The 57671-nt window shown below is 42.3% G+C and carries 45 protein-coding genes, 1 tRNA gene and 1 pseudogene (1 of these 47 running past the window's edge); 27 read left to right on the top strand and 20 right to left on the bottom strand.

The window, feature by feature from the left end; translation table 11 throughout:
* Window positions 1–173: 173 nt before the first annotated feature.
* The gene (gene nadC, locus V7K73_RS12400; RefSeq protein WP_334880306.1) at window positions 174–1040 is read left to right on the top strand and encodes a carboxylating nicotinate-nucleotide diphosphorylase; all 867 of its coding nucleotides are present in this window, start codon (window positions 174–176) and stop codon (window positions 1038–1040) included.
* Window positions 1041–1336: 296 nt separating this feature from the next.
* Here nadC and V7K73_RS12405 read toward each other — a convergent pair whose 3' ends face one another.
* Both V7K73_RS12405 and V7K73_RS12410 read right to left on the bottom strand, forming a co-directional pair.
* Entirely contained in the window at window positions 1337–2134 is a 798-nt protein-coding gene (locus V7K73_RS12405) for a peptidylprolyl isomerase (protein WP_334880308.1), read from the bottom strand.
* A 478-nt stretch (window positions 2135–2612) separates the two neighbouring features.
* On the bottom strand, window positions 2613–2987 hold the full coding sequence (locus tag V7K73_RS12410; RefSeq protein ID WP_334880310.1) for a cytochrome c: 375 nt from the start codon (window positions 2985–2987) through the stop codon (window positions 2613–2615).
* Between the two features lie 210 nt (window positions 2988–3197).
* Between V7K73_RS12410 and petG the strand changes: the two genes are divergently transcribed.
* Entirely contained in the window at window positions 3198–3311 is a 114-nt protein-coding gene (petG, locus tag V7K73_RS12415; RefSeq protein WP_063721252.1) for a cytochrome b6-f complex subunit V, read from the top strand.
* 129 nt (window positions 3312–3440) lie between these two features.
* Here the strand turns inward: petG and rsmD are convergent, their stop codons facing one another.
* Window positions 3441–3986, bottom strand: a complete 546-nt coding sequence (gene rsmD, locus V7K73_RS12420; RefSeq protein ID WP_334880312.1) for a 16S rRNA (guanine(966)-N(2))-methyltransferase RsmD — start codon at window positions 3984–3986, stop codon at window positions 3441–3443.
* Window positions 3987–4056: 70 nt separating this feature from the next.
* The gene (gene hisH / locus V7K73_RS12425) at window positions 4057–4692 is read right to left on the bottom strand and encodes an imidazole glycerol phosphate synthase subunit HisH (protein ID WP_334880314.1); all 636 of its coding nucleotides are present in this window, start codon (window positions 4690–4692) and stop codon (window positions 4057–4059) included.
* Window positions 4693–4750: 58 nt separating this feature from the next.
* On the opposite strand from hisH, the gene V7K73_RS12430 reads away from it, so the two are divergent.
* The 3 genes from V7K73_RS12430 (at window position 4751) to V7K73_RS12440 (ending at window position 7646) form a co-directional block, all read left to right on the top strand.
* Complete coding sequence (locus tag V7K73_RS12430; RefSeq protein WP_334880315.1) at window positions 4751–4951, top strand: hypothetical protein; 201 nt, start codon at window positions 4751–4753, stop codon at window positions 4949–4951.
* Window positions 4952–5440: 489 nt separating this feature from the next.
* A complete protein-coding gene (locus V7K73_RS12435) occupies window positions 5441–6823 on the top strand; it encodes a DUF3370 domain-containing protein (RefSeq protein ID WP_334880317.1) in 1383 nt (460 codons plus the stop codon).
* A gap of 385 nt (window positions 6824–7208) precedes the next feature.
* On the top strand, window positions 7209–7646 hold the full coding sequence (locus tag V7K73_RS12440) for a response regulator (RefSeq protein WP_334880319.1): 438 nt from the start codon (window positions 7209–7211) through the stop codon (window positions 7644–7646).
* Between the two features lie 310 nt (window positions 7647–7956).
* Here V7K73_RS12440 and V7K73_RS12445 read toward each other — a convergent pair whose 3' ends face one another.
* Window positions 7957–9288 (bottom strand): hypothetical protein, encoded by a 1332-nt coding sequence (locus V7K73_RS12445; RefSeq protein ID WP_334880320.1) that lies wholly within the window; start codon window positions 9286–9288, stop codon window positions 7957–7959.
* A gap of 154 nt (window positions 9289–9442) precedes the next feature.
* On the opposite strand from V7K73_RS12445, the gene V7K73_RS12450 reads away from it, so the two are divergent.
* Both V7K73_RS12450 and V7K73_RS12455 read left to right on the top strand, forming a co-directional pair.
* Window positions 9443–10015, top strand: a complete 573-nt coding sequence (locus V7K73_RS12450) for a Uma2 family endonuclease (protein WP_334880322.1) — start codon at window positions 9443–9445, stop codon at window positions 10013–10015.
* A gap of 405 nt (window positions 10016–10420) precedes the next feature.
* Window positions 10421–10786, top strand: coding sequence for a hypothetical protein (locus V7K73_RS12455; RefSeq protein WP_334880324.1), 366 nt, complete (start codon window positions 10421–10423; stop codon window positions 10784–10786).
* A gap of 234 nt (window positions 10787–11020) precedes the next feature.
* On the opposite strand, the gene V7K73_RS12460 is transcribed toward V7K73_RS12455, so the two are convergent.
* The 5 genes from V7K73_RS12460 to rpsT form a co-directional block, all read right to left on the bottom strand.
* A complete protein-coding gene (locus V7K73_RS12460) occupies window positions 11021–15094 on the bottom strand; it encodes a DNA-directed RNA polymerase subunit beta'' (protein ID WP_334880326.1) in 4074 nt (1357 codons plus the stop codon).
* A gap of 124 nt (window positions 15095–15218) precedes the next feature.
* Entirely contained in the window at window positions 15219–17096 is a 1878-nt protein-coding gene (locus V7K73_RS12465; protein ID WP_334779560.1) for a DNA-directed RNA polymerase subunit gamma, read from the bottom strand.
* 118 nt (window positions 17097–17214) lie between these two features.
* On the bottom strand, window positions 17215–20514 hold the full coding sequence (rpoB, locus tag V7K73_RS12470) for a DNA-directed RNA polymerase subunit beta (protein ID WP_334880328.1): 3300 nt from the start codon (window positions 20512–20514) through the stop codon (window positions 17215–17217).
* A 750-nt stretch (window positions 20515–21264) separates the two neighbouring features.
* On the bottom strand, window positions 21265–22050 hold the full coding sequence (locus V7K73_RS12475; protein WP_334880422.1) for a TatD family hydrolase: 786 nt from the start codon (window positions 22048–22050) through the stop codon (window positions 21265–21267).
* A 315-nt stretch (window positions 22051–22365) separates the two neighbouring features.
* Window positions 22366–22665: a 30S ribosomal protein S20 gene (gene rpsT, locus V7K73_RS12480; protein WP_334880330.1), complete on the bottom strand. Its 300-nt coding sequence runs from the start codon at window positions 22663–22665 to the stop codon at window positions 22366–22368.
* Window positions 22666–23387: 722 nt separating this feature from the next.
* On the opposite strand from rpsT, the gene hisD reads away from it, so the two are divergent.
* Window positions 23388–24689 carry a histidinol dehydrogenase gene (hisD, locus tag V7K73_RS12485; RefSeq protein WP_334880332.1) on the top strand — a complete coding sequence of 434 codons (1302 nt, stop codon included), beginning with the start codon at window positions 23388–23390 and terminating at the stop codon, window positions 24687–24689.
* A 320-nt stretch (window positions 24690–25009) separates the two neighbouring features.
* On the opposite strand, the gene V7K73_RS12490 is transcribed toward hisD, so the two are convergent.
* Entirely contained in the window at window positions 25010–25150 is a 141-nt protein-coding gene (locus V7K73_RS12490) for a hypothetical protein (RefSeq protein WP_334880334.1), read from the bottom strand.
* 98 nt (window positions 25151–25248) lie between these two features.
* On the opposite strand from V7K73_RS12490, the gene V7K73_RS12495 reads away from it, so the two are divergent.
* A complete protein-coding gene (locus V7K73_RS12495) occupies window positions 25249–25674 on the top strand; it encodes a universal stress protein (protein ID WP_334880336.1) in 426 nt (141 codons plus the stop codon).
* Window positions 25675–27178: 1504 nt separating this feature from the next.
* Here V7K73_RS12495 and V7K73_RS12500 read toward each other — a convergent pair.
* Window positions 27179–27328, bottom strand: coding sequence for a hypothetical protein (locus V7K73_RS12500; protein ID WP_334880338.1), 150 nt, complete (start codon window positions 27326–27328; stop codon window positions 27179–27181).
* 970 nt (window positions 27329–28298) lie between these two features.
* Between V7K73_RS12500 and V7K73_RS12505 the strand changes: the two genes are divergently transcribed.
* The 3 genes from V7K73_RS12505 to V7K73_RS12515 all read left to right on the top strand — a co-directional run bounded on the left by V7K73_RS12505 (window position 28299) and on the right by V7K73_RS12515 (window position 31773).
* Entirely contained in the window at window positions 28299–29591 is a 1293-nt protein-coding gene (locus tag V7K73_RS12505) for an ATP-binding protein (RefSeq protein ID WP_334880340.1), read from the top strand.
* Window positions 29581–31365 carry a tetratricopeptide repeat protein gene (locus V7K73_RS12510; protein ID WP_334880342.1) on the top strand — a complete coding sequence of 595 codons (1785 nt, stop codon included), beginning with the start codon at window positions 29581–29583 and terminating at the stop codon, window positions 31363–31365. Before V7K73_RS12505 ends, V7K73_RS12510 begins: the two co-directional genes overlap by 11 nt.
* Before the next feature lie 330 nt (window positions 31366–31695).
* On the top strand, window positions 31696–31773 hold the full coding sequence (locus V7K73_RS12515; RefSeq protein ID WP_334880424.1) for an element excision factor XisI family protein: 78 nt from the start codon (window positions 31696–31698) through the stop codon (window positions 31771–31773).
* Between the two features lie 84 nt (window positions 31774–31857).
* Here V7K73_RS12515 and V7K73_RS12520 read toward each other — a convergent pair whose 3' ends face one another.
* Both V7K73_RS12520 and V7K73_RS12525 read right to left on the bottom strand, forming a co-directional pair.
* The gene (locus tag V7K73_RS12520) at window positions 31858–32931 is read right to left on the bottom strand and encodes a PstS family phosphate ABC transporter substrate-binding protein (protein WP_334880344.1); all 1074 of its coding nucleotides are present in this window, start codon (window positions 32929–32931) and stop codon (window positions 31858–31860) included.
* A gap of 230 nt (window positions 32932–33161) precedes the next feature.
* Complete coding sequence (locus V7K73_RS12525) at window positions 33162–34328, bottom strand: serine/threonine-protein kinase (protein WP_334880346.1); 1167 nt, start codon at window positions 34326–34328, stop codon at window positions 33162–33164.
* 1224 nt (window positions 34329–35552) lie between these two features.
* Between V7K73_RS12525 and V7K73_RS12530 the strand changes: the two genes are divergently transcribed.
* Both V7K73_RS12530 and V7K73_RS12535 read left to right on the top strand, forming a co-directional pair.
* Complete coding sequence (locus V7K73_RS12530) at window positions 35553–36482, top strand: LysR family transcriptional regulator (RefSeq protein ID WP_334880348.1); 930 nt, start codon at window positions 35553–35555, stop codon at window positions 36480–36482.
* Between the two features lie 77 nt (window positions 36483–36559).
* A complete protein-coding gene (locus V7K73_RS12535) occupies window positions 36560–36787 on the top strand; it encodes an iron chelate uptake ABC transporter family permease subunit (protein WP_334880426.1) in 228 nt (75 codons plus the stop codon).
* An 81-nt stretch (window positions 36788–36868) separates the two neighbouring features.
* Here the strand turns inward: V7K73_RS12535 and V7K73_RS12540 are convergent, their stop codons facing one another.
* The 3 genes from V7K73_RS12540 to V7K73_RS12550 all read right to left on the bottom strand — a co-directional run bounded on the left by V7K73_RS12540 (window position 36869) and on the right by V7K73_RS12550 (window position 40547).
* Window positions 36869–37495, bottom strand: coding sequence for a cytochrome c oxidase subunit 3 (locus tag V7K73_RS12540; protein WP_334880350.1), 627 nt, complete (start codon window positions 37493–37495; stop codon window positions 36869–36871).
* A gap of 144 nt (window positions 37496–37639) precedes the next feature.
* Window positions 37640–39376, bottom strand: a complete 1737-nt coding sequence (gene ctaD / locus V7K73_RS12545; RefSeq protein WP_334880352.1) for a cytochrome c oxidase subunit I — start codon at window positions 39374–39376, stop codon at window positions 37640–37642.
* Window positions 39377–39464: 88 nt separating this feature from the next.
* Window positions 39465–40547, bottom strand: a complete 1083-nt coding sequence (locus V7K73_RS12550; RefSeq protein WP_334880354.1) for a cytochrome c oxidase subunit II — start codon at window positions 40545–40547, stop codon at window positions 39465–39467.
* Window positions 40548–41068: 521 nt separating this feature from the next.
* Between V7K73_RS12550 and V7K73_RS12555 the strand changes: the two genes are divergently transcribed.
* On the top strand, window positions 41069–42004 hold the full coding sequence (locus V7K73_RS12555) for a COX15/CtaA family protein (RefSeq protein ID WP_334880356.1): 936 nt from the start codon (window positions 41069–41071) through the stop codon (window positions 42002–42004).
* A gap of 256 nt (window positions 42005–42260) precedes the next feature.
* Window positions 42261–43214: a heme o synthase gene (locus V7K73_RS12560; RefSeq protein ID WP_334880358.1), complete on the top strand. Its 954-nt coding sequence runs from the start codon at window positions 42261–42263 to the stop codon at window positions 43212–43214.
* A 551-nt stretch (window positions 43215–43765) separates the two neighbouring features.
* On the opposite strand, the pseudogene V7K73_RS29865 reads toward V7K73_RS12560, so the two are convergent.
* Window positions 43766–43831: pseudogene (locus V7K73_RS29865) on the bottom strand (GUN4 domain-containing protein); the annotation flags it as partial.
* Window positions 43832–43870: 39 nt separating this feature from the next.
* On the opposite strand from V7K73_RS29865, the gene V7K73_RS12565 reads away from it, so the two are divergent.
* From V7K73_RS12565 to dhaL, 6 genes are all read left to right on the top strand, one after another.
* The gene (locus V7K73_RS12565) at window positions 43871–44113 is read left to right on the top strand and encodes a type II toxin-antitoxin system HicB family antitoxin (RefSeq protein WP_334880359.1); all 243 of its coding nucleotides are present in this window, start codon (window positions 43871–43873) and stop codon (window positions 44111–44113) included.
* Entirely contained in the window at window positions 44113–44331 is a 219-nt protein-coding gene (locus V7K73_RS12570; protein WP_193946409.1) for a type II toxin-antitoxin system HicA family toxin, read from the top strand. The genes V7K73_RS12565 and V7K73_RS12570 overlap by 1 nt, the downstream gene beginning before the upstream one ends.
* Window positions 44332–44664: 333 nt before the next feature.
* On the top strand, window positions 44665–45480 hold the full coding sequence (locus tag V7K73_RS12575; protein WP_334880362.1) for a hypothetical protein: 816 nt from the start codon (window positions 44665–44667) through the stop codon (window positions 45478–45480).
* A gap of 268 nt (window positions 45481–45748) precedes the next feature.
* Complete coding sequence (locus tag V7K73_RS12580) at window positions 45749–46624, top strand: MBL fold metallo-hydrolase (protein WP_334880364.1); 876 nt, start codon at window positions 45749–45751, stop codon at window positions 46622–46624.
* Between the two features lie 435 nt (window positions 46625–47059).
* Entirely contained in the window at window positions 47060–48130 is a 1071-nt protein-coding gene (gene dhaK / locus V7K73_RS12585; protein ID WP_334880366.1) for a dihydroxyacetone kinase subunit DhaK, read from the top strand.
* A gap of 405 nt (window positions 48131–48535) precedes the next feature.
* Window positions 48536–49171: a dihydroxyacetone kinase subunit DhaL gene (dhaL, locus tag V7K73_RS12590; RefSeq protein WP_334880368.1), complete on the top strand. Its 636-nt coding sequence runs from the start codon at window positions 48536–48538 to the stop codon at window positions 49169–49171.
* 141 nt (window positions 49172–49312) lie between these two features.
* Here dhaL and V7K73_RS12595 read toward each other — a convergent pair whose 3' ends face one another.
* Complete coding sequence (locus tag V7K73_RS12595) at window positions 49313–49918, bottom strand: hypothetical protein (RefSeq protein ID WP_334880370.1); 606 nt, start codon at window positions 49916–49918, stop codon at window positions 49313–49315.
* Between the two features lie 225 nt (window positions 49919–50143).
* The gene (locus tag V7K73_RS12600) at window positions 50144–52441 is read right to left on the bottom strand and encodes an IMS domain-containing protein (RefSeq protein WP_334880372.1); all 2298 of its coding nucleotides are present in this window, start codon (window positions 52439–52441) and stop codon (window positions 50144–50146) included.
* Window positions 52442–53198: 757 nt separating this feature from the next.
* Between V7K73_RS12600 and pdhA the strand changes: the two genes are divergently transcribed.
* From pdhA to V7K73_RS12625, 5 genes are all read left to right on the top strand, one after another.
* Window positions 53199–54233: a pyruvate dehydrogenase (acetyl-transferring) E1 component subunit alpha gene (pdhA, locus tag V7K73_RS12605; RefSeq protein WP_334880374.1), complete on the top strand. Its 1035-nt coding sequence runs from the start codon at window positions 53199–53201 to the stop codon at window positions 54231–54233.
* A gap of 215 nt (window positions 54234–54448) precedes the next feature.
* Window positions 54449–55318, top strand: a complete 870-nt coding sequence (locus tag V7K73_RS12610; protein WP_334880376.1) for an aldose epimerase family protein — start codon at window positions 54449–54451, stop codon at window positions 55316–55318.
* Between the two features lie 61 nt (window positions 55319–55379).
* Window positions 55380–55451 (top strand) — tRNA-Lys (locus V7K73_RS12615).
* A 259-nt stretch (window positions 55452–55710) separates the two neighbouring features.
* Window positions 55711–56553: an RNA polymerase sigma factor gene (locus V7K73_RS12620; RefSeq protein ID WP_334880378.1), complete on the top strand. Its 843-nt coding sequence runs from the start codon at window positions 55711–55713 to the stop codon at window positions 56551–56553.
* A protein-coding gene (locus V7K73_RS12625) for a tetratricopeptide repeat protein (protein WP_334880380.1) crosses the window boundary here: on the top strand, window positions 56493–57671 show its 5' portion. 417 nt of this gene lie beyond the right edge of the window; only the first 1179 of its 1596 coding nucleotides appear in the window; its start codon is at window positions 56493–56495; its stop codon lies beyond the right edge, outside the window. The genes V7K73_RS12620 and V7K73_RS12625 overlap by 61 nt, the downstream gene beginning before the upstream one ends.

The raw sequence follows: 57671 nt of genomic DNA on the forward strand, positions 1-57671 counted from the left end.
AAGCTATAAAGCTCTTTGCTTCAGGCACTTATTCAATATAACCAACCTACCTTAATCTGTCAACTATTTTTCCCAAATATTTTGGGACTGTTTCTTAGTCCTTATGAAACCCTTACAGAATAAGGGTTATAGGCTATAGTATTCCTGGAAGTCACTAAGGAAGCAATAAAGTTGTGAGGAATTCTGGTGTTTTGCCGCCCTGGCTGGTTTTAGATCCACTGTTGCGTGGCTGGTTGTTGGAGGATATTGGCAGGGGCGATCGCACAACAAATACGCTACTGGTAGAAGATGTGACGCTAGGCTCTGCTAAATGGATAGCTAAGGCTTCAGGGATAATTACTGGTTTACCAGTTGCAGCTAGGGTATTTAAAATTTTGAATGAGAAAGTCAGCTTTGTGGCGGTGGCGGCTGAAGGTGCATGGTGTGAACCGGGACAGGTAGTAGCTGAAATTGATGGTTCGCTGGATGCGCTGTTGATGGGGGAACGGGTGGCGCTCAATTTGGCTATGCGGTTGAGTGGAATTGCTACGCTGACTAATATATATGTAAAGAAAATTGCTGATTTACCTGCTCAGTTGGTTGATACGCGTAAAACTACACCGGGGCTGAGATTATTGGAAAAGTATGCGACTGCTTTGGGTGGGGCCATTAATCACCGCATGGGGTTGGATGATGCGGTGATGATTAAGGATAATCACATTGCGGCGGCTGGGGGTATTGGAGAAGCTGTTACCCGTATTCGTTCTCAGATTCCTTATCCCTTGACTATAGAGGTAGAGACTGAAAGTTTAGAGCAGGTGAAAGAAGCTTTGGAGTACAAGGCTGACATTATTATGTTAGATAATATGCCTGTGGATGTGATGGCTCAGGCGGTGCAGTTGATTCGCCAGCAGGATAACCGGGTGAAAATTGAAGCTTCGGGGAATGTGACTTTGGAAACGATTCGTGCTGTGGCAGAAACTAATGTTGATTATATTTCTAGCAGTGCGCCGATTACTCAATCCAAGTGGTTGGATTTGAGTATGAGGATTGTACTTTAATATAATGAGGGGAATAATCCTACTACAAAGCTGGCATCATGTAGCATTTTTGGAGGAGCAAAGCTTCTCCCAATAAATTTTCGATTCCTTTATGGGTATTTTTCTGATATTTATGGCTATTGACGAACATCTAATTTTTAGGTTCTTCAGTACCCGTTATGTCAAATTATTAGTTGTATTGGGATTCCAACTACTATATGAACAACATCAAAAACGATCGCTCCTCTAGCGTGGAAAACTAACAGAGCGATCGCTATCTTCAGTTTTGAACCCAAGCATAGGAGTTACCCCCATAGTTAGGTTAAAGGTTGATCACCCTCTCCGTGTGGTAGCGTCCCTGCCTCTGTCCGTGGTGCAGACATGATTTGCTTTTGCTGTTCTTGTAGCCAGGTTTCAAAGAGTTCATTCAGCATTCGTACTTTCATAAATTCATCCAGTTGTGCGGGGATAAATTTTTCCAGCCGCAAAATCACGAACCAGTCGGCGATGCGGGTCGGGGGCAATATCTGACCTGGTTGACTGCTAGATAGCATTTGCACCATTACCGGATGTAGTGCATTCAGTTCAATTGGACCTACTAAGCCTCCTGTTTGCGCTTCTGGTCCGAGTGAATATTCACGCGCCAAGTCAGCAAAAGAGTTTTCTTTTGCCTGAATACGGAAGTAAAGTTCTTGGGCTATTCCCACATCCTGGGTTCGCAGTAGAGAATAAATTACTTTGTCTAGTTTTGTCTTGGACTGAAAAAAGTAAGATTCCAGTTTATTACCCCAAGTAGCTTGCTTGAATTTTTCAATTTTAAGCTTACGAGTGATAATAACTTCTATTTGTTCGGTAGTCAGCCCTTGATGTGCCATCCAAGCCTGGATGTCTTCTTCATTTTTAAACTGTTTTTCACCGTAAAACTGCTGTTTAGCTTGGACTACTTCCTCAGGTGTACATTCTATTGCTAGCTTGGCGGAGCGTGAGTTTTGCTCTATCGCCTCATCAATGATTAATTCGCGCTGCAATTGTGGCAGCATTTGGTAACTCGCCAGTAAGGAAATCAGTTCACTAGCTGTGATTGTACGATTACCGATTTGGATCGCTTCAGTCATTAGCTTTCGGCCATCTCAAAGTATCTAGTTTGTTAAAGAAGCTAAACCTTAGCTTATCATTGGGAACTTTTGTTTTAATCTTACCAAGTTAGGTAGGCAACCTGACTTTCGTGATAATTAAATAGTGCCTTTAACATACTCTAAAATATACAGTTTATATGAGTTTTTATCAAAGATTCTACGTAAATACGACTAGATGTGAAGAAAAGGATAAAGGTCAATGACTAATGAGACTTCTCGCCATTACAACTTAGAAGAGGAAGTTATCAAACTGAGCTAGGGTACTTTGAAATAACCCTCTCCTAACAAAGGTGTTTTTAGTTAACCAGAAATACTCACTCTATAGCGAGTCTCATTTGAATGTGATTTTTGCCGTTATCTTTTTGCTAGAACAATGTCTACGACGGGCTGCGCCTACGCTCACTATACCTATATCCCAAAGTCCTATTATGTATCCCACAACCAAAAATTCTAACGTTTACAATGACTCTAAATAATTCAAAAGATCCGCCATTTCTTGGGGGCTAGGTTGGAATTTTGGCATTGGCGGGGTTTCGCCACTAATCACCTGGCGAATCAGTCCATATTGAGACTTGTGCTTTGAGACAGCTTGCAAACTGGGGCCTACTCGCCCATCTGCTTCCAAGCCATGACAACCAGCACAGTTAATTTGAAAAATCGCGTGTCCTTGAACTGGGTTTCCTGTTAAGGATAGAACACTTTTGACGTATGGATCGGAGGCTTGAACCAACTGAACACCAAAAAAGCCCAAAGGGACTGCTAGCAGTATAGCTAGCGTCAATAAAACGATCCTCTGAATCAAAATTTCAGGTTTGGTAATCTGGTTATCCAAAAGGTTTGCTGTGAAAATCTAGGTGTGCTAAAAAGTTTTCATTTCCTACACATAGCTTAAAAGTTCTTGATTGTGTCTGCAAGCACAGAAGACTAGTTTCTTGTGGGTAGTCGCCTTTCAAAAAGGCTGTAGGGCGCAGGATTCATACGAAATTTGGTAAAATCAAAAACAGGCAACGAATATTTAATAATTACAAAGAGGAGATTTACAGTGGTTGAACCCCTACTATCAGGTATTGTCCTTGGTCTAGTTTTCGTCACCCTTGCTGGACTGTTTTACGCTGCCTATAAGCAATATAAGCGCCCCAATCAGTTGGGGGGGTAAGCAGTGCTGAGTTTTGTTAGCGGATAACTATGGTTGAGCCGGTGCTGAGTTTTGAGTGGGAAAATGAGGGGGATGAGGGGGACAAAGTAAAATTTTCTCCTCCGGCTCCTTTGTCTGCCCCCTCTTTTCTCATTGCACAATTCTATAGAAAGTAAGTGATGTGTTGCCGTAAACTTTCTGGCGGCAAATTTCCCAATCGGGAATCTCTGGTGGTGTCCAACCTTGTGAGGTGTGTTCAACTGCGATTTCACCGCTAGAATCTAAAAGTTGATAGTGAGCGATCGCTTCTAAAACTGGCTGGTACAATCCACTAGCATAAGGTGGATCAAAGTAAATTCTATCGAATTGCTTGCCTGATAAAGTCTTTAACTGTTGGACAATATCTCCCCGCAATACCCGAAGTTCTTGTTCGGCATTAGCTACCTGCTGCCAATTTTGTTGGATGGTGGCACAGGCTCGGCTCGATTGTTCAATTCCTACTACTTGGCTGGCTCCTCTACACAAAGCCTCTGCGCCCATTGAACCAGTACCGGCGCACAAATCTAGCCAGCGACAACCTGCAATTTCTCCCTGCCAAATATTAAACACTGCCTCCCTAACCCTGGCACTGGTGGGTCTAGTTTCTTTTCCTGGTAAAGTTTTTAGCTGGCGATTACCGTAAATTCTCAAGCTCATTGGTTGTTAGTCATTGGTCATTAGTCATTAGTTTGAGACAAAGGACAAAGAACAAATGACAAAAATAGTATTAGGCAGGAATTTTTTCGCGGACTTGAGCAACGAAATTAGATAGGATTTGCAATCCGATATTAGAGGATTTTTCGGGGTGAAATTGGACTGCCATCAGGTTTTCGTGGGCGATCGCAGCTGTGACAGTTTGAGTACCGTGAGTGACGGTTGCTGCACGGATTAGCGGGTCTATTGGGTCAACATAGTAAGAATGCACAAAATATACCCAAGGATCGGACGGTAAATGCTCCCACAAAATACTTTTTGGTTGAGTCATTTCCAGTTGATTCCAACCCATGTGAGGAATAGTGATGTCAGGTTCTGGGCGAAACCGCCGCACTTTTCCTTTGATAATTCCTAGTCCTGGTTGGGTACCTTCTGCACTTGATTCAAAAAGAATTTGCAATCCTAAACAAATTCCCAAAAAAGGTTTACCAGATGCGATCGCTTCTTTAATAGGTTGTTCCAAACCACGCGATCGCAAATGTTGGACTGCTGGATCAAATGCTCCTACCCCCGGCAGAACTATTGCATCTGCCTGCTCTAATTCCTTTGAAGAATAAGTAACATTAGGAGTTGCTCCAGCTTTTTCCAAGCCTTTGCAGACTGAGTGCAAATTTCCCATCTCGTAGTCTACGACCGCAATTACTGGCATTCACCTGCTCCTTGTAAATTTATTATGGAGGGTTTTTCTATTCTAAATAATATTTGTTATGAAGAAAAGAATTCTATTAATTTCTTTTGACTTTTGGCTAAAAGATCAACACTCGAATTTTTCTGATGATTTATTATTTGAAGTTACCAAACTTGATATGATACCAAGTGACTTAAGTTTTTTACGCCAGTTATCCGTAGATGTGCAACTTGCCAGGACTCCGGTAATGGAAAAAATCAATGCAATTCAACCTGATTAGATCATCTGTTGTGGCATGGCTGTAAGCCGTACATAATTAAGTGGAGAAGTAGTTGCTAAGTAAGTAGGCGAGAATAAATCAAATTAGATTAAGTAATGTAAAAAATATTGAGTTTATTTTGTAGTGAGCGGCTCTAGCCCTCATTTGAGGACTAAAGTCCTCATTACAAACCTTTAATTATTTACGCCGCTCTACTTAGCTGTGGAGAAATTGTTTTGGAGAGAGCAGTTGATTTGGAAGAATTATTGGCGGTAGGAGGGGAAATTGAGATTAGCCATGACTGCGGTAAATTTGGCTGTGTTCGCATAGTGTCTCGCAAAGAGTACTTAAGCTAAAACCAACTCACGGTATGTTGTATTTTTGCCCACGTTTCGGTTCTCAATCAAGAAAATTTGATAGGGATTCTTGCAGATTCCGTATTAATTATTAACAAACTGGCACTTTCATCAAGTTCTTAGTGTCTGTATCGTGAAATAAATCTTTAAGTATATGTTGCCATTGTTACTAATTTTCCCGATTGCCCAATTAACTGCTGCCACGCCACCACCTGAAGAAGTCGTACAACCACAAGAAGTACGTCCTTTACCAGGCCAATTGGATACAGTGCCAACTTTTAACAGCAATAGTCCAGAATTGGTTTTGAAAGAAGGAATTTTGCTCTCTACTTTTCCACCAGATGGCAAAAAAGTGCCAACGGCGCATCTGAATTTTCCCTTTCGAGGACGATTTGATATTTTTGCCCACCATATTGCTAGGGCTGAACCGCGAGAGAATTTGCGTAGCCCGTCGGAGACATCGCTCTATCTAGGGATAATTTTGCACAATCCTAATTCTGAAGCAGTGAAGGTGAATATTTGGCAGGCGGCGAGTTATTTGAGTCAACCGGATGCACCATTTATTGAGCTACCATCAGTAAGCCAAAATCTTTTGGGTACAATTTTTGCAGGCCCTGGCGATCGCGTCATGTCTGATGTTTTAAGAGGACGGCGACAAGAGATTTTTCCTGCCCAAATTGAGATTCCAGCAGGGCAAAGTCGAATGTTACTAAATTTACCAATACCTGTGCAGGGATTGACACCACCCCTGAATGGTCGGTCTACATTGATCAGATTGCAAAGTAATGGCACTGTCTATGCAGCTAGCCTAGCGATGTTTGCACGAGTTAATCCCGATGGCAGCGAGCGATCGCCTACTTTAGAAGAGTGGCAAAATTTACTAGATAATGGTGATTTGGCTGGCCCACGAGATAAAGCGCCCACTCCTTTAGAGGAAACTGGCAAACCAAGAATTTATGGGCGTGTTGCCGGAGTGGCTGGTGGTTCACGATGGAGAGCCTTATTAGTAGATAATCCTAAAGCCAGGTATCTGACTATTCCCCAGCCTGGTCAAATGTTTTCCTACGCTTTGAGTAGCCTGCATGGCGGTACATTAGGAACTGGTCAAATTCAAAGTGCTAATATGCTGGTGCGCTATCCTGACACCGCATATCGCGCTCATGGGAACTATGGGATTCAATATAATCTCAAGTTGCCGCTATACAACAATACTCAAAGTCCTCAAACTGTTAGTGTGTCGATACAAACACCACTCAAGGAAAATCAATTGGGAAAAGCGGGGTTACGCTTTCTTAGTACACCAGCCCGTCAAATATTCTTTCGAGGTACGGTGCGGGTACGTTATAAAGATGGGCAAAATCAGCCGCAGACTCAGTTTGTGCATTTAGTGCAAAAGAGAGGTCAACCAGGGGAACCTTTAGTTTTATTAAAGATGAAAGCAGGCGATCGCTCTTTAGTAGAAGTTGATTTTCTCTATCCGCCGGATGCTACACCACCGCAAGTTTTAACAGTTTCAACTCAAGCTGAACCTCGGTAATGAGTCAGCCCCAACCCTTGGGGACGCACTCGCGTTCGGGGAAGTCAAAAGTCATGGGTAATGGGTAATAGCTTTTCTCCAATTACTTATTACCAAAAAATATTAGTCAACTGATTCATAAAACTCTACTGTTTACCAATTTTAAAAATGATTGCGACAAATGGACAGAGAAAACCCAGATACACTAAGCAGTTTCCAATCCAAAATCTAAAATCCAAAATCCAAAATGGTATTACCTCAGACGGCGGTTAATGCGATCCGTGAATTAACTTCTTCATATTGATAAGCAAATCAACCCCAAATTTCTGTATTTAGGGTGAATACTTATTCCGCTCCCTGCGTTCCAATAGAAATAGTAGACTATAGCAGGCAATAAAGGGACGGCATGGCAACCGATCAAAAAATCAATCAGGAAACTGAGTTAAATTCGCTCCAGCCGCTTATCGGAATCTTGATTTTGCTGGTAGAGGATGAGCCAGATATTACAGATTTGCTCACCTTCATTTTGGAAGCAGCTGGTGCAGAGGTGATGGCTTTAACCGATGCAGAAGCAGCCCTTGCCTTGGTAGAATCACTTCATCCTGATATTCTGCTGTGCAATGTGAAATTGCCGGATCATGATGGAAATTGGTTAATTGAGCAAATTCGAGTGCATTCTTGCCTATCCTTAAGAGAGTTGCCTGCGATCGCTATCACTTCTTATACACGGGAAGTTTCAAGTCATAAGGCTTTGAATGCTGGCTTTAATCGATTTTTAGTCAAGTTTGAGAGTCCAGAGGAAATCGTAGGTGAGATTGTTCACCTGCTATCTACCGATCTTTAAAAATAAATTGTACTAATAGGTGCTGGAAGTACACCCATAACAGGTTTATTATTTATTCGATCGTAGATCATATCCAAACACTTATTTGGCGCTGTAAGTAGAGCGGCGTGAATAATTCAAGCTTTGTAGTGAGTTAGTCGCTCAGAGCGGTTTTCCCCATGAGCGACTAACGAACCCGTTGGCTGAGGAATCGAGCCGCTCACTACGAAATAATATCAAGACTTTTTACATTACTTAATCTAGTTTGATTATTCTCACCGCCTTACTTAAAGTGCCTAAAATTACAGCCAACTAGTTTTAAAACATCCTCTTAAATTTGAAAACCCTTTGCTGGTTTTTTTTGCCCTTTACCCTTGGGCTTGGATTTGTTAACTTCTCCTAAAGCTTCTTGAAATAAATTGTGTAAATGTATCGGGACGCTAGCAATTTCTGGTAACTCTGGCTCAATAGGTTTATTGAATTCTTGCAAAAGTGCGTCTAAGTCGCTTTCAAGACGAAACTCTGGACGTTGCAGAACTATTTGCAACACATTTTCTAATTTACTTGGATACTGTTGCGCTAATCGATGCCAAATAAAAGCATTAATACTTTTATCTTCAAGGTAATAGCGAATTAGTTTTTCAGCCCCTTGAACACTTTGCCAGTCTTCTGCTGATAAAATCGCTTGTATTTTACTATATGTTGGTAAAAACATTTGTCCCCAACGGGGATGAGAAAGGGCTGTTACCTGTTCTGCTTTCTTGAGTTCCGCAGGTAAATCAACCTTTGGCATAACCATTTTACTATTGCCGCCTTTGCTGTTAAACATTTCAGAGACTACATTAGAATCAGCACCAAATTCTTGTGCTGCTGCTTTGATTTCCTCGTCTCCAATGCCGGCTGCTTCTGCCACTTCCGCCAAAGATTTAGAAGTATCAATTCCTGCATCTGCCAAGGTTTTTTCAGTAATTAGCTGTTGAAATTCGGCTATTTTTTTATTAAGGTGGTATCCAGATAGGGTGATTTCATCAGTGCCAAAAAAGTCTACAAACTGCTGATGATATTTTTCTACAGACTGCCAAGCTTCTTCTAGCAAGTCTGGAGCATCGCTGTAAAGATTACTTTTATAGTTTTCTTTGAAATTACCAATTGCTACAGCAAGTTTTGGTTTACCTAATTTACCCATTATTGTGTAGGGGCCAGAAAACATCCAGTAGCTATCGGTAACAGGAGAAATGCGAGTTAGTAAAATTTCTCCTACTTTCAAGCGAGATATTGCCTGTAATGTTTGAGTATTATTTGGCTTAACGATGTAGTGTTTATCTGTCAACCAGTTCGTCAATTCAAAGCCATCAGGGAGGATATTGGTAATGGCAAATAAGCCAATAAAACTATGATGCCAGATGTTGATCAGGTTGCGATCGCTTTCTTCTAAATCTGGATGGCTTTCGATAAACAACTCTAATGGAGATTTATCACCGACTTTCCCGGCTGTTAGAAAGCTATCGATAATTAAGTCCTGCTGTGTAGTATCTCCACTTCCACGGCGCAACTGTGCGGCTGCATAAGTTTCCAGTGCTTGTGCTAGTTCACCTTCAGCATCAAGGACAAAATCAACTAAGGCTTGTTTTAATTGGTGCGATCGTTCTAATATGACATCCACAAGTTAATCTCTCGGTGCAACAGATGTAGATTATAGCTCTTGAGAGAATTACAGCATCTAGCTATTGCTAGATTTATGGTGACGTGTACTTAGCGGATTTAGCCGTCAAGCTTCTCTTAAACTAGATACAAGCCATTAGACAAGGTGATTACAAATGGTTGCAACTCAAGATTCTAACTATATTTCTCCAGAAGACTATCTCAAAGGAGAAGAAACTAGTCCTATCAAGCATGAATATAGACAGGGACAGGTTTATGCAATGGCAGGGGCAAGTAATACCCATGTGATTATTTCTCTTAATATTGCTTCAATGTTGAGAAATAATTTGCGCGGGAGTGGTTGTCAGGCTTATATCTCAGACACCAAAGCACATATTGAGTCGATTAACATCTATTATTACCCCGATGTTATAGTAAGTTACGATCAACGAGATAAAGCTTTTAACAACTTTCTGCGTTATCCTTGCTTAATTGTAGAAGTGCTATCTCCGACAACAGAAGCCTTTGACCGAGGTGATAAATTTGCTGACTACCGACAGATGGAGTCACTTCAGGAATATGTGCTTGTGAGTCAAACCCGATTAAATGTTGAGTGTTTTCGCCGCAACTCAGAGGGACAATGGGTACTTTATGCCTATGGACAACAAGATATTATTCATCTAGCAAGTGTATATTTTAGGTGTGCTGTTGCAGATTTATATGAGGATGTTACTTTTGAATCACCGTAATTGACTGATTGGAATTGAAGGGTTTTGGATAAACTACGTTTTAACAATTTAAAATCCAAAAAGTTGATGTTGGGTTTTACTTCCCTACGGGACGCTGCGCGAACGTTCAACCCAACCTACAAATCTTCTTAGCTGAGGTGAAAAGCTGGTAAGCTAATGTACTTTTAATTTGCATAACCAAGGCGCTCATGTTGCCCACCCCACAATAATTTTACTTCCAGGTAATATGCAAGTTAAAATAAAATGCAAAACTTCATCCTGTCTCTAGCTTCCCTCTCCAATATATCGGAGAGGGATTGAGGGTGAGGTAAACCAGGGACATAAATTGTATGTTATTTAATTCTTATTTCTAATTGACATTAAGGGTTATGTTATGACTCAAGCTAATTCTGAGGTAAAAGCAAGATGAATCTCGACGTTTTCATCCAAGAGTTGACTGATACTATCAAAAGCGGAACTGAAGAAGACATATTAAAACTAATGTATTTCTCTGACAAGACATTTGAAGGGTTTAATAATGCAGGTACAGGCAATCTATTCAAGAAAATGCTCTTACTTCCATTTATTGGTTTTAAAGATAAAGACTTGCAAGTAACAATAAGTGAAGTTGAACTGTCAGAGTCAGATAGAGAGAGATTTTTAAAGACGCTTGCTGACAAAGTACAGCTTGAGTGTATTGCTAATCTAACCTATCAAGACGAATATAAAAATATTTCAGCTTCTGCTCCTATTGGTAAAATTGGTGATACATATAAGCTAGTCTTCTTTTAAGCATCTAAGAATACTATCAAGTTCGGATGAATACTTATCATTACGAACGAAGTGAAGTAATCGCAGAGATTTTGTGATTGCTTCACTTCGTTGCGATCGCAAAATATAAAAAAGCTAGCTATCTGTACAGTTGCTCATTGTGTATTTTTAAAGAGCAAAATAAAAAGGCAAAAGAAAATCTTCTTTTGCCTTTTTAATTTTTACCCTTTAATAGAGACAGTAAATTTCAAGTCTCTATTCATCGTCGAAATCATCGTCGTCTTCTTCCTCTTCTTCCTCGTAATCGTCGTCGTCTGCGACTTCATCGGCGATTAATTCATCTTCATCATCTAGAACTGACCTTTCTGCACGTCTGCTACCAAAACCAGATTCCCCAAGAGTAGGAGAATCTAAATTATAGGTGCGAGCTGTGCGGTCATCTAAGACCATATCCAGGGGATCATCAACTTCATCCAAGACACTACTGCTAATTTCAGCAGCATAGTCTTCAATCGCACCGGGTTCATCATAAGTATTGTACCCAGTACCAGCCGGAATCAATCGCCCGATAATCACGTTTTCCTTTAAGCCGCGCAGCCAGTCGGATTTGCCTTCGATAGCTGCTTCGGTAAGTACCCGTGTTGTCTCTTGGAAGGATGCGGCGGAAATAAAGCTGTCGGTGTTCAACGATGCTTTGGTGATACCCAACAATACTGGGGTATACTGGGCCCTAGCACCGCCTGTAATTGCCATAGCTTCGTTTACCTGCTCAACTTGGCGCAGTTCTACCAATTCACCAGGAAGCATGGTGGTGTCACCACCATCATCAATCCTGACTTTGTTGGTCATCTGGCGAACAATGACTTCAATGTGCTTATCGGAAATATCAATCCCTTGAGACTGATACACCATTTGCACTTCATTCACCAAGAATGACTGTACCTTCTGCAAAGCATGGCTAGCACAAGCATAGATTCCATCTTCAGAACCCAGACTAAAGAAGATTTCCAAAATTTCGTGGGGATTGGATGGTCCATCGGTTAATGGTTGTCCCGCTAACACAATCGATCCATCTGGCACAATCAAATTTTGTCCTGGTCCTAGAGGATAATCTGTTACCACGCCATTTGATTCTACGACCTTGATAGCGATCGCTTCATCACCACTTTCAGCGTAAACTACCTTAACTTCGCCCCCCCGGCGACATAAAATGCACGCTTCTTTGGGTTTACGAGCTTCAAGTAGTTCTTCAATCCGGGGCAAACCTTGAATAATATCTCCGGTTTTGGCGCGTTCAAACACCAACAACACCAAGTTATCACCCCGTTGTACCAAATCGCCGTCTTCTATCTGCAACACAGCACCAGGGCTGACTCGATAAGGGCGACCGATACGGGTAGTAATAACATAGTTCTGAGTTTGAAGTGAGGAGTTAGGAGTTTCGGAATTAACTCCTAACTCCTCACTCTTAACTCCTAACTTTTTAACGTCCACTACTTGTCCTGATTCTGGGGCAAAAACTCCAGGAGCAACTTCTGTACCTTCTACTAGCAAGTCACCCACTTTTACCTTTGGCACAGTACTAGTATTAATGGTCAGCCTGTCAGCGTCGCGCAACACCAAGCAGCGACGCACGTTTTCGGTTCCTTTGCGGACGCCCCGCACTTCCCCGCCTTCTTTACACAAGATTTGAGTACGTGCGACCACAGACCCAGGGGCGATGGTAAGCCCATCTTGTACCTCAAGTGTGGTTTGGGTGCTACCTTGGGTGGCATCGGCGGTAATGTCTCGACGAATTACCAAGGATTCCAAAATTACCAGTTGTAAACGTTGAACTTCTGGGTCTTCAGTATCCTCTACTAATTCAATATCTGCTGCAAGAGGCGAAGCATTATGGTCTTGTTCCCCTTCTTGCTCAATTTCCAACACCAGCTGGGTTCGTAGAAGTTCCACGCCTTCAACAGATTTGACGCGTTCCGAATCTTTGTAAGGTAGTCGCTGCACAGCCCGCAACTGGATCGATCGCCCCGTTTGTTGGCTCACCGATGTAGTTGATGGCACATCTGGATTATCCGGTACGGCAAACTCAACTACTGGACGACTCAACAGGGCGGGTCCTTCTGGTGTCTCCACATACTGGATATAACGTAATTCCGTGGCGACGTTGCCTTGGAATTCCTCACCTGGTTGGATGAAGGTATTATCTCGCCCGATAACTGATTCTGGATCGTCTACCATCAGCAGTTCCCCTGGCTTCACCACAACTTCCCGCAGGATGTCGTTTTTCTGGGTAACTTCTATCACACCACTGTTTTGGCAGAAGATATCTTTTACTACCTCAGTGCCAGCTTCTACAAACTGACCATCTTCTACCAACAGCAAGGAGATATCTTTATTAACTTCGTGGCTTTCTTCAGGAATCCACAAAAGGGTACCGCCCTGCACGACTTCATAACCCAGCTTGGCTTTGCCTTTTTTCTGGACTTCTACACCGGCGAATTTCAGGAAACCACCAGTGGTTGTCCGATAACGGTCATCAATTAACTCAGCTACCACTTGACCATTTTGCACTTTTGTGCCTGGTGTAGCCCGGAGGTTAAATACTTGGTTGTTGCCGGTGGAGACTAAGTAATTATTCCGCCCTTGGGAACTTTGGACTGTCACCGTAGCTTGGTCTAGTACCACAGAAGCAGTGATTATTTCAATTTCCCTGGTACTCTTACCTGGGGTAGCTTCTGGCAAGCGCACCACACCGCCGTGCAAACTGCTTAACTTGGTTTCAGCTAAAACTCCATTAGAAGCGATCGCATCACCATTTTTGACAATCAATTCTGCACCAGGCGGCAAGTTATAAACTTCCCCAGACAAAATCCAAATCAAACCACCGCGTGCGGCTGTGGTTGTGGTATTACCTTGACGGTCAGTTTTTTGTTCTGGAACTACTTCAGCAAATTGCACTTCCCCTGCCAAGTCAGAGGCAACATCTTTAACTGCTTTTTCTGTATTAGTCCGAGTTGTGCGTCCACCAAGGGCAACCTCTGCCAACAACTGACCTTGTTTTACCTTATTTCCATCAAATACATATAGTGTTGAACCTTGGGTAAGATGAACCTCTTGGTTCTCTGGGGTAACATCACCTACTTTTGTTGGCTCTAAAAGCATGATGCCATTAGCCTCAACATAGAGGGCATCTTCCCCGTGGCGAGTCCGATAGGTTCTAGTCTTCAGTTTGCGGGGAAGCTTGACAGTCCCATCGATTTTAGAACGAACTTGTTGCGCTACTTCTCCGGTAAACACCCCACCAGTGTGGAATGTCCGCATGGTTAGCTGAGTACCAGGTTCGCCGATACTTTGGGCAGCAATAATCCCCACAGCTTCGCCCAAGTCCACCATCTTGGCGTGGGCTAAACTCCAGCCGTAGCAGTGTTGACAGACAGAACGTGCAGCTTCACAAGTTAGGGGACTCCGCAGCACAACTTCAGCCACCCCAGATTTTTCAATTTTCTTCGCCAAGTCCTCAGAAACTGGGGTATTGCGTGGTGCAATTACTTCTTTTGTCACCGGATGCAGCACATCTTCGCCAATTACCCGTCCCATCAAGCGGGTTCCTAGAGGGATCAAGGTTTTAGCACCCTCTGTCATTGGCCGAATGGGAATTCCTCTGGTGGTGCCGCAGTCAAATTCCCGAATAATCACATCCTGGGATACGTCCACCAAACGCCGGGTGAGATAACCAGAGTCAGCCGTCCGCAAGGCAGTATCCACCAATCCTTTTCTCGCACCGTAAGACGAAATAATGTATTCCGTTACAGTGAGTCCTTCACGAAAATTGGTTTTGATGGGCAAATCGATAATTTCCCCTTGAGGATCTGCCATTAATCCCCGCATTCCCACCAATTGCCGCACTTGAGAGATGTTACCCCGTGCGCCGGAGAATGCCATCATATATACGGAGTTCAGGGGATTAGTCTTCTTGAAGTGAACGACAACTTCATCTTTCAAAGCTTCACTGGTACCATTCCAGGTATCAATTACCTTTTGGAAACGTTCTACTTCAGTAATTTCTCCCCGTTGGTAACGGGTTTCGGTAGCGCGAATTTCTTCTTCAGCTGCTTCTAAGAGCAATCGCTTAGTTGGTGGCACCATCAAGTCATCTACACTGATGGAAACCCCAGCTTTGGTAGCGTAGCGAAATCCCAAATCTTTCAGTTTGTCCGCCATCACTGCGGTTCGCGCCGTACCATAATGCGTAAAAGCCCAAGAAATTAAATTTCTCAGTTGACCCTTATCAACTACGCGATTGCGAAAAATCATTTTTTCGTTAGTCATTAGTAATTAGTCCTAAATTAATAGTTAGGAGTCAGGAGTTAAAAGTGAGGAGTTAAAAGTGAGGAGTTAGGAATAAAAACTCCTAACTCATAACTCATAACTCCTAACTCATCACTCCTCACTTTTAGCTTGCAAGTGCTTCCTGAATAGCATTGTTGTAAATAACGCGACCAGGTGTTGTGTATATATACTGTGAAAGTACATTGCCCTTAGCGTCTAGTCTGACTCGGCGGAACTTATAAAGTAATGTACGAGTCCCATCCTCGTTTTCCGTCACTTTCACAGGTTCTGTATCCGGTTGGTCTGATTCTATTTCACCATCAAACCGCACATAGATATAGGCGTGCAAGTCAATTTGATCTTGCTGGAAAGCCATAATTACATCCTCTAGAGAAGAAAAGTAATTTCCTGCCCCTTTTGTTGCACCGGGATTTTCTGCTGTTAAGTAATAGGCTCCCAACACCATATCTTGGCTAGGCGTGATGATGGGTTTACCGGTGGCTGGTGACAAAATATTGTTAGAAGCCAACATCAGCAACCGCGCTTCCGCCTGACTTTCTAATGACAACGGGACGTGTACCGCCATTTGGTCGCCGTCAAAGTCGGCGTTAAATGCTGGACACACCAGAGGATGCAGTTGAATTGCTCTACCTTCTACCAAAATTGGTTCAAAAGACTGAATACCCAAACGGTGCAACGTTGGTGCCCGATTTAGCATTACTGGATGTCCTTCAATCACTTCTTCCAGCACATCCCAAACACTGGGGTCATTACGCGATATCAGCTTTTTCGCAGCTTTGATATTATTTACCATGCCGCTACGAATCAGGCGGTTAATCACAAATGGTTGAAATAGCTCAATCGCCATTTCTCTAGGCAAACCGCACTGGTGAATTTTCAGCTTTGGCCCGACCACAATTACAGAACGTCCAGAGTAGTCAACCCGTTTTCCTAACAAGTTTTGTCGGAAACGTCCTTGCTTACCCTCAATAATGTCGGACAAAGATTTTAGGGGTCGGTTATTTGCCCCTACCACAGTGCGTCCTCGACGACCATTGTCAATCAAAGCATCCACTGCTTCTTGCAGCATCCGCTTTTCGTTCCGCACAATAATCTCTGGTGCTAAAATTTCCTGCAAGCGTGCCAAACGATTGTTGCGGTTAATTACCCGCCGATACAAATCATTCAAATCACTGGTGGCAAACCGTCCGCCATCTAGTTGCACCATTGGGCGCAAGTCGGGGGGAATCACGGGAATGACCGCCATTACCATCCACTCTGGTTTGGAACCAGTGGCGATAAAGTTGTCAATTACCCGCAGGCGCTTAATTAGCTTGGCTCTCTTTTGTCCCTTGGCGTTGCCAATTTCTTCGCGTAGGCTTTCCGCTTCTTGTTCTAAATTAATATCGGCAAGCAAACGCAACAGCGCTTCAGCACCAATACCTACCTCTACGCCTTGCAGCACAGAGTCTTCGCTATAAATTTGGTCTTCTATTTCCAACCACTGATCTTCACTCAGTAGTTGTTTGTAAGTTAAAGTTTCGGCATTACCTGGACTCAGGACAACATAAGAGTTGAAATAGACAATCTGCTCGACATCCCGCAAGGGCATATCCAACAGAATCGAAATATAGCTAGGAATACCTTTGAGATACCAGACGTGAGCTACTGGTGCGGCGAGTTTAATATAGCCCATGCGGTGACGACGCACCCGTGACTCGGTGACTTCTACCCCACAGCGCTCACAAACAATACCTCTGTGACGAACTCTTTTATACTTACCACAATGGCATTCCCAATCTTTCGCGGGCCCAAAAATGCGCTCACAAAACAAGCCATCCATCTCTGGCTTGAGAGTTCGGTAATTAATCGTTTCGGGCTTGGTAACTTCACCGACTACTTGACCATTGGGCAATGTTCTCTCACCCCATTGCCGAATCCGTTCCGGGGAAGCCAAGCCGATTTTTACGTAGTCAAACTGATTAGTTTGGGCAGGTCTCATCTTTGTAATTCGTAATTCGTAATTCGTAATTAACAATTTCTAATTCGTAATTAATAATTTTTAATTCGTAATTCGCAATTAATTCTTCAATTACGAATTACGAATTATCAATTACGAATTATTCGTCTTCTTCCAGCGATTCGCGGGAAAGAGATTCATAAGTTGGTCGAGGTGGGGTGCGACGGGCTGATTGGTCTGCCATCAAATCGACTTCTACATCTAGGGAACTGCCGTCTGTTTGGGTTTCTACTTTGTGTACGGCAATGTCTAACCCCAATGATTGCAACTCGCGCATTAGTACCTTAAAGGATTCTGGAGTTCCAGGTCGAGGAATTGCCTTACCTTTAACGATCGCATTTAACGCTTCATTCCGTCCTTGCATATCGTCAGATTTAACTGTGAGCAATTCCTGTAAGGTGTAAGCTGCACCAAAGGCTTCCAATGCCCACACTTCCATTTCCCCAAACCGTTGACCACCTTGTTGTGCTTTACCACCCAAGGGTTGCTGAGTCACCAGTGAGTATGGCCCAGTTGACCGGGCGTGGATCTTATCATCCACTAAATGCACCAGTTTCAGCATATAAGCCACACCGATGGTAATTGCTCGGTCAAAGGGTTCGCCTGTACGACCGTCATACACCATTATTTTGCCGGGATTATCTGGGTTATATACCCAGTCTTTCCCTGTTTCGTCTCGTGCTTCTTGCAATTTGCCATGTACGATTCGCCGGGATGACTCTTCCCCATACATTTCATCAAAAGGAGTAATCTTAAATCGCACTCCCAAAGTTTGACCAGCCCAACCCAAGAGGCATTCAAATACTTGTCCGACGTTCATCCGACTGGGTACGCCCAAGGGGTTGAGTACAATGTCCACTGGTGAACCATCGGGCAAATAAGGCATATCTTCGGCTGGTAATATCCGAGAAATAATCCCTTTATTACCGTGGCGTCCTGCCATTTTGTCGCCAACTTGGATTTTGCGTTTTTGGGCAACATACACCCGGACTACCATATTGGCTCCGGGTGGCAGTTCATCGCCTTGTTCACGAGTAAACAAGCGCACGTCAACGACGCGGCCTTTCTCACCATTGGGAACTCGCAGAGAATTGTCTCGCACATCCCGCGCTTTTTCACCGAATATCGCCCGCAACAATTTTTCTTCTGGCGGTTGGTCAGATTCACCTTTGGGCGTAACTTTTCCTACCAAGATATCACCAGCTTCTACCCATGCCCCAATGCGAATGATTCCCTGTTCATCCAACTGACGCAAGGCATCTTCCCCAACGTTGGGAATTTCTCTAGTGATTTCTTCTGGTCCCAGTTTCGTTTGTCTAGCTTCAATTTCATATTTTTCAATGTGAATTGAGGTGTAGACATCATCCTGGACGAGTCTTTCAGAGATTAAAATCGCGTCTTCGTAGTTGTAGCCTTCCCAAGGCATGTAAGCAACGACGATATTTTGTCCCAGTGCCAATTCACCGCCTTCGGTGGAGGAACCATCAGCCAATACCTGACCTGCAACAACTCGTTCACCAATGCGGACCAGAGGTTTCTGATTTAAACAGGTGTCTTGGTTTGAGCGTTGGTACTTGGAAAGGGTGTACTTAATTTCGGGGGTATTAGGTTTAGGACGAACGCGAATTTCTGTAGCATCCACATAAGTGACATCGCCATCAGTACGCGATACAATCACCATCCCGGAGTCTCTTGCTCCTTGAGCTTCCAAACCAGTACCCACCAGAGGACGTTCTGGTTTGAGCAGTGGTACTGCTTGCCGTTGCATGTTCGATCCCATCAGCGCTCGGTTAGCGTCATCATGCTCCAAGAAGGGAATCATGCTGGTTGCTACCGACACAATCTGTACGGGAGATACTGCTACGTAGTCAACCTGTTCTGGTGTTGTGGTGGAAAATTCCTGGCGATAGCGGACTGGCACTTGCGGCCCAATAATGTGTCCGGTTTCATCTACAGGAATATCTCCCGGAGCAACCCGCAGGTCGTCTTCTTCATCGGCTGTCATATAGGCTGGAGGCAGATCAAATCTGACTCGCCCATTTTCCACAGGTCTAAATGGTGTTTCTAAGAACCCATACAGGTTAACCCGCGCATGGGTTGCCAAGGAGCCAATCAATCCGGCGTTGGGGCCTTCTGGCGTCTCAATGGGGCAAATGCGTCCATAGTGGCTAGGATGAATATCTCGCACGGCAAATCCAGCGCGTTCGCGGGTTAAACCACCAGGACCAAGGGCGCTTAGACGGCGTTTATGGGTCAGTTCTGCTAGGGGATTGGTTTGATCCATGAACTGACTTAATTGGCTCGAACCAAAGAATTCTTTAATTGCTGCTACCAATGGTTTGGGGTTTACCAAGGACGCGGGGGTTAGCACTTCCGCATCGGATACGGTCATCCGTTCCCGAATTATTCTCTCTAAACGGTTTAAGCCTACCCGTACTTGGTTTTGCAGCAATTCCCCGACGCTTCTCACCCGACGGTTGCCTAAGTGGTCAATGTCATCGATATTACCGATGTCATATTCTAGGTTGATCAGATAATCTACCGCGGCCAAGATATCACCCGCAGTCAACACGCGCATTGTATCTGGGACAGAAAGGCGCAATTTCTTGTTGAGTTTGTACCGGCCAACGCGACCAAGGTCATAACGTTTCGGGTCAAAGAAACGCGAGTCTAGGAGTTGTTGTCCACCTAATACTGTCGGTGGTTCACCAGGACGCAGTTTGCGATATAACTCCATGAGAGCTTCTTCTTCGGAGAATTGCCCTTCTTTTTCGATGGTCTTTTGGAAATACTCTGGATGGCGTAAGGCGTCAAATATTTCGTTGTCTGATAACCCTAAAGCCTTTAGGAGTACCTGCGCTGAAAGTTTTCGGGTTTTGTCGATGCGTACCCAGACCAAATCGTTACGGTCTGTTTCAAATTTCAGCCATGCCCCCCGGTTGGGAATTAAGCTAGCTGAATAAGTACGTCGCCCGTTTTTGTCTATTTCTGATTTGTAATAAACCCCTGGCGATCGCACTATTTGATTGACAATTACCCGCTCGGCTCCGTTAATAATAAACGTGCCGCGATCGGTCATCAAAGGCAAATCCCCAATGAATACCTCTTGCTCTTTGATTTCCCCGGTTTCTTTATTAATCAGACGTGTGGGAACATACATTTGGACGGCATAAGTACTATCCCGCCGTTTGGCTTCTTCGACGCTGTACTTTGGCTCCTTGAGTTTGTAATTATGACCCAAAAAGTGTAGTTCTAATTTGCCCGTATAATCTGTAATAGGACTAAAGGAGTTAAGTTCTTCTATCAGCCCTTCTTCCAAAAACCAGCGAAAGCTTGAGCGCTGGATTTCAATCAAGTCGGGCAACAGAAAGGCGGGTTCCATGTATGTTTCTTTGGTCATGCCTCTACCTTTGTCAACCTGGTTAAATTTTTACTTAGACACTGCTGTTTAACGCTTCCCACTCCTAGCCAGTGTCCATAGCTGTTTGGGAGCTTCTTCTTACACACCTGTAAATAGCAGGTGTGGGCAAAGGCAGCGATGAAAGCTGGAATGAGCAATTTGCACAAGGGGGTAATAGCCCCAAATCGGGGACTCAGACGCCAAAAACCCACTATAGTCTTGATTTAAGAAGAATATACAGTTGAGATATTCCTGAGTTTTATCTACTTTCTTCATTTCCCCTCCAAAAAGCGCGTTAATTTGCTGACGCAGCTCTAGACGGTGTGTCTTAAATCCACCCGGCTATTTATACTCTCAGTGATATCCTAGATATCCTAAGACTGAGGGAATGATCCGCACCTTGTCGGCTTGGAATCAGAATCACTTCATTTTGCTGGATTGTACTCACAAGGCAATTTTGTTTAACGATTTTCAATAGGTTCGATACACGCCAAACCGATGTTGTGCAATCTGGCTCAACTTCGGTTGGTTGGGACAGTTAGTCATGTGTGGAGAACATCCGCTTGTAGAGATTTGGAGGATGGCCAAGCCGATAACAGCACGGAAAATTAGGCTCAGAAATTTTAGGTTCCTTCCTTTATCATTATGGCGCAAGCAAAATGTTTTTGAGGGAATAATATTACCATATTTTCCCTTCCTAGAGTTTTATTTTTTTTAGCACAACGGAATAAAAGAGAATTATTGCCTACTTTATATTGACAGACCAAATAATTCACAAGCATTCTGGGTGGTTTGATGGGCGATCGCCTCTACCGTTTCCTGACGCAGTTTAGCTACTTGCTCGGCTACATATTGTACGTAGGCAGGCTCGTTGCGCCTCTCGCCTCGTTTCGGAACTGGGGCGAGAAATGGGCAGTCTGTTTCAATCAGTAGGCGATCGCTACTCACCATCGCAGCTGAGGATTGGATCGCTTTGGCGTTTTTGAACGTTACCGTCCCGCTAAAGCTGATGTAGAAGCCTAAATCGAGAAACCATTGAGTTTCTTCTGGCGTTCCTCCCCAGCAATGCATGACGCCCCGCACTCTTTCTCGTTTAAGTGAGTGCCATTTTTGCAACACTTCTCTGGTTGCCACAGCAGCATCGCGGCAGTGGATAATCACTGGTAAGTTTAGTTCAGACGCGATCGCTAACTGCGACTCAAACACCATCAGCTGATGCTCATAGTTATCAGCTTTATAAAAATCCAGCCCCATTTCTCCAATTGCTACCACACCAGAGTCAGAACTCGCTAAAGTTTTGATTTTATCGGCTGTCTCGTGATTCCATTTTTCAGCATCTAAAGGATGTAATCCTACGGCAAAGCTGATTTCGGGAAACTCGTGCGCTATCGATTGAATCCGGGAAAACTCCTCTGGGTGAACACAGGAATGGACTAAACGTACTACTCCTGCTTCTTGCCACCGCGAGCGTACTGTTGCTAAATCCGGCTGGAAACTATCAAAGTTGAGATGAACGTGCGTGTCTATCAGTTGCATTCTTTGCCCTTTCTCATTGGTCATAAATTATTAGCCCCGATTGCGACTAAGCACAAATGACCCTCCGGCTGAATCTTTACTCCTGCGATCGCTAAACTGCTCAAGAGGGAAACCACACCCACTAGTCATTTTAATTCCCTCATCTGACAGCCCTGCGGTGGAAGGCTTGATAGGAATATACTAAGTGTTGTGGAAACCCTCAAGGCTGCACTGCCTTGCCATTACCCCTCGCCTTTGCCAATACTTACAATATATTTGTAAGCTTTGCAACCTAGCACATCCCTTAGTCAGAAGAGGTCACTGACTCATCAATGACTATTGAGCAACTGCTTCAGTTAAGGGTTTTAGTTTCTGAGCCAACCTCGACTTTTTCCTTGCCCCATTATTGGTGTGAAGGACACCCCGTTTGGTCGCTTTATCTATTTTGGCGTAAGCCTCGGATAAGCGAGCCTCTGCTTCTTGTTTTAATTCTGGGGTAGGATTAGCTGTATAGACAGCTACAGCATTAATGTATTTCTTCATCAGCGTCTTGACTGCTGATTTGTAAGCTTTGTTACGCAGTCGGTTACGTTCTGCGATTTCGGCACGCTTGAGAGCAGACTTTGTATTCGCCACAGTCAATTCCAAAAATACTATTGATATGTACACACACTACTAGACTTACTAATATAGCATCCAAATTGCCAATGTTATAAATTACTAAAAAAAATCTATCATAAGGGATTCGGTACTGGAGATTGGGGAAGACCTTAGTCCCCAGTCCTTAATTTGGTGTGTCGTCAATTGAGGAAATGCGTTAAAATGAAGTACATTAAATAAAATAGTCACCCTAACTCATCACCTGGTTAAGCAATGTGATTGCCAAGATAATCAATCTGTCCCTAAAACAGGTGTATTGTCAAAGGCAAAAAACTATAAATAGCTAAATTTCAGGGGTTTTAAAAGTATAGATCGATACTATGTCATCGTCACTGTACAGATGTTAAGTACTTAAAAGTTAGGAAAAGAAAAATTATACTCAGACCCTACCCCCAATAAATCTGGGGGATTGGATGTGTAAATACACCACCTGCACCCCGGAAGGAGTGAGGGTAAGGGCGTAAGAGTAGCGGGGAATGGCGCACGCCTGCTTTTTGCGGCTAGCCTGCCAAGGCTGGTTGCACTGAGCAATAAAGTGGCCTTATCAAGCAAACTAGATGCTGGCAGACTTGATAGTATCAAAAAAATCCAGGTTAAGCTAGAGAAGAGAATTAGAGTCAGCTTGCACACCCCAGTGGGTCAAGAGCAATACTAAATCTCAGGTGTGAATATTATAATTTTGGCATTGTCCTTACTCCATGCTGCGAATCATTACTCAGCAGGCAGATGTTAGAGCAGAACTACAACGGATCTGCGATCGCACCCATGACGAACAGGTGCTTCACAAAGAAGCAACGGTGCGGGAAGTTTTGCAAGCAGTGAAGCGCCAAGGCGACAAAGCTGTATTGCATTACACAGCCGAATTTGACAAACAAACCCTCAAAGCTGAAGAACTCCGAGTCACAGGCTCGGAACTAGATGCAGCCTATCAGCAGGTGTCAAAAGAGTTGTTAGGCGCAGTTCGGCTAGCTTGCCGCCAAATTGAAGCGTTTCATCGTCAGCGAGTCCCCAAAAGCTGGGTACACTTTGGCGACGATGAAGTAGTGCTGGGCAAACGCTACACCCCCGTAGATCGGGCGGGGTTGTATGTGCCTGGTGGCCGTGCCGCCTATCCCAGTACAGTGCTGATGAATGCAATTCCGGCTCATGTTGCTGCTGTACCTCATGTGGTGATGGTGACACCACCAGGCCCAGGGGGTGCAATTAACCCAGCAGTCTTGGTAGCTGCCCAAGAAGCAGGAGTGCAAGAAATTTATCGGATTGGGGGCGCACAAGCAATCGCCGCTTTAGCTTATGGCACAGAAACAATTCCGAAAGTAAATGTGATTACTGGCCCTGGTAACATTTATGTCACCTTAGCGAAAAAACTTGTCTATGGCACCGTTGGCATTGATTCTTTGGCAGGCCCAAGCGAAGTGCTGGTGATTGCCGATGAAACCGCAAATCCGGTGCATGTAGCTGCTGACTTGCTAGCCCAAGCCGAACACGATCCAATGGCGGCAGCAATTTTGCTAACAACGGATGCGGCTTTGGCAAAAAACGTGCAATTAGCCTTGGAAAGACAGCTAGTGGATCACCCACGGCGAATAGACACAGAAAAAGCGATCGCTCACTACGGCTTGATTGTCGTTGTGGAATCGCTCGAAGCAGCAGCAGAACTCTCAAATGAATTTGCCCCCGAACACCTAGAATTAGAAATTAAAGACCCTTGGGCGCTCTTACCACAGATTCGCCACGCTGGGGCAATCTTTTTGGGTTACTCAACACCAGAAGCTGTAGGAGACTATTTGGCAGGGCCTAACCATACCTTGCCAACTTCTGGTGCTGCTCGTTATGCTTCGGCATTAGGGGTGGAAACTTTCCTCAAACACTCTAGTATTATTCAATACTCCCAAACTGCGCTGCAAAATGTGGCTGGTGCTATTGATGTGCTAGCAACAGCAGAAGGTTTACCTTCTCATGCTGATTCAGTACGCCGCCGAATTCAGCAAGAAGAGTGATTTAGAATGGTTAATTTTTTGTTATAAGGGACTTCTAGTTAAAAAAATCCCATTGCAGGTTAGCACAGATGTGATACGTGTCAACTTAACGTAAAACTCTTGTCCCGCAAGGAACTTCAGTTCCTTGCTAATAGCAAAAGTCATCTGAAAGATGACTAAGTATAGTTAAAAATCTTTAGTCTACTTCAGTAGACTTTAGCTATTAGTCTTGAACTTTAGTTCAAGGCGGGTAAGGAAGCCAACAGTGAACAATTGACTGATTTAACTACGGTAAGCTACGCTAACGCACGCCATTTGCTATCCCGATCTTGGACTGACCTTTAAACGTCCACAAGTCGGGCATTGCCGACGGTAGTTTCTGGGAGACGAAAACCGTCTCGTAGAAACTCGTGAAAAGCTTCTCCAGAACAGTTACTACAATGCACCACCATGAAACTGACACATAGTACAGCCTCAAACATATAAACTAATTGGCAAATAAAAAATTAGTTTAGTGTTGTTGCCGATGAATTTTGCTAGATACTTATGTAAGGGGTCTACTCATTAGGAGACGAGAGCGGTGCTAAATAGTATTTTGGTAGCTCTGGACGGTTCGGAAATTTCAGACCGAGTAATTCAGACTTTAGATAATTTGGCGTTGTCAAAAGATGCCAAGGTTATTCTCTGTCATGTATTTCTTACGCCAGAGTCAGAGATGGAACTACCCGCCGATCGTCCTCAGTCAGAGTCACCAACATTTTCTTATTTTCATGTTGAAAAACAGCTGCAATCCTATCAGGAAAACTTATCAGTCCCAAGCGAGTTAGAACTGGTAACTGGCGATCCTGCTGAAGAGATTATTCGTCTTGCCAATATTTATAAAACTGACTTGATTATAATTGGTAGCCGGGGATTGATGGGGATGAAGCGAATTGTCCAGGGTTCCGTTAGCAGTCAAGTTGTGGAAGAGGCTAATTGTTCGGTATTAGTTGTCAAACCAAGGTAAAAATTTGTAAGGGGAAGCAATGACTATAACCACCCCCCTTCTTAGTGGCTAGGGTGTAGACACAAATAGAAAAATCCTCTATCCACATTTTTGTCATAGTGAAACTGTCACACTCACCGACGTCACGCCCAGAACTGAAGTTCAGGGCTAATAGCTAAAGTCCACTCAAGTGGACTAAATAATTCATTCAGTCCACTTGAGTGGATAGCTATAAGACTGGGAATTCATTCTGAGGCGGGATAGAAACGCAGTTCGAGATTTATTAATTTGACAATTAAAAATAATTTCTTCCACAATCTTCTTCGCTATGTAGTGTAAAAACTAACTTGGTCTTTAATTTCACACTCTAATAGGACTTACGCAAAATGACCAAAAAACGAACCGCAGAGGACGCAGAGAACACAGAGGAATAAGAGTTTGAGAGAGTTTTTGCGTAAGTCCTGTCTAATATACAATTACATTGTGAGAAAAATCAAAAAAATAGCAGGGTTTTATCCCTGCATAAAGTAGCGCTTATATGCTTCTTCCTAAAGAAGTCAAGCAACTACTTGTTTAAGAAATGTATATTACACCTATTGATTAAAGACATTATATAGTGTGGATTTATACAAATTTAATTAAAAATAAGTTTGAATTTATCAAAAAATCGTAGGTGCCAATATATATCAATATAAGTATGGCGATCTAAAAGCTTGATTTAGTCGAAAAATGTATAAATTAAGCTTATTAAGTATTAATCCTGTTAAATCAAACAAAATATCCAAACTTAAACATATAATCCTGTTAAATCAAACAAATTTTTTATACGAGTTGTGCTTAAATAGATTTATAAAACTTCAAACTGTGATTGTGATTTTCGGAATAAGTATTTTTAGATAAAAATTTTGCTAATTGTATTTTTTTATACGATACAAAGCTTAAAATCTATAATTTATTTTAATAGATAAACTCCTAATTTTGCTTAATTATTGATTAGTTGTAAGAAGTTTTATTCTATAGAACACAAGTTGTTTGAAAGTAAATAAAGAAAAGATAAAATTCAAGATAAAATTATAAAGATTTGATGTTCGTACTAAAATGGGTTAATTGCTATATAAGCAGCTATATATAAGCTTAATATTTGCATACTTAATAGATAGAGTTAAAGCACTTATCAGTAATATAGGACTTACGCATCAGGTACGAAATGTAAGGGCAATTCATGAATTGCCCCTACGGAAAATCAAGGATTTTACTGCCTTTTTGCGTAAGTCCTAAAATAAAAGCAAAAGCGATCGCTTTCACCCTAGAGGGCGAAAACGCCAAATTATGGGAGTTTTGCTAAAAAGCTCATTTAAAGAAAAGACGAGAATATCCGGCAGAATCAGTTACAACGATCGCAAATCGCTGCACAACTCCAAGCGCTAAAAATTCAAATGGCTACTGAGTCTAATGCAATGCGACAGGCGATCGCATCTATGAACCAATACTCAGTAGATGGGAAATAGGGGGCGATCGCTATTTTCTAAATTAAGGAAATAGGACAAGCTTTCAAAGCTGCTGTTGCTAGACTAGAACGGGTTAAAGCAGGGCTGAATGGCAGTGATGCTAATGTGGCGATCGCCTCTTGCAAAAGTTCGGCTCTATTGATGATGTCGTCTTGTTTTGTGGGCATTACTGGTAGAAAGAATTTGTTCTCGAAATATTTCAGGGTATAAGTTCATTACAAATACCTTTATTGATCCACTTAAAAGCGCCAATTTCTTTATCACACCAGAACATAATCTTGTTTATTTTAGTCCCTATTTTTCCTTAACCGAGCAGTATTGCATAACGCTTAATTAGCTCAACAGAACAACCCCACGGATAAATCTGTGGGGTTGCGACTATTACCGCAGGGCGGAATTAAAATAATGCTTTTCAGCACCGCACCGTGTGCAACTTTCTTTCAAACCTAACCCCCCAGTCTGTTCCCTGCAAGGCAAGGGGAGCAAGAATCAAAGCCTTTTTCCGTTTCGGGGCTACGGTGTACACACAAGTCGAATTACCCCCCTTTATAAGGCTACGGTATACACATAAGTCTTACCGCAGCCATATCTTTATTAATAATCTCGCACTGCATTTCTATTCTGCCTCGGAACGAATTCTGAGTCTCATAGCTGAAGAACTTTAGTTCTGGGCGGGATGTGGGTGAATGTGATAGTTTAACTCTGACAAAAATGTGTGTAAAAGAGTTGAAATTTATGTGGACAGTACTTGTGTGTACAGCGTACCCTTTCGGCTAGAGGGGGATGAGACGAAGTACACTAAAAATTTATTTTTATAACTGAAAAATTTATTTTATTTATGTGTTAAGTAGCTTTCAGGATGTTATCTGTATAATCTATCATTCAGTCGGAATTATCGAATGTATAATCTATCATTCAGTCTTATTGATTATTGACCTCTATTACTTATTTATAGGTTGAAATTTGGGGATTAGGATATCTCTTTTTAAGACATAACATACCACTCACTTAGTAATTATTTATTAACGCAATTTGAGAAGTTATGTAGGCATACTCTATCCTAGACATTACTTAAACTTGTGCTTCAAAAATCATGAGCCATTATATGAATAGTTAGCACGTTTACGGCACTATCCAATGTCTCAAGACTTATTAAACTCCTTTCAAGAAGCATACAGCAATTTGGAACTGTTTCCGTTGATGGAACGGAACGAAATGGAAAAATTTCGAGTCGAATATGGTGATGATTTGATTGCAGACCTGAACCAATTAGTGGAAGATAGTCCTAATGGAGATGGCAAAATTGTCTTTACAGGACATCGGGGATGTGGTAAGTCTACTTTGTTAGCTGAATTTAGCCGACAAATTCAAGATAAATATTTTGTAGTTCTCTTTTCTATTGCCGATAAAATTGAAATGTCGGCTGTTAATCATATTAATATACTGTTTGCGATCGCAGTTAATTTAATGACCGAGGCAGAAGCCCGCAAAGTTGATATTCCGCAATCCACTAAAGAAGCTCTTTATAAGTGGTTTGCTACCCGTACTCGCACTGAAGAATCAAATTTGCAAACAGAAGCTAGTATAGGTTTTGACCTCTTAAAACTGATTAGTTCTAAATTAAAAGCTGATGCAAGCGTTCGGGATGAAATTAAGCAAGAGTTTGAACGCAAGTTATCAGATTTAGTTGCCAGAATTAACGAAATAGCTGCTTTAATTCAAGCTGCGACTAAACAAAATGTTTTAGTAATTATTGATGATTTAGATAAACTTGACTTAGGCAGAGTTAATGAGATTTATCGAGATAACATTAAAGCTCTTTGTCAACCTAACTTTCAAATTATCTACACTATCCCGATCGCAGTCCTTCGGGAAACATTTATCAGCACAATAATTGCTACTGAAACCAACGATCAAGTTGTGGCAATGCCTGTTTTAAAAATATTTGATAAAGGTAAAAATCGCTTCCCGAATGCCCAACCTCGCCCGGAAGCAACAAAGATTCTCGGTGAAGTTTTACAAAAGCGGATTCCCAGTGAATTAATCGCGGCTGAAACTGCTGAAAAAATTGTGATTTCCAGTGGTGGCGTATTGCGAGAGTTAATTCGGATTTCTAAGGAATGTTGCCGTATATGTTTGCGAATGATCCGGCGAAATCCCACAGCCGAAGTTATCATTGATGATAAAATTCTCCTTCAAGCAATCAATAAAATCCGCAATGATTTTTCTATACGTTTAGGAAAGGCTGACATAGATATTTTGCAGAGTGTTTATGAACAATTTATGCCCAATGACCCCAAACAAGCAGAGTTTTTAGATTTGTTACATGGGTTATATGTTCTAGAATATCGCACTGATGAAACTTGGTACGATGTTCATCCAATTATTATCGAAAGCTTGAGAAGGCAGGGAGCAATTAATGTTAAATGAGGAATTCTTAGATGATGAAGGAGAAAATCAAGATGCGTATGATGATTTAATTGTTTCTATTGAAGCTCAAAAGCGGGGATTAAATCTACTGATTGCAGTTTGCGATGATGCTAGCTTTCGCGATCAGATTATTGCCCAATATGAAGCTGAACTAGAACCCGCTTTCCGTGCATATCGAGTAACTTTAGCACGTCAGGAACCAAGCCTAAAAGCTGCTCTTAACCAACTGATACAACAAGAAGAATATCTCCGTCAGCAAAACCAGGTGGTGATTACTGTTACGGGTGCTGAACAACTTTATTTTCTCAGATTGGGAAAAGAGCAATCGGAACAGGAGAAATTTTTTGGTTACTTACAGTGGACAAGGGAAGGATTGCGCGAGTTTCCGTTTGCGATTGTACTTTGGGTAACTAACCAAATATTAGTTAACTTGATTAAAAAAGCTCCTGATTTTTGGAGTTGGCGTAATGGTGTATTTCGGTTTGAATCTAAAAAGACGAATGCTATTCCTGGTAAAGAACTAGAAAATATACGTTTTGTTTTTAGAGACACAGAATTAGCCAGCACAGATACTAATGAAGATAACTCCTTTTTCTTGCCCATCCAAGATTTGCAAGGGTTAATCGAAAAAGTAAAACAGGAAGGGGGAACTAAAAACCCCAGTTTGGCTACTTTATACTCAAGCTTAGGTGATATTTACCGCAGCAGATTAGAGCGGGGTGAGTCTCAGGATTATCAAGAAGAACAAGAATTAGCAATAAAGTATTGGTGTCAAGCGATTGAGCTACAAAATGAATCAGGTTCGCAGATAGATTTAGCTAATAGCCTCAACAATTTAGCAGGAATATATCGTGCAACAGGACACTACAGCGAAGCCGAACCATTATATCAGCAAGCTTTAGAACTGAGAAAACGCTTGCTAGGAGAAAATCATCCTTCTTTTGCTAGTAGCCTGAATAATTTGGCAGGACTCTACAAATCTACTGGAGAATATACTAAAGCGGAAATATTATATCAACAAGCTTTGGAACTGAGGAAACGCCTGTGGGGAGAAAACCATGCTGATGTCGCCATCAGTCTCAACAATTTGGCATTACTATATGATGAACAAAAACGTTATGAGGAAGCTGAACCTTTGTATCTGCAATCATTAGAAATCGAAAAACGTTTGGTTGGGGAAAATAATCTTTCTTTGGCTCTTATACTGAATAATTTAGCACTACTTTATTATCATCAAGGACGTTACACTGAAGCTGAACCGTTGTCGCAACAAGCAATAGAATTAGATAAGCGATTTTTAGGAGAAGAAAATCCCGATGTTGCAACAGATTTGCACAATTTAGGATTGATATACCGCGCTCAAGGACGCTACGATCAAGCTGAATCTTTGTTTTTGGAATCGTTGGAACTTAAGCAACGTCTATTGCAAAAAGGGCATCCGCTTTTAGCAGATACTATCTATGCTCTTAGTTATATGTACAGGGAGCAGGGGCGTTACAATGAAGCGGAACCATTATGTATAAAAGCCTTAGAACTTGATAAGCACCTATTAGGAGAAAATCATCCCAATGTTGCCGAAAGTCTTAATAATTTGGCAGAAATTTATCGTGAAACTGGACGTTACAGCGAAGCAGAACCGCTTTATTTGCAAGCTTTAGATATTTGTGAACGAGTCTGGGGTGTAAATCATCTTCGTAGTGTTAATGTTCGTGAAAATTTAGAAAAACTCGCCGCCGCAATGCAGAATAATGGAGAGTGCGATCGCATGACATAGAGCAAAAAGATAACGCCAAACCCTTTTAACTTCTTTCTTTGTGTCCTTTGCGGACTTTGCGGTTCGTTTTTATTTCTTGTACTTAAATATGGTTTAGCGCATCTTCATACAGAATTGGTATTACCAAGTTAAGTTAATAGTCTATGATCCTAGACAAGAGGAGATTCGGCAATGGATAAGATAAAACATTATCGACAACTAATAAAACAAATATTGACAGAACATGTACAAATTATAAATAAGACGGATACAGTCAATTGACAACTAATTATTGATAGCGAAAACGACCATTATCAATTAGCTTACGTTGGCTGGTAAGGAGATAAGCGGGTGTTTGGCCCGGTCATGCATTTTGATATTCAAAATGGGAAAATATGGATTCAGTATAACGGTACTCGCTCTAGCTAACCTATCAATGCTTCCACATAGATCCCCGACTTCTTAAACAAGTCGGGGATCTATGGGAAGGAGGCTTAATTGTCTTCAAATCTACTAACGAACCGCGACGAAACCAGCTTGCTCAATTGCTCTTTGCCCCTGGTCAGTTAATAAAAGTTTGGCGTAAGCATCTCCAATTTGCTGTTCTGAACCTTTATTCTGTTTAATAATCACAAAGAAGTTAGCGATCATCGGATAGCTGCCATCTTTAATAGCTTGAGTATTTAGCTGGTTGCGCTGACGTAGACATTGCTCAGATGACACCAGAGGTTTGCGGTAGGGGGGAATTAGCTGACCAGAAGTGCTACCCAATGGCAAAGCCTTGACACTACATTGAGGTAATACTGAACGGGCAGAAGCGTAATAGACACTACCAGGAGTTTTACTAAGTTGGCGCACTGCCTCTGTAGTAGAGTAAACATACTCCACATTAGAGCCAAATGCTTGTCCTTTCAAGTTGCTGTTGCTAGAAAATATTACTGTATCTGCGTCCTCTGGTCGTTCAGATAAAGGTGTAATGGCTAAGTTTGGCCCACCTACTTGATTCCAGTTAGTAATTTTCCCTAAATAAATCTGCTGTAATTGGTCAACAGTTAAACCAGGTACATTCAGTGATGGGTTGACTACCACTGCTATCCCATCCATACCCACCTGACGTTGCTCAAGGGTGAAGCCTCGCTTTTTTGCCATAGCTTGTTCTTCATCTGTAAGGGGACGGGAGGATTGAGCAAAGTCTATTTTCCCATCAAGCAACATCCGAATGCCGGAGCTAGAACCAGGGCTACCATTAACAGGGTTTACATAGTGTAATTGTAATTCGGGGCGATCGCTCTGGATCTGAGAATCTACCAATTGCCGGATCGATGCCCAAGCTGTACTGCCTCCATAGTTAAATGAGGCATTAGGGACATCAGCAACTGTCTGAAAAGTTGATCCAGTATTAGAGGGGGTATTGATATTTGGATTAGAGGAATTAACGCTGTTGCGAGAGAAGAAATTCGGCTTCAGCAACCACCAAAGCAGTGCGCCAATCACCATAAGTGTCAGCACTTTACCAATAATCAAACCTCTAAGAAAGAGGGCAATTTCACCGTTAATTAAAGCTTTTTTTGAATTTGTATTGTCCATATCTTTAAATGGTGTTTATTCTATTTATCCTACAGGAATCTATAAATATTTAGGTTAAAAGAACAAATCTGGAATAAGCCAGTTAATAGCCAGTTTTATGATTGCAAGTAAATGATTAAGTCTTTTTCATGTATTAAGGCTCAATTTAATTTTTGGTAGTCTTGTCAATCGTGGAATTGCTTTTATAGACTCCTCTGTTAGATAGTGATTTAGCTACTTGGCGATTGACTTTAATATTTAGTGAACCGTGGCTCAACCAATTTTTCTTTAAAATTATTTAATTGAATAGGTTGGTTTTGAGGCGATGTACCTGTATTAATAAATGTATAGATTAAAACTAGTACTATAAAACTAGTGATTGCACCAAGCCCTATTCCCAACAGCAAAAGCAAATTTTTATAACTTAGAAAATAGCTATCATCAGTGTCTTGCTTTATGCCAGTAGATTGTAACGACTCTGACAACGCCAGAACAGAATTAAGTGCTTGCAAAGCTTCTGCGGCAGATTGGTAACGCTGGCTATAGCGATCGCAAACCATTGTATCTAAAATATTTGCCAGAGCGTCGCTTACCTGTGCCTGATCGCGCCAGAGAAGTTCTCCACTATTGGGATCTTCTTGTAGTTGCTCAGGTATTAAACCTGTCAAAGCTTGAATGCCAATCATCCCTACTGCATAAATATCGCTGCAAAGTTTTGGCTTTCCCTTAGCCTGTTCGCTTGGCATATAGCCAGGAGTCCCAACTGAAATTGTTAAGCCTGCTCCTAAAGCACCAATTCTCTTAATACTCCCAAAATCAATCAGCACAATCTTCTGATCAAAGTGCCGCCGCATTAAATTTTGGGGCTTAATATCCCGGTGAATAATGTTATTTTCGTGGACGAAGGAAAGCACTTCCAGGATCTCTTTTAATAAATTTAAGACTGCATTCTCGCTAAGAGGCTCACCTGCTACAATTTCTTGAGTCAATGCATTACCATCAATAAATTCCTGAACTAAATAGAAATCCCCATCTTCATTAAAATGGGCAAATAGTCTTGGAATTTGGTCGTGGTTGTTGCCTAGCTGGTATAAAACTTCTGCTTCCCGATCAAATAGGCTTTTAGCAATGGGTAGAACAGCAGGATTAGTATCTTTTGGCTGGAAATGTTTGACGACACAATAGGGTCGTCCTGGTAAATCTAGGTCTACGGCTAAGTAGGTATCACCAGATCCCCCGCTTCCTAAGTGTTTGACAATCTCAAAGCGATTCCGAAGTGTTTTTTTGGCCAGAGAGTATTGATGTCTTTTCCGTGTACCACCTGATAATAAGTAAGTATTACCACCTCCGCTTCCCAGCAGTTTCACTGTCTCAAAGCGACTTCGGAGTTTTTTTCTAATTAGAGGGTTCTGGCTCATGTGGCGTATACTACTCTTGTTAATTTACTGACCATTCAGAGCTTCTTGGGTGAGGTTATGAATACCTGCCGCTAGATTTGTTGGTATTTGAGGCAGTCAGCTTCTCACGCGACCTATGCTTTTGAATAATTTTATCATTAGCTGCTTGATTGGTTCATTTCATCCCTTTATCGCATCTTGATATAAAAATATATTTCTGTAATATTTCAATAATCTTATCACTTAAGTAAATTTAACACTACCCCACAACTGTAGTTCTAACTGCCGACAGACAACAACATTCAGGAGTCAGCAGATTTATACATTTTGCGTGTAATTGCTGAAAAAACCTTGGGCAGTGGCATTTAAAGGTATAAGTATTTTTACAAGAGCTACCATAATTTTGTTACCATTTAGCCATTATTAAGCGCGATCGCTTCCTCATATCAAGCTTAGTTAGACAAAACTGAAAAAACAGGTAAGTTCTTGAGGTAAATACCGAGTGATGGTTTTTGAGGCAAACAAGTGTTAGTTATCAATCACTCACATATCAACTTACAGCATATTAGCTAGTTCTTCAATAGTTTCTACAAAACATCCAACTTTTCCAACCTTTCCCACCTTTGACTCGCAGATGTATCACTTGCAATAACTCAGTTGCTTTTAGCAAAACTCATAGTAGAAATTTACGCTGGTTTTGATATATTTTCTGTAACTCTTGGGAGGTGAAGGATAAAACTGTTTTATAAAAAATAAAAAAAAACGTTTTAGATAACTTTCCAGATATTTAAACTTCTAGAAACAGTCCTAATTTAGATTTTGCTACCAGCCGATAGATAAAATAATGTGATATCAGGGCAGATAACTGCAATGGCAGCATTTGGCATCTATCTATTAAATGAGTGAACAGTCAACAGTTATCAGGCGTTAACTTATGCAGTTATTGATGGGATAGATGCCAGAGGAGAAAAAAATAAGTCACCCACTTCTGAGAGTACAAAAGTTTTAGCCTCCTTTTCTTTGATTTACATAGGTTGTTTTTCTTGTGCTGACTTACTTAATAAATAAAAAAAAGAAAAGAAGCGTGAAAAGTTTTATCCTCTTGACAGTCCGTGATTTTCAGTCAAGGGTTGCTCACTGATTTAGATCAAAATTATTGCCAAACTTTTATCTTAGACCTTGCTTCTAATAAACATAGTTATAGTAAATAATTCATGATTATTTGTCAAATTCATAGAATAAATAATGTCTATGCATGAAATAAATTTGTTGCAATTGGATCTTAATCTTTTACTGGTGTTATATGCCTTGCTGCAAGAGTGTAACGTCACGAATGCTGGAGAAAAAATTGGTTTGAGTCAATCAGCTACCAGTCACGCACTTGGGCGATTACGCCAAGTGTTCAACGATCCATTACTTGTGCGGTCTAAGAAAGGCATGGTTCTTACACCACGTGCTCAAGAGCTACTCGAACCACTAGAGAAAATTTTGTTAAATATTGAGCAGTTAATTCAACCAACCGATTTTGAACCTAAAACAGCACAAGGCACAATCCAGCTAGCTGCATCAGATTACGCAACCGTTTTGATTCTTCCGAAGGTTTTGAAGCAAATTTCTCAACAGGCTCCCCAACTGAATTTGGAATGCCATCATTGGCGTTCTGATACATTAGATTTACTGAGAAATGGAGTTATCAATCTAGGCTTAGGAGTTCCTAATCTACCAAAAACTTCGGAGTTTAGGTTTCAAAAGTTATTTGTAGAAGATTATGTATGTGTGGTTCGGGCTGACCATCCCATTACTCAAACGGATCTTACAATTGAATCTTATGTTGCTTGGCCACATGCCTTCATTACGCCTATAAACGCAATACCGGGTTCGACTAAAACCCGCGTGGATACTGTGTTAGAAGGCTTAGGCGTGAAGCGTCGAGTGATGTTGAAGTTACCACATTTTCTCTCGGCTCCTCTGATTGTCGCTCAGACTAATCTCATTGTTACGTTGCCTAGTCGAATTGCAATGTTATTTGCTGAATATACAAACCTTGCTATTCTTAAGCCACCGATTGAACTTGGTAAGTACAGTTTTCTACAGATTTGGCATGAGCGTTGCGATCGCGATCCGCTAAACATTTGGCTACGTGAGCTAATAGCGTCCCAAACTCAGCACCTCTGAAACAAAGAGAAAAAGCGTCGTTCCAGGCACTTAAAAATTTCTAAGCGTACAAATATTTCCCGTCCACAAAAATACTACTGGCTGGGTCAAGTGTGGCGATCGCCAGTACAATTGGCTTTGTGGGATTAATTGATCCCCATTTAGCACGTAGACTTGTTGGGTCAATACATCAAAATTTACTACCAGTTGCCGCCTTAATCGGGGGATTATTGGTAGCAGGCGCAGATTTTTTCGCTAGAACTTTATTTTCTCCCACAGAATTACCCTGTGGTTTACTAACTGCTGCTTTAGGAGTTTATTCATAACTGATAACTGTTAATGAAAAAAGCCCCCACAAGGGGGCTTATTAAGTTGTCCGCGTGGAATGAACAACTAATAATTAATACTCACAGTAGATACAGTAATCCGAATAAAATAATCCAAATCACATCAACGAAGTGCCAGTAAATTTCTGCCGCTTCAATGCCAAAGTGCTTTTCGTTACTATAATGACCCGGAACGCGCGATCGCCACAACACGGCAACAATTGCCAAAACACCGATAGTAACGTGCAATCCGTGGAAACCAGTCAAAACGTAAAATGCACTAGCAAATAAATTGGTAGTTAAACCAAATTCTAAATGGGTATATTCATATACTTGACCCACTAAGAAGATAGCACCCATTGCAGCCGTAATTGCTAACCAAATCTGGGCACCCCGCGCATCGTTCTTTTTGATAGCAGTGTCCGCATTGTGCATGACAAAACTACTAGAAATTAGATTGATGGTGTTGACTCCAGGTAGCAATAGTTCTAATTCTGGAGTACCTGCTGGAGGCCATGCAGGCAAGGTAGCACGGAAAGCCAAATAGGCTCCGAACAACCCCATAAAAATCATCCCTTCAGCAATCAGGAAGACAACTAGCCCAAACAGACGATGATCTGGATGTTCTTCGTGATGACCGACGGACGCTTCCGCCGCGTGATGATGATTTAGTTCGGTTTTAGCTGGGTCAATAGTTTGACTTTGCATGAATTTTGATAAGTGGGGAATGGGGAGTTAAAAGTTAGGAGTTAGGAGTTAGGAGTTAGGAGTTAGGAGTTAGGAGTTAAGAGTTAAAAATTTTTAACTAATAACTTTATTAAACTCATCACTCCTAAATGTTCACTCCTAAGTCTATTTCCGGTCTTCGGGATTAGCAGCAACAGCTGGGTCGGGTTCTGCTCTTAATACTGAGTTTAGTCCACCAGATAAGACTGGATTGGGATCAGACAAAGGTACACCTTCGTCAGCCCTTTCCAAGCCGTAGTCGTAGGGGCCTGTAGCCAGTACTGGGGTTTGATCAAAATTCTCGATCGCAGGTGGTGATGTAGTCATCCACTCTAAGGTCAATGCTCTCCAGGGATTATTACCAGCTTTTTCGCCGTATAACCAACTCCAAATGGCATTGATGATGAAGGGGAATGTCGAAACTGCTAGTATGTAAGCGCCATAAGTGCAGATTTCGTTGAGAAAGGTAAATTTGGGGTCATACTGGGCGATACGGCGGTTCATGCCCATTAATCCCAGCTTGTGCATTGGTAAGAAGGTCATATTTAGACCCACAATTGTTAAGGCAAAGTGAACTTTACCCCAAAATTCGTTTACCATCCGTCCCGTCATTTTCGGGAACCAGTGGTAAATTGCCGCATAAATGCCGAGAACACTACCACCAAATAGCACGTAGTGCAAGTGGGCTACCACAAAATAGGTGTCGTGAACGTGAATATCAAAAGGCACTGCTGCCAACATTACGCCACTGATCCCACCGATTACAAAGGTGCCAACAAAGCCGATGGCGAACAGCATGGCACTGTTAAGGCGGATTTTTCCACCCCACATGGTTGCTAACCAACTGAAAATTTTAATTCCTGTGGGTACGGCAATGATCATAGTGGTGATCATAAAGAACATCCGCAACCAACCGGGGATACCACTGGTAAACATGTGGTGCGCCCAAACAATTAGCCCCAAAAAGCTAATAGCAAGAGAGGAATAAGCGATCGCTTTATAGCCAAAAATCGGCTTGCGGGAATGCACCGGGATAATTTCTGAAATTGCCCCAAAAAAGGGCAAAATCATGATGTAAACTGCTGGGTGGGAGTAAAACCAGAACATGTGCTGATACACAACTGGGTCGCCACCCCCAGTCGGGTTAAAAAATGTTGTTCCTGCCAATAAGTCAAAGGAAAGCAGAATTAGACCTGCTGCTAACACTGGCGTAGATACCAAAGTCAGTGCCGAGGTAGCAAACATTGCCCAGCAGAACAAGGGCATTTGGTGAACCCCCATACCGGGAATACGCATCTTGAGCAATGTGACGAGGAAATTGATTGCCCCTAGAATTGATGACGTACCTAGTAAAAGAACGCTCATAATCCAAATTCCCTCACCTACTTGACCTGTTACCAAGCTCAGAGGAGGGTAGGAAGTCCAACCCGCATCCGGTGCATCGCCTACCACTAAACTAGTGATCAGCAATAAACCCGCAGGGGGAATCATCCAAAAGGCAACAGCATTCAAGCGTGGGAATGCCATATCCTTTGCCCCAATCATCAAGGGAATGAGGAAGTTAGCAAAACCCGCACCAGCTGGCACGATCCACAAGAAAATCATGATCGTGGCGTGCAGCGTAAATAAGCTGTTGTAGACTTCAGGGGTGACGAAATCGACTTCTGGGGTTCGCAATTCTGTACGAACCAAATCAGCCATCACCCCACCGATACAGTAAAAAATGAATGTAGTGACTAGGTATTGAATCCCAATCACCTTATGGTCGGTGTTGAAAGTAAAGTAGTCTTGCCATTTTCTGATCCCTGGCTCCTCAACAAGAGCAGGGGCGTTGGCAGTTTCTTGCACTTGAGCTTGGGTCATTTGTCACTTGTCCTTTGTCCTTTGTCACTTGTCCTTTGTCACTTGTCCTTTGTATGAGTACTAATGACCAGTGACTAATGACCAATGACTAATGGTGAACTTGATGGAGGATTTCTGGCTTAATTCCCATATCCTTGGTGTAAGGAGCGAGAAATTCATTTGGGGAAAGATCGGCAGGGTTAACAGCAACGGCTTGATTTAGGATTTCTTTGCTGGCAACTAGCTGTTCTTGCATCCATTTGTCAAAGGCTTCTTCTGGCTCAACGACTACTGTTGCTCTCATTGCACCGTGGTAGGGGCCACAAAGTTCAGCACAGATTAGGGTATAATCTCCTGCTTTTTTGGGAGTGAAGCGAATCTCGCTTTGCCTACCAGGGATTGCATCTTGTTTCAGGCGGAACTCTGGCACCCAAAAGGCGTGGATGACATCGTTGGCTGTCATATTAATTTCTACTTCTCGCCCAATCGGTACGTGCATTTCACCTGTAGTTATACCAGTTTCAGGATAGGTGAAAAGCCAAGCATATTGTAGACCAGTGACGTTGACCCGTAATCCTGCTGGTTTGCCTGCTTTATCAGGAGTTCCCCCAATTGTCGGAGCAACAATACCGACACCTGGGGCATCCCGCAGTTGGGGAATTTGGTCAGCATTACGAACTTCTGCCGTAGCTGGGTCTTGCATCGCCTCATCAGATTTTTCTTGATTGAGGTTGGGTTCGGTGCTAGGAGGAGTATCGCTTAAAGTTGCTGCCATAGCACTTCCAGGCATTGCCATCGACTCCTGATTCATCGGCGCTTGATGGATAGCGTGGGGATCAAAGCCACCGATTTCGTTGTAGACATCAAAGCTGTAAACAGAAATACCGAAAACGATAATTGCTGGGATTGCCGTCCAGAGAATTTCTAGAGGTACATTGCCCTCAACTGGTGGGCCGTCTTCATTGTCACCTGCACGTTGACGGTATTTAAATGCAGAGTAAATTAAAATACCTTCGACCAGCAGGAATATACCAGTAGAAATGACCATCATCGCGTTGAACAGACCATCTACCAATACGGCTTCATCCGTTGCTGCTGTTGGCAACAGTCCGTGATTTTGACCGTACCAAAGGCTGGCGAGCGTTAGCACGATGCCAATCAGTAGTGTCCAGATTGAACTTGGAATCTTCACGGCTTACTTAATTGAATTTACTACGTTATCTTAAAGCTGCTCATTTACTAAGGTAGTCTAGGCCAGAAGGCATGGGGGACAAAGGTCTGAAATTTTTATTAATTTTTTTAACTATTTTACTAATTTTGGGTACAAGGTGACTATCGGGAGGCAGGGGGCAGTTCTTGCTGGGGGCAGGGGGTAGGAGTAACCCAGATGCATTTAAAAGTATGGGATTGAACCACTGGGTTTTATACCCAAAACTAAAGTTTTCATTCATAATTATTTCCTCCTGCCTTCTCCTAAAATCAGTGGAAAAATTTAAGGAAAAATTTAGAATGTTTAAATGAATTGTGATTAATCAATTTTTTACATCTTGAAAAATACCTAAAGCTTCAGGCAAAACCTTTCTGGAGTGATTCAAAGTATAAGTGAGTGCTAATCTATAAACCCTTAGCCTATACGCTAGGGTGGAGATGGGACAGTAAAAGAAAATTGAAAATTTTAAGAGAGCCACCAAGAACGGGCAGAAGGTATCATTCATGAGCGAATTTGTCCTACAACAACAAAATGAAGCGGCGCTTGGGCAGCAAAAGCCCAAAGAAATGATTCGTCGCTTGGTGTGGAAAATATGCATAGCCACCTTAATTTTGATGGCAATAGGCAGCGCCACCCGCGTGATGAATGCTGGGCTTGCTTGCCCAGACTGGCCTTTATGCTATGGCGAACTGGTGCCAGCCAAGCAAATGAATCTCCAAGTGTTTTTGGAGTGGTTTCACAGATTGGATGCAGCTTTAATTGGTGTAAGCGCGATCGCACTCTTCGGTTTGTCCTGGTGGCATCGTCGTTTCTTACCCAAATGGCTGCCTTGGGCATCCACATTCGCCCTATTTTTAATTGTCTTCCAAGGCATCTTGGGGGGACTCACCGTTACCGAACTGTTGCGGTTTGATATCGTTACCGCTCATTTAGGAACGGCGCTGTTGTTTTTTACCACCCTCCTGATTATCGGCACAGCACTTACTCCCTTTCAGGGGAATGGAACCGTTGGTAAGTTGCCTTGGGTCGGTTTAACTGCTGCTGTTCTGGTTTACCTACAAAGTCTGCTAGGTGCTTTAGTAGGCTCTCGCTGGGCGCTACACCAATGTCTCGGCGGTTCTCAACTTTGTACTGTAATGTACAGCCATATTGCTGGTTTAGTGCCGCCTTCCTTAGCAACCTTGGCAATGGTATTTATCTGTTGGCGGACACCAGCACTACATCCAGCCCTGCGGCGACTGGCAAATATAGCTGGTGGATTGTTGATCTTACAAATCTTGTTGGGATTCGCCACCTTCAAATTACACCTCCAAGTCGAGCCTCTCACCGTCTCTCACCAAGCTATAGGAGCTACTTTGCTGGGTACTTTGGTAGTTTTCACAGTTCTCGCACTGCGTGACTCAGTTAGTGCTGATTCACGAGTGCTGAGTGCTGAGTAGGGAATGGGGGAGATAAGGGAGATAAGCGAGATGAGGAAGCAGGGGAAGCAGGGGAAGAATTCCTAACTCCTAACTCCCAACTCCTAACTCCTAACTCCTAACTCCTAACTCCCAACTCCCAACTCCCAACTCCCAACTCAGCACTGATGATGCGACCCACGCAGGTGCAGAAAATCTGTGTTTTCGTTTGCCTGAAAGAGCCAGCTTGAGCGGTGGCTGCATATAAGTTGTTGAAAAATAAGGAACCAGAGCCAAAATGATTGAGACTAATGTCTCTCGCCACCACCAAACATTTTTACAGGTAATTCAAAGTTACTACCAGCTAACGAAGCCTCGGATTATTCCGTTGCTTTTGATTACCACGGCTGGGAGTATGTGGATTGCTGCTAAGGGAGAAGTAGACCCATTGCTGTTGCTAGTAACTCTCACTGGTGGCACAATGGCTGCTGCAAGCGCCCAGACGATTAACTGTGTCTATGACCGGGATATTGATTATGACATGGAGCGGACGCGCCATCGTCCCATACCTTCGGGTAAGGTGCAGCCGCGCGATGCTCTAATTTTTGCGATCGCACTGGCGACGATTTCCTTTACACTCCTAGCAGTATTTGCCAATCTGTTAGCCGCCCTGCTAGCTTTCTCTGGCATCGTCTTTTATATTTTGGTTTATACTCACTGGCTAAAACGCCACACCACCCAAAATATCGTTGTTGGTGGGGCTGCTGGGGCAATTCCGGCGTTAGTGGGTTGGGCTGCTGTCACAGGCACTTTAAGCTGGTCAGCATGGTTAATTTTTGCCATTGTCTTTTTGTGGACACCGCCCCATTTCTGGGCTTTAGCTCTGATGATTCGGGACGATTACGCAAAGGTGGGGATACCAATGTTACCTGTAATTGAAGGTGATACGGCAACAGTGCGGCAGATTTGGTACTACACGCTGGTAACAGTATTTGCAACCGTGTTATTGGTTTATCCCTTGGGCGCAAGTGGAATTCTTTATGGTGCGATCGCTGTAATTCTGGGAGGATTATTTATCCACAAATCTTGGCGTTTATTGCAAAATCCAGAGGATCGCGTTGTAGCTAAAGAGTTGTTTCTCTTTTCTATCTCCTACATGATGCTGTTGTGTCTGGGGATGGTAGTTGATAGTCTTCCCATTACCCATAATCTAATTAGTGCGGTGAGTAATCATCTGCATTTTATTGGATAGGGGATGGAAAATTTAGCGATCGCGTTTGGTAAATTGGCGCGATCGCATTTTAAGAAATTAAAAAATATACATAATAATTAGAGTTTGGCGGATTTGCGATGTCTACGACGGGCTATTCGGCGTCACAAGTAAAGTTTCAGTCATAAGTGAATTTATTAAACATTAATATCACTTACCTATTTATCCATTTTTAATAGCTATGGAAAAAGCAACGCAAGTAATTCGTCACGAGTTAAACCAGCATGAGCAGCAACATCTTTCAATATGGCGTTAAGTGTGCCAATTTTAATAGGGTCATGGGCGGGAACTGTGATATGATGCTCACCATTCTATAGCTAATCTTTCTATAACTACTAAATTTTACAATCTACAAGACCTGACAAGAGAGAAAAAATTCCCCAAGCGCCAGAATAACTAAAAATTAACTTCTTCCGTCTCCACCGCAGAAAGTGGTAAATGCTCCTTCTGGGGAATTTATACTAAATAGTAGTTCAGAATATTCTTTCCAGCGATTGTTTAGATGCCTTCACGATGCGATCGGCTAGTTTAATTCAATCACGGTCTAATTTTAACCAAATTTGTCTTTGCACACTAAAACCAAAACGCCCGTTGCTATACTTTAGCTAAAGTTCATTAATCTTGCTGATATCTTAGCAATGTTGACAAATTACATTCGTACAGCAATGCACAAAGCAACCTACGAGTTGCTTGAGGATGGAACTTTCTATAGCGAAATTCCAGAATGTCAAGGAGTGTGGGCAAACGCTGCAACACTAGAAGCTTGCCGGGAAGATTTGCAAGATACTCTTGAAGGATGGATTATTTTAGGATTGCGTTTAGGTCATACTCTACCGATACTCGATGGTGTTGACCTGAATTTCACCAAAGAGGTCGCCTAATGCCACCCTTTGGATCGATTAATCGGCGGGATCTAATTCGTTATCTGAAAGATGCAGGTTTTGATGGCCCTTACCCAGGTGGTAAGCACCAATACATGGTAAAAGGTGAATTAAAGCTGACAATTCCCAATCCACATCAGGGAGACATCAGCCCAAGCTTACTAAATAGAATATTACGTCAAGCTAATATAAGCAGAGATGAATGGGAGGCGTTATAAATTATATGCGCGATCGCTCATGAGACAATAATCTCTCGTGCGATCGCAATAGAACCTAATGAAAAAACAGCGCTACAAGACGCTACCGGGTAGAAAGGGAATTATGCCAGTATGGGTCGTTAGTCCGTCAGCCATTCCAGACTCGTTTAGCTTCTCTCTTAGGTGTTAAACGTCGCTAGCGATTATCGCCTGTACCTTCAGTTTTACGTTTTTCATTTTTGGCAACGCTAGCACTAGCAATAAGTGTAGTGGAAATAAGGATGCTATAGGCGGAAAATCAGAGTTGAATTGTATTAATGAAGGAATTTACCTACTAATACATTAGGAATAAATATGTCAGACACGTCAACGAATACCACGAAAGGAAGAAGAACTCCGGCGCTAGAATATGCATGGTTTAATACTTTAATTGAGAAGGATGACGCTAATGGTCATAATCAAAAGGCAAGGCTTAAAGATTTTGAGGGACTTAAAATAGCTAATGTTGATTTAGATAAAATTCTGGATTTAGGTTTTGCTTATGCCCCGCTTCCGCTTATCAATTGGCTTGGATTCTCTAGCAAAATCGTATCGGGGCGAATAATTAAACAAGCACATGAAAAAGTAGCTTCTGCACCCGATGGTGCTCCACCTGTGCAAGGTCTAGCTAAAGACTATGTTGTAAGTTCACGCCTTACCAGTGTGGTTAATATTCAAATTAGTTTTACACATGGCACAACAATAATAAGTGGAGAAATAGCTGCTAGCAAGATGGCTCCTGGTGATAAATTCACATCTAAAGCTTATAACACTAAAAAATTTAGCATAGGTTTTCCTGCTAGATTGACCGCTACTAAAGGTGAAGGTGCCAAAAAGACACCACTATATCCAGCGCAAAAGAGAGGAACCAAAGAAGATAGTAATAAATCTAAGGGAATAAGCAAAATCTTATTTCAAGCTTGGTGTTTACATTTACCTTTAGAAATTTATGACAGCATTGGTGATATCACAATGCTGACTCGCAGCAAGAGTGACAAAATAGCTCCGAAATTTAAAGCTACTCTACTAAGTGATGCTGGGGGTGGAGGAAATTTATTGCAAGATATGCAAGTAATTGATGGTGAACTAGTGGAAGAATCATTAATTTTTACACCCCAAAGAATTTATTAAACCTCATCCTTCTTGACAGGGCAAGCGCATCTTATCAATAACAAGACATTAATCTCAAGAAAGCCCAAAATAATCGCATTAATGCCTACTTATTAAGAATATTTTAGGCATTAAGTTATCCCAATTTCTGCTTACTGGGTTTCATAATTCTTTATATTTTTGAGCAGATTTACTTCTAGTGGCGGCTACAGTCTCAACTTACTTTTGCTAGCGTAGTGATATACAGTTTATCGCTCCCCAGTAAGCGACTGAAAGCAAAAGGATTAATATGGCTCATTTAAATCAGCGTCGTCCCCAAAATGTCAACGGCGATTTTTATGTAGATAGTACCTGTATTGATTGTGATACCTGTCGCTGGATGGCTCCTGAAGTATTTTATGATGTTGATGACCAATCGGCTGTTTATCATCAACCATCGAATGATGCAGAAAGATTAGCCGCGCTTGAAGCACTTTTAGCTTGTCCTACTAGTTCTATTGGCACAGTTGAGAAACCAAAAGATATCAAAGTTGCTCAAGAAAAGTTTCCAATATTAGTAGCGGAAAATGTTTACCACTGCGGCTATCATTCTGAAAAATCTTACGGTGCTGCTAGCTATTTAATTCAGCTTCCAGAAGGTAATATTTTGGTGGATTCTCCCCGGTTTACGCCGCCTTTAGTCAAGCGTTTAGAAGAACTGGGGCCAATTCGTTATATGTACCTAACTCATAAGGATGATGTGGCAGATCATGAAAAGTTTGCCGAGCATTTTCAGTGCGATCGCATCCTCCATGCTGATGATATTACTACCGATACTCGCAATGTAGAAATACAGCTAACTGGTTCTGAAGCATTTACTTTGACTCCAGATTTATTAATTATCCCAGTTCCTGGTCACACCAAAGGACAAACTGCCCTACTTTATAAAAATAAGTTTCTGTTTACTGGCGACCATCTCGCTTGGTCAGAAAGCTTGCACCAACTGAATGCATTTCACGGTGTCTGCTGGTATTCTTGGCCAGAACAGACTAAATCAATGCGTAACTTGGCTAATTATTCTTTTGAGTGGGTGCTACCAGGTCATGGGCGAAGGTTTCATGCTGATAAGGAAACCATGCGCCAGCAGATGCACAAGTGTATTGAGTGGATGGAATCTTTGAATTGACGTTAAATAACTGACTGTCAAAGTGAAACTGTCACACAGACAGGCAATCCCGCCCATAACTGAAGTTCAGGGCTAATAGCTTGCATTCCACTCAAGTGGACTAAATTAAATGATTAATTCAGTCCACTTGAGTGGACTTCAGCTATAAGACTCGGAATTGATTCCGAGGCGGGATAGAACGCAGTGCGACATTTATTAATAAAGATATGGCTGCGGACTTGTGGGTACACCGTAGACCTCTTGCATAAATCAAACAATTTGAACCCCCAACAGCCAAAGCATCGGGGGGGGTTTGGGGTGGAGTGTTAGGGACTTTTGCAAGAGGTATCATAGCTTTTTAGTAGAGAGAAATAGAAGTGAGGTCAAACTTTATTGCATACAAACCAGCGATCGCTATAACCTGAGTTTTAGCACCCTTTTAACCAAACACCGATTATGAAAAAGCTGATTAACAAGCCAGAAGACTTTGTGCGGGAAAGTCTAGAAGGTATGGCGGCGGCTCATTTCGATTTAATTAAACTGAACTACGATCCCACTTTTGTCTATCGAGCCAATGCACCTATACAGGGTAAAGTAGCAATTATTTCTGGTGGTGGCAGTGGACATGAACCAATGCACGCTGGCTTCGTGGGCAAAGGAATGCTGGATGCAGCTTGTCCTGGTGAGGTTTTTACTTCACCTACTCCTGACCAAATGCTAGAAGCAGCAAAGCTTGTAGATGGAGGCTCTGGTATCCTTTATATCGTCAAGAATTACAGTGGCGATGTGATGAACTTTGAAATGGCAACGGAGTTGGCCCGTAGTGAAGGCATTCGATCGCTAAATATTTTGATTGATGACGATGTAGCAGTCAAGGACAGTCTCTATACCCAAGGACGCCGGGGTGTGGGAACAACAATACTAGCGGAAAAAATTTGTGGCGCGGCAGCGGATTTAGGGTATGATTTGCCACAAATAGCAAATTTATGTCGGCGAGTAAATCTGAATGGGCGGAGTATGGGAATTGCTCTAACATCTTGTACAGTCCCCGCCAATGGAACACCGACATTTGAATTGAGCGATCGCCAAATTGAATTAGGTATCGGTATCCACGGTGAACCAGGAATAGAACGTACAGATATAAAACCAGTAGATGAGATTACCGAAATTTTAACGCGATCGCTCCTTGAAGATGCACCATATAGCCGCACACTGCATGAGTGGGATGAAGATAAAGGAGAATGGGTAGATGTAGAACTAACAAATCTCCCATTTACCAAAGGCGATCGCTTATTAGCTTTTGTCAATAGTATGGGTGGAACCCCGATTTCCGAACTGTATATTGTTTACCGCAAACTCGCGCAAATCTGCGAACAGCAAGGATTGCAAATTGTCCGAAACTTGATAGGCCCTTACATCACATCTCTAGAAATGCAAGGTTGTTCCATTACCCTGCTGAAATTAGATGATGAGATGATCCGCCTATGGGATGCACCAGTAAAAACGCCGAGTTGGCGCTGGGACTAATTCGTAATTCGTAATTCGTAATTAAAGATAGTTTCAGACTGTATATTAGATAAATACACCAAACAAAGCCATGTATAGAGGGATCATCCCAAATGTTTAAAAGCATAGGCTGTGATTGTGAACGTGATAAAAATCTATCATCTTGAAAAATTTACTGGCATTGGAATACTCCCAGGGCTATTTCGTTCTAAACAGAAACCGCCCAGAACTGAAGTTCCTCTCTTATAGCTAAAGTCCGTTTTAAAGGACTATAACCTTTTATCAGTCGTCTTTAGACGACTTTCGCTATTAGACTCAGAATTCATTCTGAGGCGGCCTAGATAAGAATGAAATAGCCCTGGGAATACTCCCTGTATAGATGAGGAAAACTTAAACCCTAAAATTACGAATTACGAATTACGAATTATGGTGAGTCAGGCGCAGATATTACAATGGTTGCAGGCTTATGCAACCGAGATAGAGCAGAATAAAGCATATTTGACAGAATTAGATGCTGCGATCGGAGATGCTGACCACGGTATCAATATGGATCGTGGCTTCAAAAAGGTAAGCGCTCAGTTACCAACTCTTACAGACAAGGACATCAGCAACATTCTCAAAACTGTGAGTATGACCTTGATTTCTTCCATTGGCGGTGCTAGTGGCCCTCTTTATGGCACTTGGTTTTTACGAGCCAGTACAGCAGTAGTAGATAAGCAAGAATTAACAGAACAAGATGTTTTAGGATTACTCCAAGCAGGCTTAGAGGGCGTGTTGCAACGTGGCAAAGCGCAACTAGGAGACAAAACAATGTTGGATGTGCTATCTCCGGCTGTAGACGCTTTTGGGCAAGCTGTAGGAGAAAGTAAAGGAACACTAGAAGCTTTGCAACAAGCTGTAACAGCAGCCCAAAGGGGGTTGCAAGAAACTATACCGATGCAAGCGAGAAAGGGACGCGCTAGCTACCTGGGAGAACGGAGCATTGGACATCCAGATCCAGGAGGGACTTCTGCTTATTTGATGCTAAAGAGTTTATTAGCTGTATTGGAAAGTTCTAAGTAATATTAAATTCGGGTAATTAGTTATGATTCCCACATTCATTGCACCCCTCCCCGATGCCTTGGGGAGGGGAGACAAAGCGTAGCTTTGGCGGGGTAGGGTTCTTCAGGTTTAACAAGTAATCAAGCGGACATGATATTACGCCTATTTGAGATTCAGAAGTTGAAGCAGATTTTGAAGCTTAAAATTATTCCAACTCAAAACTACTGAAGTTTCAATAGTTAAATCTCCCTTTTTAAGGTTAGTCATCAAAGCAGAACCATTTTCAAGACTATAGAAAAGGTCATCTAAAAGCTGCAATTGATTTCGAGGAAGAGTATAGTAAACCTTATTATTTTCAATTCTAACCTCCTTTGGTAAAGCACCATTGGGAAGTTTCCCTCCCCAAAATGTTGTCCAACCTACAATGAGGTAACGGTAAACTATCGATTCAGTCTCAAATTTAGGGGATTTTAATAAGCGAAGTTCCCCTTCAAGGCAATCTTCATGAAGAGTTATTTTCTCAGGAGTAAAATGCAATTGCACTTGAATTTTATTGTATTCTATTGTTGCAACAAGTCCCTCCTCAGAGTGTGGTTCTAAGCTTTTTAATTGCTCAACTCTAGATTCGGCTTGTTGACAGAGAACTAAAACCATTTTTTTTGTCAAAGTCAACTGTTTAGCACCTGAGCTAAACATAATGTATTCTTCTAGACTTCTTTTGATAAATTGTCTAGACTCCTGAAACGCTGCTGTAATCTTTCCAAACATAATGATCTTCGAGGAATATTTAGGTTTCTATTGATAAGTATTCCCATAGAATTCAGTGAAATCATTATAATCGGACGACAATTTATTTAAATGGGCTTTCAAAACCTATATAAATTTGTCTTCTTATATTGTTTCTTTGTCAGATTACTCAATTATTAAAGCCTTCTAAGGAAACCTTTCAGCGCGGGGGTAAGTCCTAGACATCGCTTAAAAATTAAAACTTATCTAAATTATCTTATTGACAGCAGATATAGTCTGGATGCGCCATTTACCTCGTTCTCGAATCAAATCATACCGAACTCGCAAATCCTCGCTAGAAGACTTTTCAAACTGACCATTTTCATATAACTGCATCGCTTCCTTAACCGTAGCTTTCACTACGGCACGATCTGCATATAAATCATTTTTCTCTACAGATTCTATCTTCAGACTATGGTCATACTTGTAATATTGCTTTTCTAATTTATACTGTTCACCAGTCTGCCGCGATTGAGACAAAGCTGAACCAGTTAAAATCTGCTCTAAACTATTAATTTCATGATTCGGCCCGAAAGCTTCAGCTTTGGTCGATAACCAAGTCCGAATGACTTCCTCTGCCGTTGCATTTGTTAGAAGGCCTTGTGCAGATTCTGGTTTACTATATGGATCGGGAATAGATATTGGTGGTTGATTTATCTCTACAAATAACTCTGACACAGGTGGTGTAGGGAAAAACAGATTTTTTAACCATCCAAAAGTTGTTGTGGCTACTACCCAGATAACTAATAAACTCACCAAAGAAATAAACACTCTCCACACCACCCGTGTTTTCCCTTCGATGGTGTTAGCAAAAGTTCGCCGCCGCCGGGGACGACGAGAAGGAGGACGATTATCTGGTACACGCCCTCGGCTAGCAGATTGAGTAGGTTTTCTTTGCCTACGCTTTTGGTTATGAACGGGTGCAGCACGTTTAGCTGAACCGTTCAAATGCTCCTTAGTGCCTCTACTCATCCGTTCAGCAGCAGGAATGTCTGATTTTACACTTTCAGATGAATTCCACATAGGTGGTGAGAAGTTTGCATATTCGGATGTTTCTCTTGTTGGTGTTTTTGGCAAATTTGGGTCAGGTGTTCTGCTGTGATTAAATTGCCCTGAAGTTCTAGTTGAATTGTTGTCGAAAGCAGGATTATTTGTCTTAGGTTGGGGAAAATATTGGGGGTTAATTACAGCCCATTCATTAGTTGTTTCTGCATCTGTTGGCAGTGCTTCTAAATAAGCTTGCACCTGTTGGTTAGCAAAGTAATCTTTTAGAAAAGCTTGCTGGTTTGCTAAATCTCTAAAATGGGGAAATACTTCGTGTTGCAACCACTGTTCTGCATATAGACACAGCCCCGGTAACAAATCTGGAGAATCTTGAGATTTTTCCCGAATAAAAGCTAAAGCTTCATACTCCTGACTAAGTTCTAAAACACGAGTTGCTTCTTCAGTTTGTCCCAAGAGTAATGCACATAGCGACTGTTCTAAATGTACATCTTGGCGTTTGCCCAAACGGATCAGCATTTGCCTTGCTTGACGAATTAAAGCCGGTTGCCGTTGAGCAAATCCCCGTGCTATCAACGCATAAACAGCTAAGTAAGTCGCAACAGCAGAAGGACGTTTGCTTTGAGCTTCAAATAACTTGTGCTGTTCCGCGACTGTTAAGTGGTTGCGTAACTGCTGGATAAATCGCAGAAAGTCATCTATATTTAAACCCGAATCATCATTGTTCGTGCCATCAATGCCACCACGATCTTCTAAGAGGTTTTGCAATAATTCCAAGCCTTGGCGTCGTTCGGCAGTCTTTTCTTGAGGTAGTGCCAACAACTCCAAAATTCGATATGGTCGCAATTTGTAAAGATCAGCCTGAATTTCTGCCTGAACGCTTACGAACAACCCTTCACGTACTAGCAGTTCTTGACCAGTTTCTAGGGATATGGCGGCATTTTCATAGTGGCCTTGCTGCCACTGTTCACGACCTAATTCTAGACAAGCAAGGGCAACAGTGAGAACAACATCTGGATGTTCAGCGTTTTCGTATATTTCTTCATCTGCTAAATTATTACTTTTTATTACACTTTTAGCACTATTTTTATTTACGAGGTAAGGACGACCTAGTTTCAATACAAGCTCGTATTCGCCCAACTCTTGCAAAATTAATAAAGCGCCAACTAATTCGTCTTGGCTAATTTCGATGCCTAGACTCTGGCTGTTAATGCCCCTTTTAGTGCTTTCTTTCCGATTTTCCTTTGCTACTGCGGCAGCAGCAAGGTTATCAGCATCATAGGCGTGGGCAAGATAGAGATGATCGTAGGTACTGCGTTGTTTTGGATCTGATAAAACCACGTAAGCTTCTTCTATGAGTTGTTTACGAGAAGAAATTGCAGCCTGAGAATACTCACGTCGAGGCAATTGTACAATGCGATCGCTGTATGCTTGCCGCAATTGTTCATCACTGGCCGCCAACGGTAGTCCTAAAATTCGGTAGTAATCTAGCGGAATTCGCACAGCCTACTTCCCCTGCACCGTGATCAACATAATCCACCTAGAGCGTTCCAGGCCTGTAAAACCGTGCCATAACAATGCCGTATAGAATTTACTCTACAAGTGTATATTGCAACAACTTGTTTTGTACCTTCCCGAAATTTTGAGTCACATTCTAGTACTAATTTTTTGCTTTCGCCTAGAAAGCCTCAATTGTTTGTCTTAATTCTTAGTATTTTTGTTTAACACAACTATTATCAGCCTTCGATAGCACAAACCACAACTACCGCTTTTAATCACGGCATAATTGTTGTGGTTGCAAGAATCTATTGATGATTGATTTTTTCGGGACTTTCCCAATAGTAGGTAACAAAAATACCACTATTGGAGGTCTTAGCCTGATAACTAGAGACAAAAATAATATCATAATTTACCTTTAATTACAATTACCTATTTGGGTATATAGATTTTTGCCTGCTTTTTTTGAAATTGTTAATGGATATGCAGAAAGCAGTATGTGTTGATTGCTAGTCTATGAAGGGGAAGAAAAACCCAAAGCGGCAGATGTTGCCCTTAGAGTCAAATCCTCACGGGACATGGGCTGAAAAGTTAAAAATCAAAAATTAAAAATTCACCTATTCCCTAAGATCCTTTTTTGGTGCATAAATAAAGTTTGATTGTTGAGTCTTACAAACGCTAGCCTGTTAAAAGCTGAGGTGTTATCAGACCAACTTATTTAAGACCGTAAGTTTAAGTTGTACAACAGGGATACTCAAAAATAATGGTTCAAGAGCGTACTTTACCCACATTTAATGCTGCTACTACGCACATTACTAAAGAAGAAGGGTTACGGTTGTATGAGGACATGGTATTAGGGCGCTTGTTTGAAGACAAGTGCGCTGAAATGTACTACAGAGGCAAAATGTTTGGTTTTGTCCATTTGTACAACGGTCAAGAAGCCGTTTGCAGTGGTGTTGTGCAGTCAATGCGACCGGGTGAAGATTACGTTTGTAGTACCTACCGTGACCACGTTCATGCTCTCAGTGCCGGTGTACCAGCAAAAGAGGTAATGGCAGAATTATTTGGTAAAGCCACAGGTTGCAGCAAAGGGCGCGGTGGTTCCATGCACATGTTTTCTGCTGAACATCGCTTGCTGGGTGGCTATGCTTTTGTGGCTGAGGGAATTCCTGTAGCAGCTGGAGCGGCTTTTCAAAGCAAATACCGCCGGGAAGTGCTAGGAGATAAAAATGCTGACCAAGTGACAGCTTGCTTTTTTGGCGACGGTGCAGCTAATAACGGTCAGTTTTTCGAGACGCTAAATATGGCAGCCTTATGGAAACTGCCAATTCTTTTTGTAGTCGAAAATAATAAGTGGGCGATTGGGATGTCTCACGAGCGGGCGACTTCCCAGCCAGAGATTTATAAAAAAGCCAGTGCATTTAACATGGTGGGCGTGGAAGTAGATGGTATGGATGTACTCGCAGTGCGAGCCGTGGCTCAAGAAGCTGTAGCCCGTGCTCGTGCAGGTGAAGGGCCAACATTAATTGAAGCGCTTACCTACCGCTTCCGGGGTCACTCTTTGGCTGACCCAGATGAAATGCGGAGCAAAGCGGAGAAAGAATTTTGGTTCGCTCGTGACCCAATTAAGAAGTTGGCAGCTTATTTGCTGGAGCAAAATCTGGCGGATGAGGGAGAAATCAAAGCAATTGATCGTAAAATTCAGGATGTAATCGACGAAGCGGTTAAATTCGCCGAAAGCAGCCCCGAACCAGACCCTAGCGAGTTATATCGTTTCGTGTTTGCAGAAGACGAGTAACAAAGTTAGGAGTTAGGAGTTAGGAGTTAGGAGTTAGGAGTTAGGAGTTAGGAGTTAGGAGTTAGGAATTCAGAACTCCTAACTCACAACTCCTGCCAGCAAGACTCTGTAGGCCAACTCTTACAATTGGAGTTAACAATTCAGAACTCCTAACTCACAACTCCTAACTTACAACTCCTAACTCCTAACTATCCTTATACCCAGGACTAAAATTTGTGTTTAGTATTGCAGTTCAACAGCAACAGTACAAGACTTACATTCTTTCTGACGAAGGCGTTGGTTCTCAATTAGAAGTCGTACCAGAACGCGGTGGTATCATCACCCGTTGGCGCATTCAAGGGCAAGAAATTTTCTATCTGGACACTGAACGCTTTACTCATCCTGAGTTGAGTGTCAGAGGTGGGAATCCAATTTTGTTTCCTATTTGTGGCAATCTACCAGATAATACTTACACTCACGACGGGAAACAATATACTCTCAAACAACACGGTTTCGCCCGTGAATTGCCGTGGAAAGCAACAGAACAAAAAACTCAAGATAAAGCTAGTCTCACTGTTGTTCTTAATAGCAATGAGCAAACCAAGGCAGTTTATCCTTTTGATTTTCAGGTGGCTTTCACCTACGAACTTCAAGGTAATACTCTAGAAGTCCGCCAGCAGTATCAAAACTTGTCATCTATACCAATGCCTTTTTCGGCTGGTTTCCATCCCTACTTTTTGTGTAGTGATAAAACTCAGTTAGAGGTTGAAATTCCTTCTAAGCAGTATCAAGATAATCAAACTAAAGAAATTCACTCTTTTGACGGCAATTTTGACTTTAGTCGTGATGAAATTGATTTTGCCTTTGGAGAGTTAACCAGTCAATCCGCTACTGCCATAGATCGCAGCCGGAACTTAAAACTCACTTTGGATTATGATGATTTCTCTACCTACCTGGTATTTTGGACTGTCAAAGGCAAAGAATTCTACTGTCTAGAACCGTGGAGTGCCACCCGTAACTCTCTCAATACTGGTGATAACCTGACTGTGTTAGCACCAGGAGCTACCTATACAGCATCTATAAGGTTGACTGCTAATTTTTTCTAAACCCCTTTACAAATCTACAGATATCTATGCTATGATTGCAAAGTTGCGAAATGCAAAGAAAGGGTCTCTAACTCAACGGTAGAGTACTCGGCTTTTAACCGATTAGTTCCGGGTTCGAATCCCGGGCGACCCATATTCAAGCTAAAAATGTTTGCTAAGTCTCTACGATAAAAGTCGAGTCTAACTTTATTGCTATCAACAAAATTGTGAATGCGATGGCTCTGGGGAATAAAAAATCGGATGAGCGATCGCTTTTTGCTGAAGATATAAAGAAAGATTACAAGTTAAGCAAAATTAACTAGCTTGTCAGTATATTTCAGTAATTTTACGGTTATTTATCTACTGGCAGAAAGTGAATAACTGAATTTGAGCTTTTCAAGTGGAAGTAACAGATGCAGGCGAATTTTGAGCAAAAAGCTTTTATTTCCTTAGTAGGTCTGGAAACTGAGAACTTATCCGCAAAGGAAATACGATTACAGGGTTTGTCTGAGAGGGATTACACTTACTTTTGGCAGGTATGGGAGCAGTATCGAAATTATTTTTACAGTCGCTGTTTAGAGTGGATGGGAGGTAATCATCATGATGCCGAAGATTTGTTCAGCCGGGCAATGCTCAAAGCCTGGAATCAATGGCCAGACTATGCTACTAAAATCACCAAGCCCAGAGCTTGGTTGAGCCGACTTATCCACAACCTCTGCATGGATCTACATCGAGAACGCAAGCGAGAGGCGCAAAGGATCGAAAACGTAGAGGACATTCAATTTAGAGATCACACAGTAGTTACTTCTAGGCTTGAATCTCCTGAATCAGAGATGTTTAGTCATGAACTGAGGGTATACCTCCGCCACAGAATTGCGTCCTTACCGACGAGACTGCGTGAACCTTTTATCCTTCGCTACTGTCAAGAAAAGTCTTACAGAGACATTGCCAAAGAACTCGCCCTTTCCGAAGACAACGTTTACAAACGAGTTCAACAGGCGCGAACTATTCTGCAAAAGCAGTTAAGCAAATATCTGGTCGGGGAAGATGACATTTCCCTAGATTCCCTCTCAACCCCCTTGAAATGGGTGATTCCGATGGTGGAATCTAAACCCGATCAAAAACTGATATCTGACTGGGAAGTGCCGATGACAACAACAAGCATCGAAGAAATTAATTACAAAGTAACCGTTACATGTCTGGAAAACTTGCAACATACTTGGTACACTTCCCCCAGTCTTCTGGGGTGGAGATGAATGTTCATCTAGTTTTAGACGAAAAGCCAACTAGACAAGACCAAAAGCTAAAAACTTACCGTCAGTACGTACAGAAGTATCCCCAAGGATGGAAGAAACGGTTGGAATTGGCTGATTTATTGTACAGCATGGGAAACTGGCAGCAAGCGATCGCAGAGTATCACCAAGTAATTGAGTTACAGCCTCAATTAATCAATGTGCGGCTGCAACTGGGGAAAATCTTGCAGATGATGAAACGAGAGGCAGAGGCTATAGAGCTATATAACAGTGCCTTAGCATTATCCTGTAATCAAGGAACTCAGCACCACATAGGCGGATTAATTGCTATCTGTAAAAATGACACCCAAAAAGCAATCATAGCTTTTGATGCTGCGGCTGACCTAGAACCTGACAAAATCGTTCACTGGCTGGCATTAGGACAAGTACACAAGGGAAGAGAAAATCTGATTGGGGCTTTAAAAGCCTTTTCACAGGTTTTGTCACTCAACCCAGATGATGTTATCGCCTTGATTCACAGCTATGATGCACTGATGGCAATGGGGGACTTTCAAGCAGCTAGGGAGCAGTTAAATAGAGCGATCGCTTTAGCTCCCGATGATTTACAGGTACTCCAACGACAATTAGATCAGCGTTGCGGGATGGGATTAGTATCCGGCGAAGAGGGGAAGCAGACTAAAAAACTGATTGGTTCTGTACTGCGACAGGCTCCTCATGCAGATGAAGCCTACAAATCACTGGCGTATTATCACCTTTACCGGGGGGATTGGGCGCAAGGGGTGGGGGTGTTAGCAGAGTTTGCACAGCAACACCCAAATCATCCTAGCGGTTGGTATTACTATGGACAGTGCTTGTTCCACACAGGAGAATATCAGGCGGCGGCTGAAATGATGCTGAAAGCATATCGTTTATATCCCAACGATTGTGAAATCTATCGGGCGTTGTGTAAGATTTTGCCCGTTGCTGGGCGACTAGAAGAATTACAACCCCTACTAGAAGAGATGCTTGAGCGTTTTCCTGAATGGTGGAGTGTTTGGGCGACGGTGGGGCGAGTGCTGGTGGAAAGCTTTCAAGAGATTGAACGAGGGTGTAGTCTTTCTGCCAAGGGAATGCAACTCCAA

It is taken from the genome of Nostoc sp. (assembly GCF_036916975.1).
Classification (GTDB): Bacteria; Cyanobacteriota; Cyanobacteriia; order Cyanobacteriales; family Nostocaceae; genus Nostoc.

Bases quoted from the DNA above. Each gene is read 5' to 3' on its own strand.
- V7K73_RS12405 (WP_334880308.1), bottom strand. From the start codon at position 2,134: ATGACTGAAGCGATCCAAATCGGTAATCGTACAATCACAGCTAGTGAA.
- rsmD (WP_334880312.1), bottom strand. From the start codon at position 3,986: ATGAGCTTGAGAATTTACGGTAATCGCCAGCTAAAAACTTTACCAGGA.
- hisH (WP_334880314.1), bottom strand. From the start codon at position 4,692: ATGCCAGTAATTGCGGTCGTAGACTACGAGATGGGAAATTTGCACTCA.
- V7K73_RS12430 (WP_334880315.1), top strand. From the start codon at position 4,751: ATGAAGAAAAGAATTCTATTAATTTCTTTTGACTTTTGGCTAAAAGAT.
- V7K73_RS12435 (WP_334880317.1), top strand. From the start codon at position 5,441: ATGTTGCCATTGTTACTAATTTTCCCGATTGCCCAATTAACTGCTGCC.
- V7K73_RS12440 (WP_334880319.1), top strand. From the start codon at position 7,209: ATGGCAACCGATCAAAAAATCAATCAGGAAACTGAGTTAAATTCGCTC.
- V7K73_RS12450 (WP_334880322.1), top strand. From the start codon at position 9,443: ATGGTTGCAACTCAAGATTCTAACTATATTTCTCCAGAAGACTATCTC.
- V7K73_RS12455 (WP_334880324.1), top strand. From the start codon at position 10,421: ATGAATCTCGACGTTTTCATCCAAGAGTTGACTGATACTATCAAAAGC.
- V7K73_RS12460 (WP_334880326.1), bottom strand. From the start codon at position 15,094: ATGACTAACGAAAAAATGATTTTTCGCAATCGCGTAGTTGATAAGGGT.
- V7K73_RS12465 (WP_334779560.1), bottom strand. From the start codon at position 17,096: ATGAGACCTGCCCAAACTAATCAGTTTGACTACGTAAAAATCGGCTTG.
- rpoB (WP_334880328.1), bottom strand. From the start codon at position 20,514: ATGACCAAAGAAACATACATGGAACCCGCCTTTCTGTTGCCCGACTTG.
- V7K73_RS12475 (WP_334880422.1), bottom strand. From the start codon at position 22,050: ATGCAACTGATAGACACGCACGTTCATCTCAACTTTGATAGTTTCCAG.
- hisD (WP_334880332.1), top strand. From the start codon at position 23,388: ATGCTGCGAATCATTACTCAGCAGGCAGATGTTAGAGCAGAACTACAA.
- V7K73_RS12490 (WP_334880334.1), bottom strand. From the start codon at position 25,150: ATGTTTGAGGCTGTACTATGTGTCAGTTTCATGGTGGTGCATTGTAGT.
- V7K73_RS12500 (WP_334880338.1), bottom strand. From the start codon at position 27,328: ATGCCCACAAAACAAGACGACATCATCAATAGAGCCGAACTTTTGCAA.
- V7K73_RS12505 (WP_334880340.1), top strand. From the start codon at position 28,299: ATGTCTCAAGACTTATTAAACTCCTTTCAAGAAGCATACAGCAATTTG.
- V7K73_RS12510 (WP_334880342.1), top strand. From the start codon at position 29,581: ATGTTAAATGAGGAATTCTTAGATGATGAAGGAGAAAATCAAGATGCG.
- V7K73_RS12520 (WP_334880344.1), bottom strand. From the start codon at position 32,931: ATGGACAATACAAATTCAAAAAAAGCTTTAATTAACGGTGAAATTGCC.
- V7K73_RS12525 (WP_334880346.1), bottom strand. From the start codon at position 34,328: ATGAGCCAGAACCCTCTAATTAGAAAAAAACTCCGAAGTCGCTTTGAG.
- V7K73_RS12530 (WP_334880348.1), top strand. From the start codon at position 35,553: ATGTCTATGCATGAAATAAATTTGTTGCAATTGGATCTTAATCTTTTA.
- V7K73_RS12540 (WP_334880350.1), bottom strand. From the start codon at position 37,495: ATGCAAAGTCAAACTATTGACCCAGCTAAAACCGAACTAAATCATCAT.
- ctaD (WP_334880352.1), bottom strand. From the start codon at position 39,376: ATGACCCAAGCTCAAGTGCAAGAAACTGCCAACGCCCCTGCTCTTGTT.
- V7K73_RS12555 (WP_334880356.1), top strand. From the start codon at position 41,069: ATGAGCGAATTTGTCCTACAACAACAAAATGAAGCGGCGCTTGGGCAG.
- V7K73_RS12560 (WP_334880358.1), top strand. From the start codon at position 42,261: ATGATTGAGACTAATGTCTCTCGCCACCACCAAACATTTTTACAGGTA.
- V7K73_RS12565 (WP_334880359.1), top strand. From the start codon at position 43,871: ATGTTGACAAATTACATTCGTACAGCAATGCACAAAGCAACCTACGAG.
- V7K73_RS12570 (WP_193946409.1), top strand. From the start codon at position 44,113: ATGCCACCCTTTGGATCGATTAATCGGCGGGATCTAATTCGTTATCTG.
- V7K73_RS12575 (WP_334880362.1), top strand. From the start codon at position 44,665: ATGTCAGACACGTCAACGAATACCACGAAAGGAAGAAGAACTCCGGCG.
- V7K73_RS12580 (WP_334880364.1), top strand. From the start codon at position 45,749: ATGGCTCATTTAAATCAGCGTCGTCCCCAAAATGTCAACGGCGATTTT.
- dhaK (WP_334880366.1), top strand. From the start codon at position 47,060: ATGAAAAAGCTGATTAACAAGCCAGAAGACTTTGTGCGGGAAAGTCTA.
- dhaL (WP_334880368.1), top strand. From the start codon at position 48,536: ATGGTGAGTCAGGCGCAGATATTACAATGGTTGCAGGCTTATGCAACC.
- V7K73_RS12595 (WP_334880370.1), bottom strand. From the start codon at position 49,918: ATGTTTGGAAAGATTACAGCAGCGTTTCAGGAGTCTAGACAATTTATC.
- pdhA (WP_334880374.1), top strand. From the start codon at position 53,199: ATGGTTCAAGAGCGTACTTTACCCACATTTAATGCTGCTACTACGCAC.
- V7K73_RS12620 (WP_334880378.1), top strand. From the start codon at position 55,711: ATGCAGGCGAATTTTGAGCAAAAAGCTTTTATTTCCTTAGTAGGTCTG.